The organism is Marinobacterium alkalitolerans, assembly GCF_017776525.1.
Lineage (GTDB): Bacteria > Pseudomonadota > Gammaproteobacteria > Pseudomonadales > Balneatricaceae > Marinobacterium > Marinobacterium alkalitolerans.
In genome coordinates this window covers 113499-169321 of the sequence record NZ_JACVEW010000005.1, presented here as the reverse complement: position 1 = coordinate 169321, position 55823 = coordinate 113499, and the positions used below count along the sequence as shown (strand labels likewise).

The window sequence follows — 55823 nt, the reverse complement described above, 5'->3', positions numbered from 1 at the left end:
CAGATTTGGATCGCTATGATCTGCTATCTACTGCTCTCGTTTGCTCGCCACAGCGCTCGGCAAGGCTGGAGCGTACAGCGCATTATGCGAACACTTCAGGTGAGCTTGTTCGAACGCATGCCCCTTTGGGCTCTGCTTAATCCTCTTCCACTAAAGCCACAAAAAAGGGACCCTCAAATGAGGATCCCTTTATGATCGAAAACTATGGGACAGCAGTGGCTATCTGCCGGCTTTTGTATTGAAAACTCGCTGCTCTGCATTTCAGTTACGCGTTGCCAGAAAGGCCCCTGCTCCCACCATGATAGAGCCGGCGCCACGGTTCAAACGCCGAATAGCGGTATGCGAACGAAAATAGCGCCGCGCCTGGGAAGCGAAAACCGCAATCAGCATCAGCCCCAGCATCAGGCCGATTAGCGTCAGCACGGATGCCAACACAATATCGGTGCTGCTCAGCGCCCCGAGGTCCATGAAGGTCGGCAAGAACGCGATATAGAAAAGGATCACCTTGGGGTTAGACGCCGAAATCAGGAATCCCTGCAGAAAGCTGAGCGCCACGCCTGAACTTTTGGCCTTGCGCTCCATCGCTTCCACATCGGTGGGAGCCTGCCACATCTTCCAGCCCAGATAGATCAGATAGGCGGCACCCACGATCCGAATGACCGTGAACAGCTCACCCCAGTGAGTCGCGATAACTGCCAGACCCAGGCACGCCGCAACCAGATAGAGAATGTCACTGATCGCCATGCCAAACGCCAAGGCCAGACACGGGCGTGCACCATCCATCAGCGCGCGCGCCAGAATCGCGAAGACACCGGGCCCCGGTGTCAGGCCGAAGATCACCACGACCACAAAAAAAGACAGTGCACTTTCCAGCGTCATAACCTGACTCCACACGTTGCTCAATAAGCCAGATTAACACCCGGCACAACACAACATAACCCGTGCGGCTCAAAAAACGCCATGTGTAAACCAAAAAAGCCGCTCCCTGAGGAAGCGGCTTTTTCAATTCTACGAGTGCAGGACCACTCAGGCGGTTTCGTTTGCCTGACTGCGCAGCACGAACTTCTGGATCTTGCCGGTTGAGGTCTTCGGCAACTCACAGAACACCACTCGCTTGGGTGCCTTGAAACGTGCCATGTTGTTGCGGCAGAACTCGATGATCTCCGCTTCGCTGACCTCGGCGCCTGCCTTCAGCGTAACGAAGGCACAGGGCACTTCACCCCATTTTTCGTCCTGCTGAGCCACAACCGCCGCTTCCATGACCTGCGGATGACGATAGAGCACATCTTCAACTTCGATACTGGAGATGTTCTCGCCGCCCGAAATGATGATGTCCTTCGACCGGTCCTTGATCTCAACGTAACCGTCTTCATGCCATACCGCCAAATCCCCGGAGTGGAACCAGCCACCGGCAAAGGACTTGTCCGTTGTGCTCGGGTTCTTCAGATAACCCTTCATCACCAGGTTACCGCGCATGAAGATTTCACCGATGGTTTCACCGTCCCTGGGCACCGGCTCCAGCGTATCCGGATTGGCGACCATCAGGTCTTCCAGCATCGGGGCTTTCACACCCTGACGGGATTTGAGGCGGGCTTTCTCGGTCGGAGTCTTGTCGTTCCACTCTTCATGCCAGGCACAAACCACGCAGGGACCGTAGGTTTCGGTCAGGCCATAGACGTGAGTGACATTGAAGCCCATGTTTTCCATGCCTTCGATCACGGACGCGGGCGGTGCCGCACCAGCCGTCATCACGTTCACCTGATGCTCGATACCGGCTTTCAATTCATCCGGCGCGTTATTGAGCATGTTCAGCACGATCGGCGCACCGCAGAAGAAGTTGACCTTCTCGTCGCGGATCAGGTTGTAGATCTCGTCTGCACGCACATGGCGCAGACAGACACTGACACCCGCCGCCGCTGCAATCGACCAGGGGAAACACCAGCCGTTACAGTGGAACATCGGCAGCGTCCACAGGTACACCGGCTGATCACCCATGTTCCAGGACAGAACGTTGCTGACGGCATTCAGATAGGCACCACGGTGGTGGTAGACCACCCCTTTGGGGTCACCAGTGGTACCGGAGGTATAGTTCAGCGTGATCGCATCCCACTCATCCGCCGGCATTTCCCAGGCAAACTCCGGGTCGCCACCGCCGATGAAGGCTTCATAGTCCATCTCACCGATCAGCTCGCCGCCCTCGAAAGAAGGGTCGTCAATGTCGATCACAATCGGGTTGATGCGTGCGATCTTGATGGCACGTGAAATCACGTCGGAAAACTCGCGGTCGACGATCACGACCTTGGCTTCGCCATGCTGCAGGATAAACGCGATGGCCTCGGCATCCAGGCGGATGTTGAGGGCGTTCAGCACAGCACCTGCCATGGGCACGCCAAAGTGCGCCTCGAATACCTCGGGCAGGTTGGGCGCCATCACCGCAACGGTATCGCCCTTGCCGATTCCACGCTGTTGCAGCGCGCTGGCAAGCTGGCGACAGCGACTATAGGTTTGTGCCCAATTACGGCGCACCTGATTGTGCACCACGGCCGTACGCTGCGGGAAGACCGCGGCGGTGCGGGCAATGAAGCTAAGCGGGGTCAGTGCGGCAAAATTGGCCGGGTTCTGGTCCAGACCCAGCGCGTAAGGATTATGGTCATTCATTGTCATTATATTTTCCTCTCCACCTCATCTGGAGGAGCCATCCTCATAGTGTCAGATTCCATCCGTCCTCCAATCATACGTGTTTTCCCTTATTACACAATAGAATCCAAAATCATAAGATTGACCAAAAAATCATAATCGGCACGGACCGAGTAAGGCTTTTTGCCTGTTCACGGACTGCCCCATGAAGGCGCTTGCATGCAACCCATTGAACTGGAACTGAAACGCTGTCTGGAAGAAGCTGACCGTTATCGGTTGCTGGCGGAACAGTCCACCGACATGATTTCGCGCCACACGCCGACACCCGACTGGACCTTCATCGACGTCAACCCGGCCATCGAGCGGGTACTGGGCTATACCCCCGCCGAAATCATCGGCACCCCCGGCTACGACCTGTTTCACCCGGATGATGCGGACAACCTGAAAAAGCGAGCCGCCTCCGTTCGCTATCGCCGCGGCATGTACACCAATGTATACCGTTTCCAGCATCGGGACGGGCATTACATCTGGCTGGAAACCACGAGCCGAACCATTCGCGACGATAGTGGCACGCCGGTTGAAATCATCTGCGTCTCCCGCGATGTCACCGAGCGTGAACTGGCACAGCAGGCCACGCGCCGACTGGCCCGCGTGGTGGAAGCCTCATCCGATATGATCCTGTTCTGCAATCACCGCACACTGCAGCTGACCTATATGAACGAATCGGCCTACCGAACCCTGGGTGCAGAACGGGAAAACCTGGCCGTGTTCTATCTGGACAAGCTGTTTCCCAAGGACATTCTGCACCGACTGGTCGAGCCTGCGCTGGAGCATGCCGCTCTGTATGGCACCTGGTATGGCAGTATTCCGCTTTACCCGGCCGGCAACCCGGGTCGCATTGCCGAGGTGCGAGAAGTGATCGCCCACCGCAACCGCGCCGAGAACATGCGGGTCGAGTATTACTCCATCATTGCGCGTGACATCACTCTGAAGCGTCAGGCGGAAGAGAAAGCCAAGCGACAGCAGCTTGAAATGGCACACATGTCCCGCCTGCTGTCGGTGGGTGAGATGGCAACCGAGCTGGCCCATGAGCTGAACCAGCCGCTGGCGACCATAATCAACTACTGCAACGGCACCTTCAGGCGACTGGACGAAGGCCAGATCACGGAGCTGGATCAGGTCACACGCGCCATGGAATTGATCTCCACGCAGGCGAAACGTGCCTCCGAGATCATCAAGCGCATGCGACGTTTCGTCCGACATACCGAGTTTCAGCGGGTGCGATTCCCGATCAATGACACCTGCGAAGAAGTCACCCGCTTCCTCAACCAGGAAGCGATCGATCACGACATCCGCTTTGAATTCGATCTGGATGAACAAAACCCGGAGATCGAAGCAGACCGGCTACAGATCGAGCAGGTGCTGCTGAACCTGATCCGCAATGCCATTGAAGCCTACAGCGACTCGGACATTCGACCTCGCCCGGTCGAGATCCGCACGCACGTAGAAGGCAAGCGGCTGCTGGTCACCGTGGCCGACCGTGGCCCCGGCATTGGCGAAGAACAGATGAAGCGCCTGTTCGAGCCGTTTTCCACCTCAAAGGAAAATGGCCTTGGCATGGGACTGTCGATTTCACATACCATTATAGAAAGCCACTGCGGTCGCCTTTGGGCAGAAAGTGACGGCCACAGCGGTACACGATTCCATTTTCAACTCCCGTTGAGGGGCACGCATGACGAGCAATAACGTAACTGTTTTCATAGTGGACGATGACGCCGATTTTCGTGAATCGGTGCAATGGCTGCTGGAATCCACCCGCTACAGCATCGAGAGCTTTGCATCGGCGCAGGAGTTTCTGGACAGTTATGACCACCGCCCCGGCTGCCTGTTGCTGGATGTCAGGATGCCGGAAATCAACGGACTGGCCCTGCAACAGATCATGCAGGAGCGCGACATTCGCTTGCCCGTGATCATTCTCACCGGCCACGGCGACGTGCCCATGGCAGTCAGCGCCATGAAAAACGGCGCCATGGATTTTCTGGAAAAGCCGTTTGACGATGATGTGTTGCTGAAGCTGGTCGACAAGGCGATGCAGGAAGCGGAGCAGCGCTTCAGCCAGTTGAACGAGGAACAGGCACTGCAGGAACGTTTCGACACGCTCAGCCGCCGCGAGCGGGAAGTGATGGAGCTGGTCGTCAACGGCAACTCCAACCGTGAGATTGCCGAAACTCTGGGGATCAGCCCTAAAACCGTGGAAGTGCACCGCTCACGTGTGATGAGCAAAATGCGCGCTGACAACCTGGCTCAACTGGTACAGATGAATAACCGGCTGTCACTCTGACAGCCGAGTATCCATAGCGTTACAGCAACTGCTGCGCCGCCAGAAACGAAACCGTTTTTTTCAGCACGGCCTCTGGCTGCTCAAGGTGAGGCACGTGTCCGCAGTCCGGCACAAAGAAGGATTCAGCATGGGTGCCGATCCCTTCACAGGTATCGGTCACCTGCTCGGGCACGCCATACTCGTCCCGGTCCCCCTGCATAATCAGCGCAGGACAACGAATGTCACCCAGCAGCGGTCGCAGGTTCAGGTTCTGCTGACAGGAGGGCCTGAGCCAGGTTTCATACCAGGCACGAAAGATCAGGTCGGTTCTGTCGCCATGGTAGCGCGCCAGACGCTCCGGCAGGTCCGAGTTGTGGTAACGCTCGACCGCTTCCTCGATCCCCTTGATCGTCAGATGGTCAACGTAGATATGGGCGGCCAGTGTAACGACGGCGCGTACCCGCTCCGGACAGCTGGCAGCCCCGATCAGGGCCACTGACCCGCCGTCGCTGTGACCAAAGAGGATCACCTCCTCCAGCCCAAGCTGCTCCAGCAACCGAGGCAGCCAGACCTGCCCCTCTTCCAACAGGTAGTCATCCGGGCGAGGCAAGGTAATGGGGCTCGACTGGCCATAACCTCTGCGCTCATACACCATCACGTTCAGGCCGGTTTCTGCCGCCACTCGCTCCGGGAAACGCTTCCACATCTCGACACAACCCAGCGCCTCGTGCAACAGAATCAGGGTGGGTTTGCCCTCCCCCGAGGGCTGAAGGTAGTCACGCACACGCAGGCTGACACCATCTTGCAGCTCAACTTGGGTGTCCCGCACCTCCATTACGCCCTCCTTTCAGGAATCGAATAGGTCATGGTGGCGTGCGCGACCGGCTCATCATCCCCCTCCGAGTACACCGCCACCTCGCCAATGCCCAACCGCTTGCCCACCTTCAGCATCTCGGCGTGTGCCATCAGATCAGCATCCGGGCGCGGCTTGCGCAGGAAATTGATATTCAGGTTAGTCGTCACGGCCAGAGGCACCGGGCCGATGCGGCTCAACAGCGCGGCATACACGGCCACGTCAGACAGGCCCATCATGGTCGGGCCCGATACGGTGCCGCCCGGGCGCAGGTGGTCATCGCCGACCGAGAGTCGCATCACGGCCCAGCCATCGCCTACTTCTTCAAGCTGCCCAAACTGTTCCCCCTGAGGGAAATGATCCTTCAGGAACTGCTCAAGCTCGTTAAATTGCATCACTTGCATTGGATACTCCTACTGCTGCTTGACCACCGCCAGCGTGACAATCGCCTTTGCGACCATACGTCTTTCAGTCCCGCGCACGGCAAACACCTCAGACTCCGTTACGATAAGGCTGCGGCCGGGCCGCAAAACCTGCGCCACGCACTCCAGTTCATCACCGGATGCCGCGCGCAACAGGTTGATCTTGAATTCAGCCGTCATGACCCGTTCACCCGGGCCGGTCAGGGTTGCACCGGCAGTGCCCGCCGTGTGATCGGCCAGCGTGGCCTGAACACCGGCATGGACAAATCCATCCTGCTGCTGGTGAGTCTGCTGCAGGGGAAGCCGGGTCACACAGTAGCCGGGGCTGAACTGTCCCAGCTCCACGCCCAGCTCACGAATAAAAGGGGCGTCATCGAACACCCGGCGCGTTTCCTGCTCAAAGTCAGGATTACGCGGCGTAAACTCCACTGACTCGCTCACTGGTCTGCCTCTTCTCGTGCCTGATTGCGCAGGATAAAGCGCTGGATTTTGCCGCTGGGCGTTTTCGGCAGCGAGGTGACGAACTCGATTTCACGCGGGAAGGCATGTGCCGATAGCCGGTTGCGCACCAGCTCCTTCAGCTCGTCTGCCAGATTTTCATCCGCGTCAAAGCGCGGTTTCACCACCACATACGCCTTGATGATCGCCCCGCGAGCACTGTCGGGCTTGCCCACGACACCGGATTCCGCCACGGCGGGGTGTTCAAGCAGCGCACTTTCAACATCTGCCGGCCCCACCCGGTAACCCGCCGTAGAGATGATGTCATCATCACGGCCGGTAAACGAAAAGCTGCCGTCGCCATGGCTGATCACCACGTCACCGGTCAGATAATAGCGGTCATGGAAAGGGTTCTTCTCGCCCCAAGTGTAGCCCTGGAAGAAGAACAGCGGGGATTCATGCACATCCACAGCCAGTTGACCGGTTTCACCGGCACCGACTTCCTTGTAGTCCCCATCCAGCGCCACCACTTTATGGCCGGGCAACGAATACCCCATCGATCCCACTTTCACCGGGTGCTCAAGTGCATGGTGATTACAGCAGGTCATGCCGGTTTCCGTCTGGCCATACTGGTCCATCACCGGACAGCCCAAGCGTCGATTGACCCAGTTGATCACCTCAGGGTTCAGCGCCTCACCTGCACTGCTGGCCACACGCAGACCCAGCGACTCACCCTCGCTCAACACCTGATCATTCGCCATTAACAACCGGTACGCCGTGGGCGCTGCAGCCAGGTTGGTGATGCCGTATTCACGGATCATGTTGTAGGTCGTTTCGGGGGTAAAACCGTTCTCGTTGAAGTGGGTGGTTGCGCCCACCAGCAAGGGCCCAAGGACTGCATAGTAGAGGCCATAGGCCCAGCCCGGGTCAGCCACATTCCAGTAGCGATCTTCCGGTTGAAGGTCGATGGCATAACGCATGTAAATATAAAAGGACAGCAACGCCCGCGCCGGTACGGCAACCCCCTTGGATTTGCCGACCGTACCGGACGTGAACATCTGCAGAATCGGGTCTTCACCCAGAATCATGACCGGTTCAAACTGGTCGGACTGGGCTGCCATCGCCTGATGAAAATCGATATCGTCGCCAATATTTTCAGGCTCACTCGATACCCGCACGATCGGAGGGCATTTCTGAATGCCCTCCAGTTTGAAGCGGTTCTGGTCATCGGTCACGATCAGGCGAGTTGATGCGCGGTCCAGGCGGTACTCGATGGCACCCGAGCCAAAGGCCGTGAACAGCGGCTGATAGACCGCACCAACCCTCAGAGTACCCAAGACGACAATCATCAATTCAGGTGTCCGAGGCAGCAGCGCGGCCACACGATCACCCTTCCCAACCCCCTGGGCTTTAAGCAGGTTGGCAAAGCGTGCGGATGCGGCCTTCAGCTCGGAAAAGGTCCAGCGCTCAGGAGCGCGTTCTACACCGTGATACTGCAGGGCGACCCGCTCGGGATCCTCCGCCCACTTGTCACAGACTTCCTGGCAGGCATTCATGCCCTGCTCGGGGTCACCCAGTAGAACATCAGCCGTCAGCGCCTCAATATCAAGTCGCTCATAGAACGACTGATAAGGCTGTTTGCTCATGAAAAGCTTCCTTCTTCTTATCTTTATTATTGAAGTTGAAGAGCAGCGTTTTCCCTTAAGGGATATCCCGAATATATAACCCGCTGACGCTGACGTAAACCTCCCCTCTACAAAATTGATCAAACCGTGACTATCCAGATACGGATTCATCAAATGCTGCACTGAGTGGATATTGCTTGCCGTGAGAAGCCGCCATCATGGGCCTTTTCGCTGGCCTGCAATTTGCAGTAGCTCGCTGCCAATAACAATAAGGACAGACGCCATGAGCAATCGTACCCAGCCTCATGCCATTGAGCAGTTGATCGTCATTCTGACCCCTGAGGGCCTGATTCGTGACACCAGCCCCGGGTTTCTCGACCTGAGCGGCTTTTCTCAGACGTCATTGAACGCCTCCAGTTTCGACCGCCTGCGACACCCCGAAATGCCGGAAGGCCCCTTTGACGATATGCGCAAAACCCTGAAACAGGGCAAACCCTGGATGGGCGTTCTGCAGCTGGCCTCTGCAAACGGTGCCCCACTCTGGCTGGACACCTACATCATTCCGGTCATGGAAAATGGGACAATGCTGGAATGTCACTGCATTCTGCGCCAGCCGAGCCAGGCGGTCATCGCCAGGGCTAGCCACATCTACGGTCTGAGACGGCAAGGTAAAGTGCCATCGGCCCTCAAGCGCCCAGCCCTCTCCTTCCGCCAGCGCACGCAACTACTGGTAATGAGCATGGTGGCCCTCGCAGGGCTTTATGGCCTGTTCAGTCACTCACTTTCGGTCGGCTTCGCCATAATGCTGGCAGCCATATTTGCGCTGGGGATCGGGGGCAGTTACTGGCTGTGCCGCGACCTTAACGCGCTGGTGAAATCCAGCCGCCGGATCGTACAACACCCCATCAAACAGCTTATCTATACCGGCACCCATGACGATATCGGCCAGATTGCACTGTCGCTGTCCATGCTGCAGTCCCAGCTCGATGCCATCCTGATTCGGATGCACTACGCCTCTGAAGAGGTGATGCACGGGGCCAGACAGAGCCAGGAGGTGATGACACGAACCTGCCATGAGGCCGACGAACAGCGTGGCGCCCTGCACCAAGTCGCCAGCGCCATCATGCAGATGAATACGACGCTTGAGGAAATGAGTGCCAGCACCGCTCACACCGCCAGCGAAACGCACCAGGCACGAGAGGAGATCGAACAGGGGCTGGCTGTCGTTGAAGATGCCGTGGAACGCATTCGCGCACTGGACGGTTCCATTACGGACACGGCCAACGATGTTGAGCTGCTGCAGTCCGAAAGTCAGCGTATCGGCACCATTATCAGTGTCATCAATGACATCGCCGAACAGACCAACCTGCTGGCTCTGAATGCGGCCATTGAGGCGGCACGAGCCGGTGAGAATGGCCGAGGATTTGCCGTGGTAGCTGACGAAGTGCGTCAACTGGCGCAACGCACCCAAACGGCCACCACCGAAATTGACCAGATGATTGTCCGGCTGCAACAGAAAACCGACCGCATTGTGGCTGCAATGGACAGTAAGCGGACCCTGTCGGAACAGGCGGTTGGCCATATCGATACCACCGGTAATACTCTGCGGGAACTGATGAGCGCCATCGATACCATCAACGATATGGCCGCGCGCATCGCCACCGCGAGCGAGCAGCAAAGTACGGCAACGGCTGACGTGGCCACGCGCGTGCAAGGGCTGAGCGACAGTGCCGAACAGATGGCGGGCGATGCCGAAACCACATTGTCTCTGAACAGCCATGCGGCGGGCATGGCCGAACGCCAGAGCTACCTGATCAATTGCATTATGAAGCCCTGACATCGATCAATACATGTTGTACATCTCACTTTGGTGGTATTGCCCGTATGAAAGACGGCCGTAAAATACCGCCACTACAATAAAAACAATGAACGCAATACTCGAGAACAACATGTCCAAAATACTGGTCAGCGCTTGCCTGCTGGGCGATAAAGTGCGCTATGACGGTCGAGACAACCTGCTTGACCACCCCGCTGTTCAAGAACTGAAGAAGCAGGGACGCCTGCTTCCCGTTTGCCCCGAAACCCTGGGTGGACTGCCGACACCTCGCCCACCTGCCGAAATCCAAAGCCGCTTCCCGATTCTGGTCACCACACGTGACGAAGAGGACGTAACACCGGAATTTCTGACCGGCGCGGAGCGAGCACTGGAACTGGCACAGGAGTACGATTGCTGCTGCGCCCTGATGAAGGCGCGGAGCCCATCCTGCGGCAGCCTTGAAACCTACGACGGCAGTTTTTCCGGCACCCTCGTACCCAGCCCCGGCGTTGCTGCCGGCGAGTTGATACAGGCCGGTATTCCCGTCTTCAACGAGCACCAGATCGACGAACTGGTCCAGTTTCTGGCCCAGCGCAACGCCGCTGCCTAGGCACTGAATTCAGCCCTTACTTGTTACCCTGAAGCTGGCCCCCTAAAATGGGGGCCATTTTCTTTGCTAGACGGATTCCTGATCAATGCGAGCCAGCCAATTTCTGATTGCAACTCTGAAAGAAACCCCTGCTGATGCAGAGGTTATCAGCCACCAGCTTATGCTCCGTGCGGGCCTGATCCGCAAGGTTGCAGCCGGGCTTTACAACTGGCTGCCACTGGGCCTGAGAACACTGCGCAAGGTGGAGCGTATCGTGCGCGAAGAGATGGACGCCGCAGGCGCTCAGGAAGTGCTGATGCCGGCGATTCAGCCTGCCGAGCTGTGGCAGGAGTCCGGCCGCTGGGAGCAGTACGGCCCGGAACTGCTGCGCGTCAACGACCGCCACAGCCGCGAGTTCTGTGTTGGTCCGACCCACGAAGAAGTCATCACCGACCTGATCCGCCGTGAGATCAAGAGCTACAAGCAGCTGCCGGCCAACTTCTACCAGATTCAGACCAAATTCCGTGATGAAATCCGTCCGCGCTTCGGTGTGATGCGCTCACGCGAATTCATCATGAAAGATGCCTACTCTTTCCATACCGATCTGGAGTCGCTGGTCGACACCTACAAGGTGATGCACCAAGCGTATACCAACATCTTCAGCCGTCTAGGTCTGGATTTCCGCCCCGTACTGGCTGACAACGGCTCCATCGGTGGCGACTCCTCTCACGAGTTCCACGTGCTGGCCCAGTCAGGTGAAGACGACATCGCCTTCTCCGACAGCAGCGATTACGCCGCCAACGTGGAAATGGCCGAGGCGCTGGCACTGGGTGAGCGTCAGGCGCCGAGTGAAGAGATGCGTCTGGTCGACACACCCAACGCCAAAACCATCGCCGAGCTGGTTGAACAGTTCGACCTGCCGATCGAAAAGACCGTCAAGACACTGATCGTCGCCGCCAGCGACGAAGTGGACGCGGATTTCGTTGCCCTGCTGGTCCGTGGCGATCACGAACTGAACGAAGTAAAAGCGGAAAAACTGCCCCAGGTAGAAGCCCCGCTGCGTTTTGCCACCGACGAAGAGATCCGCCAGGTGATCGGTGCAGGCCCCGGTTCTCTGGGCCCGGTCAACCTGCCGATCCCCTGCATCATCGATCGCAGCGTTGAAACCCTGTCCGGCTTCGGTGCCGGCGCCAACATCGATGACAAGCACTACTTCGGCATCAACTGGGAACGTGACCTGCCGACACCGGAAGTGGCCGATATCCGTAACGTGGTCGAAGGCGACCCCAGCCCCTGTGGTCAGGGCACGATTCAGATCCGCCGCGGCATCGAAGTGGGCCACATCTTCCAGCTGGGCACCAAGTACTCCGAGGCGATGAATGCCACCGTGCTGGACGAGAACGGCAAGTCCACCCTCATGGCCATGGGCTGTTACGGCATCGGTGTCACCCGCGTTGTCGCAGCCGCTATTGAGCAGAACCATGACGAGAACGGCATCATCTGGCCGGAAGCGCTGGCTCCGTTCAATGTGGCACTGGTTCCGCTGAACTACGACAAGTCCGAAGCGGTTCGCGCCAAGTCCGACGAGCTGTATGAAGCACTGCGCAAGGCCGGTGTAGACGTACTGCTGGACGACCGCAAGGAACGCCCGGGCGTCAAGTTCGCCGATATGGAACTGATGGGCCTGCCGCACCGCCTGGTGATTTCCGACCGTGGCCTGAAAAACGGAACCCTGGAATACAAGGGCCGTCGCGACAGCGAATCCCGTGATATTCCGGTTGAAGAAGCACTGGACTTCCTGCGCAGCCAGCTGAGCTGACACGCCGCCGGGGCTGCCCTGCACGCCCCGGCGCCCTTTCCGGGAACCCTTCTTTTGAGCTAATGTCTTCTGTGACACCGGAGCCATGTTCACAGGAGTTCTCATGACTGCTCACGCCCGCGCATCCAGCCCATGCACAACAGCGGCCAACCTGAACCACCGCCATGATTTTGGACAGGGCGAAAAGCGCAAGGCCGAGCAACGCGCCGTACTGGTCACCCTTCTGACCCTGGCCACCATGGTCGCCGAGGTGCTGGGTGGCGTAATTACCGGCTCCATGGCCCTGCTGGCAGATGGCATCCACATGGCAGGCCACGCAATGGCACTGGGCCTCGCGGCCGGCGCCTACTACCTCGCACGTACCCACGCCCATGACCGCCGCCTGAGCCTCGGCAGCGGCAAGATCGCCGATTTGGCCGCCTACACCAGCGCCCTGCTGCTGGCAGTCTCGACCCTCTGGCTCATCTACGAATCCATTGACCGCCTGATTACCCCGGGCACACTCATGCCGCTGGAAGCCCTTATTGTCGCCGTGATCGGCTTGGCGGTTAATCTGGCATCGGCATGGCTACTGGCCGGCAAGCACGAACATGATCATGGTCACGGCCACGCGCACCCTGATCACGCCCATGACGACGCCAACCTGAAAGCCGCACTGGTGCATGTGATTGCGGACGCACTCACCTCCGTGGCGGCCATAGCCGGCCTGATCGCGGCCTGGCTCTGGGGCTGGAACTGGCTGGACCCGGTGATTGCACTGGTCGCCTCTGCGGTGATCCTGAAATGGGCCTGGGGCTTACTGCATCAGACCATCGGCGTACTGCTGGACCGCGAAGGCCCAAGCGAGATTCGCCAGCAGGCACACAAGGTATTAACCGAAGCCGGCGACACCGAAGTGGTAGACCTGCATGTTTGGTCCGTGGGGCAAGGCGCATGGACACTGGTTGCAGCCGTGGTCACCCACGATGACATCACGCCCGAGGACTTGCGAAGCCAGTTGAGCCAGATACATGGCCTGCACCACCCCATCATCGAGGTGAGCTACTGCACCGCCTGTTTGGATAACACAGCGCGCTAATCAAGCGCGCCCAAGCTTTTGTGACAGGCAGTGTATTACAGGCCCCGTGCCCTGAATGCCTCGTCGCTTGGATCTGCTCATCTGCGCTGGCAAGTCGAGCCAAAATCATTCAGTATCAAGGCGTAATGGACTGGCCGCTGCGGGGTACTGCGCACGGCAAACCAGCAAAACGCGCACGCTTGTTTTCATCGGAAGAGAATGGCTGTGATATCTCGATTTATCTTTTCTCTTCATGTGATTAGAGCTGCTTTCTCCGTCTTTGGATGTGAGCAAGAACGCGCATGCGCAGTATTACAATGTCAAGGCCAAGAGCAGGGAAGCGAGGAAGTACCCTTGAAAACCAATTACGTATTGATTGATTTTGAAAACGTTCAGCCAAAAAATCTTGAGCTACTCAAGGGGCATGGATTTAAAGTCATCGTTTTCGTCGGATCAAAGCAGGTAAAGATTTCGTTTGATCTGGCTTGCGCCATGCAATCTCTAGGCGCTGACGCAGAGTATGTGAAGATTGAGGGAAACGGCCCTAATGCGTTGGATTTCCACATCGCATTCTACATTGGCAACCTTGCCGCGAAGGATCCAGACTGCTATTTCCACATTATTTCAAAAGACACTGGCTTCGACCCTCTGATTAAGCATCTAAAGACTAAGCGAATTTATGCGCAGCGAGAAAAGGATATCTCGGAAATTCCACTTCTCAAGATCTCCAATTCCAAGTCAATGGTAGAGCGTATCGACGCTATCGTGGAGTTTCTCAAGGCCCGAGGATCAGCCAAGCCTAGAGCGGTGAAAACACTCTCGAACTCGATAAATTCATTGTTCATGAAAAAGCTCGAAGAAGACGAACTGGCAAAGATTATGGACGAACTAATCCGACAAAAAATCGTTATCACGAACGGCTCAAAGGTGAGTTACCAATTACCTGGGAAGCCTTAACAAACCGCGTAAGTCAGACATCCCTGACGGTCGCCGCTTCGCTCCGCGTTAAAGACCAGACCAATGAGCATGAACCGATTTAACGGACTAATCGTTGGTTATGATCCTGGTGGTAATGGTGGCCATGGATGCAATGCTATCAGAATGGCTGGGCTACCCCGTCTCTACAGGTAATGATCACGAGTGGGACGCAGTGATATCAGTGCTCGCGGCTCTCCGAGGTATTGAAGGTAACTGGTCGCACGATTTATTCAAAGAGCCAGCGGGCGAATCTGGTAGGCTCGTGTATCCAGTAGGAGAGGCAAACTATTGGTGGCCACATTGAATACGTCATCAAACAAGTGCTGCTCTCGAACAATGTAATTCCTGCTCTATCTTCATTCGCACCAGCTGCAGCTGAAGCAACGGTAATCCTCACTAAAACATCTATTGGCCCCATCTAAGCTGAAACCAAAAAGGCCTCCCGGTCAGAAACCGGGAGGCCTTACGTATCGCCAAACTGTTTTTACGTGCGCGCAGTACGCACCGCCGCTGCCAGTTCACGCGTCAGCGCCAGCACCGCCTGAGTGCCCGCTTCGGGCGTGTCGGCCTTGGCGATGCAATCCACCAGCGCAGAGCCCACGACGACACCATCGGCAAACTGGCCGATGCGGGCCGCCTGTTCAGGCGTGCGGATACCGAAGCCGACTCCGATCGGGATATCGGTATGGGCTCGGATCGCGTTGACCTCCTGCTCCACTTTCTCTGGCGTGGGAGGCGCAGAACCGGTCACGCCGGTACTGGACACGTAGTAGAGGAATCCCGAGGTGTTGTTAAGCACACCCGGCAGACGCTTGGCATCGGTGGTCGGGGTTGCCAGGCGGATGAAGTGAATACCGGCGTCACGTGCCGGCTCACACAGCTCGGCATCGTGCTCGGGCGGCAAGTCCACCACGATCAGCCCGTCGACACCGGCTTCGGCGGCTTCTTCCAGAAAACGCTCAACCCCATAGCGGTAGATCGGGTTGTAGTAGCCCATCAGGACCAGCGGCGTGTCCTGATCCTGTTCCCGCAGGATGCGCACCATCTGCAGGGTTTTCAGCATATCCTGACCGGCGGCCAGTGCACGCTGGCTGGCGAGCTGAATGGCCGGACCGTCTGCCATGGGATCGGTAAAGGGCATGCCCAGTTCGATCACGTCGGCACCGGCTTCGGGCAATCCCAGCAGGGTATCCAGGCTGGACGCGTAGTCAGGGTCGCCGGCCGTCACGAAGGTCACCAGTGCCGGACGATTTTCCTCTTTGAGCGCGGCGAACCGGCGCTCCATGCGGCTGGATTCGGTTGTATGGGTCATTGCTTACTGCTCCGCCAGTTCGTCTGCCAGGTGTTCGGTTACGGTGGTCATATCCTTGTCGCCACGGCCACTCAGGTTCACCACAATGATGTGATCCTTGGGCAGCGTCGGTGCCAGTTTCAGCACGTGCGCCAGCGCGTGGGACGATTCGAGCGCGGGAATGATGCCTTCGTACTTGCACAGCGCCTTGAAGCCGTCCAGCGCTTCCTCATCGGTCACGGCGACATACTCGACGCGCTTGATGTCATGCAACCATGCATGCTCGGGCCCGATACCGGGGTAATCCAGGCCGGCCGAGATGGAGTGCGCATCCTGAATCTGGCCGTCTTCCGACTGCAGCAAGAAGGTACGGTTGCCATGCAGCACACCGGGCTCACCGCCCTTGAGGCTGGCAGCATGGCGCTTGTCCAGCCCTTCACCACCGGCTTCAACCCCGATCATGCGAACGGACTCTTCATCCAGGAAGGGGTGGAACAGACCCATGGCATTGGAACCACCGCCGATGCAGGCCACCAGTGTGTCCGGCAAGCGCCCTTCTTTCTCCATCAACTGTGCGCGCGTCTCTTCACCGATCACGGCCTGGAAGTCACGCACCAGGGCCGGGTAAGGATGCGGGCCCGCCACGGTACCGATGATGTAGAAGGTATCGGCCACGTTGGTCACCCAGTCACGCAGGGCTTCATTCATGGCGTCCTTGAGGGTGCCCGTGCCGCTGGTCACCGGAATTACTTCAGCACCCAGCAGTTTCATGCGCTGTACGTTGGGCTGCTGACGGTGAATATCCGTACTGCCCATGTAGATGACGCACTCCATGCCAAAACGAGCGGCAACGGTTGCGGTGGCAACCCCATGCATGCCGGCACCGGTTTCGGCAATGATGCGCTTTTTGCCCATACGCTTGGCCAGCAGAATCTGACCCAGGCAGTTGTTGATCTTGTGCGCGCCGGTGTGGTTCAGGTCTTCACGCTTGAGGTAGATCTTGGCGCCACCCAGGGCTTCGGTCAGACGCTCCGCCAGATACAGCGGGGTTTCGCGGCCAACGAAGTCCTTGCGCAGTTTTTCCAGCTCAGCGTGGAAGGCCGGATCCTGTTTGGCCTTTTCGTACTCATCCTGCAGCTCGAGAATCAGCGGCATCAGGGTTTCGGCGACAAAACGGCCACCAAAACGGCCGAAAAAGCCGCTGGCATCCGGGCCCTGACGCAAGGATGTGTCTGTGCTCATGAGAACCACTCCATCAATCGTTTACTTGCCCACAAGTCTAGTGGATGCAAGCCGGGTGTTAAATCGATAAAATCACAAATACATGTGAGAAAAACTGACATATAAAAGGCAGCGCCATGCACTCACTCCCCTCGCTCAATGCACTGAGAGCCTTTGATGCGGTGGCTCGAACACTGAGCATGTCGGCCGCGGCGAAGCAGCTACATGTTACCCATGGTGCCATCAGCCGGCAGGTGAAGCTACTCGAGGAGCAGCTCGATTGCCGACTGGTTGAACGTGCGGGTCGCGGGGTTGCGCTGACCGATGCGGGCCTCAGACTGGCCCGCACCACTCAGGAAGTGTTCGACAAATTGGAACAGGCCTGTGATCAGGTCAAACGCTCGGCAGCCAACGCCCCTTTCGTGCTGGGCTGCTCCGGCAGTTTTCTGGCCCGCTGGTTCATTCCGCGGCTGGAGCAATTGAAGCAGGACTGCCCCGAGCTTGAGCTGCACCTGACGGCGGTCGACGAATCTCAGGCGATCCGCCCGGGAGTGGATGCGGTGCTGCGGTTTGCCGAGCCTCCCTGGCCCGAGGACCAGAGGGTGATTGAGCTGGCGCCGGAGCGGATCGGCCCCGTCATGCGCCCGGATCTCTTCCGTGAAGAAGCGCCCGCGCCTGATCAGCTGCTGCAGCACCCCTTGCTGGAGACGCTTTCCAGGCCTCAGGCCTGGCCGCAGTGGTGTCGTGCGCAGGGGATTGATCCGAGCCAGCTCAGAATCAAGCAATCCTTCGAGCACCTGAACTATATGCTGGAGGGCGCGCTGGTCGGGTTGGGTGTCGCCATCGCGCCGGAATACCTGGTGGAGGAAGACCTGCGTACCGGCCGTTTACAGGCCCCCTGGGGGTTCGTGGAAACACCCTCCCGGCTGGGGCTTTGGCTGCCGGGGCAGGACATTTCCCCGGCGGCACAGTTACTGGCCGACTGGCTCCGCGCGGCGCTCAGTCGATGATCTCAAACCCTTCATGGCGGGTTTCACTGACCACATCTTCCGAAACAACCTCTGCCACGTTCGCCAGTTCCGGCCCCTGACTGAGCCAGGCCTCCACATGGCGCACGGCCTTTTCGTCTCCGCACAGCATGGCTTCGACACGGCCATCGTCCAGATTGCGTACCCAGCCGGTCAGGCCATTGGCCTGCGCCTGCTCACGGGTAAAGTGACGAAACCAGACGCCCTGAACGCGCCCACTGACCCATGCATGCACACAGATATCTGCCATCGTTACTCCTGATTACGCACTGATGATTCGGGTGTTTGATACAACGCCTGCAGGCTCACGTCCAGCACTTCTGACCGGTGTTGCTGCAGCGCCTGCAAATAGTCATATAACGCCTGCTGCCAGGGTTCGTCCTGATCCCGCCAGGGGTCCGGCAACGGCCAGGGCAGCGCACGCTGCAGGTCCAGCAGCGTATAGCTGCTCAAATCACGGCTCAGCAGATACTGCCCGCCCTCGGTACGGCTGACCAGCCCCGCCTGCAACAATAGCTGTACGTACTGATCCCAGCGCCCCTGATCGAGCCCCGGAATGTCTTTCAGCAGGGTGCGATCCGGTACCGGGACTCCCTCCTGTTGTGCTTGCCATAACCTGTGCAGCACCGCCAGCAGGGTATACAAGTGAGGCTCATTGGTGCGGTATTTGTTCAGCCGGGATACCGTCAGAAGGCGTGTCAGCTCTGCCCCCAGCAGGATGATGCCCCAACTGATGTAGATCCAGAGCAGGAAGATCGGCACCGCCGCGAACGCGCCATAGATGAGCTGATATGAGGGGGACAGCGTTACGAACTGAACGAACCCGCGCTTGGCGATTTCAAACATGATCGCCGCAAACAGACCGCCAAGCGCGGCACTGCGCAAGGGGACTCGACAGTTGGGTACCGCCGCGTAGAGCAGCATGAAGGCCAGCGCCGAAAACAGAGGCGGCAGCAGCGACAGCAACCGTGCACGCCCCACCATTTCGGTGGCACTGGTAAAGAACGACAGGCTGGCAATATAGGATGTGAGCAACAGCCCCAGACCGATCAGAATCGGCCCCAGGCTCAATACGGCCCAGTACAGCAGGAAACTGGAGATACCCTTGCGTGGTTCTGCCACCCGCCAGATGCGGTTAAAGGCGGCCTCGATGTTCTTCATCATCATGATGGAAGTGGCGGCCAGAAAGACCACACCCACCACGGTGAGGCTCTGGGCCTGAGCGGCGAAGGTACTCAGGTACTCCTGCACCACGGCCCCGGTCGCCGGAACAAAGTTGTCGAAGATCCAGCCCTGTAGCTGCTCGCCAACCCCTTTGAAGTTGGGCACGGCCGCCAGCATGGAGTAGGACACGGTCATCAACGGCACGACTGCAAACAGCGTGGTGTAGGTGAGCGCGGCGGCGTTAAGAATGCCCTGATTGGCCTGAAACTGTCTCAACAGTGAGCGAATAAACACCCAGGCCGCAGGCAGTGTTCCCTTATACATGCGTTCTCTCTTAACGAATCATGGTCCTGCCCTATACAATAGGGCGCTAACCCGTTGAATGAAAGCCTGCAGGGAGTCCTCATGTCCATTACCATCTACCACAACCCGCGCTGCTCCAAATCGCGTGAAACCTTGAAATTGCTGCAGGAAAAAGGCATCGAGCCGCAAGTACGCGAGTACCTGAAAGAGGTGCCCTCTGCCGAAGAGCTCAAGTCCGTATTGAAAGCGCTGGGCATCAGTGCCCGTGAACTGCTGCGCAAGAAGGAAGCCGAATACAAGGAAGCCGGTCTGGATGACACCAGCCTGAACGATGACGCCGTCATTGACGCCATGACCCGCTTCCCCAAACTGATTGAGCGCCCGATCGTGATCAACGGTGATCAGGCACGCATCGGACGCCCGCCGGAGTCTGTGCTGGAGATCATCGAGTGAGCGCACAGCCCTACGTACTGGTCCTCTATTACAGCCGCAACGGTGCGACCCGTGCACTGGCGCGTCAGATCGCGCGTGGCGTCGAGGAAGCCGGCATGGAAGCGCGCCTGCGCACCGTACCCGCCGTGTCCGCCAACTGCGAAGCGACCGAGCCGGCCGTGCCGGAGTCCGGTGCCGTATACTGCACCGAATCCGATCTGGCCAACTGCGCCGGTCTGGCACTGGGCAGCCCCACGCGCTTTGGCAACATGGCCGCGCCGATGAAATATTTCATCGACTCCACCAGCAGCCTTTGGCTGTCCGGGGCGCTGATCGACAAGCCCGCTTGCGTTTTCAGCTCCAGCGCCAGCCTGCACGGCGGGCAGGAAACCACTCTGCTGAGCATGATGCTGCCCCTGCTGCACCATGGCATGGTACTGGCCGGCCTGCCCTACAGCGCCAACGCCCTGTTGAGCACAACCTCCGGTGGTACTCCTTACGGGCCAACCCATGTCAGCGGCCAGAACGAGTCGGCCGAGCTGGATGCTGACGAAAGCACACTGGCACTTGAACAGGGTCGCCGTCTGGGCCGACTGGCGCTCAGCCTGCAGTCAAAGGAATCCGCATGAGCAACGCACTCGCAACCAAAACCTCCATCAGCCGAGCCCTGGTTCTGATCAGCTACTTTGGCCTGCTGGCCCTGTTTACCCTTTGGTATCTCTGGCTGGCACCCGCCTCCAGTGAACATCCCTGGGTCATCTGGCTGGTACACGTGCTGCCGCTGGGCGCCTTTGCCCCGGTGGTCGTCAAGGGCGCTCCGAGAGGCCATGCCTGGCTTTGCTTCGTGCTGCTGCTCTACTTTCTGGAAGCGGTGATTGCCGCCATGGTGCCCACAACGCGCTGGCTGGGATTGATCGACTGCCTGCTGCTGGTCACCCTGTTCACTTCTGCCATGCTGTTTGCCCGCTGGCGCAGTCAGCTCACACGCGCGCGTCAGGCTGAGGCACAGGCGTGAGCAAACAGGCACCGGTGCCGCCCTGGCGGCGTGACTTCCCGCTGCTGTCCGTGCGCGTACATGGACAGCCGCTGGCCTACCTCGACAACGCCGCGACCACCCAAAAGCCGTGGCAGGTTATCGATGCTCTGAGCCGCTACTACAAGACCGGAAACGCCAACGTTCACCGTGGCAGCCACGCCCTCTCCAACCAGGCAACCGAAGCCTTTGAAAAGGCACGCCGGCAGGTTGCAGGCTGGCTGGGTATTGCCGAGCCGGAAACCCTGATCTGGACCCGAGGCGCAACGGAAGCGATCAACCTGGTGGCGCAGTCCTGGGGGCCCATGAATCTGTCATCCGGTGATCGCATTCTGCTGATGCAGAGCGCCCACCACGCCAACATCGTACCCTGGCAACTGCTGGCCGATCGCACCGGTGCCGAACTGGAGGTGGTACGGCTGCTGCCCGATGGCAACCTGGACCTTGAGCACTTCCGCCAGTGTCTTACCCGCCAGCCGAAGCTGGTGACGCTGACGCACATCTCCAATGCGCTGGGCACCTGTTACCCCGTGGCCAAGCTGGCTCGCGAATCCCGGGAGGCCGGCGCGACCGTCCTGATCGATGGCGCTCAGGCGCTGCCCCATCAGGACGTAAATCTGGAAGAGCTGGCCTGTGATTTTTACGTCTTCTCCGGCCACAAGGTGTTTGGCCCCACCGGCATTGGTGCACTCTGGGGACGACGTGAGCTGCTTGAAGCCATGCCGCCCTGGCAGGCTGGCGGTGAGATGATCGAGCGGGTCAGTTTCAGCGGCACCACCTTTGCAGACCTGCCCTTCAAGTTCGAGGCAGGTACGCCCAACATAAGCGGCGTTATCGGACTGGGCACGGCCATCGAGTATGTGCAGAAATCTGACCGTCAGGCCCAGGCGGCTCACGAACAGAGCCTGCTCACACATGCACTGGCCTGTTGCGAAACGGTACCGGGGTTCTCCCCCCTGCCGGCGGGATCCGAGCGCACCAGCCTGTTTTCGTTTCTGCTGGACGGGCATCACCCGCAGGATGTGGCGCACTGGCTGGACCGTCAGGGAATTGCCGTGCGTGCCGGTCACCACTGCGCCATGCCATTGATGGAATCCCTGGGCATTCAGGGTACCCTGCGCGCCTCTTTTGCCTTTTACAACACCCATGAAGAGGCTGAACGGCTGGCTCGGGCGCTGGATGAACTGGTCCATCAGGACCGCACACAGATCGAAACGAAGCATGCAGACACCGGACAGATACTGGATACCCAGGCCGTGTTTGCGGCCAAAAGCTGGGACCAGCGCTACCGCGCACTGATGCAGCTTGCCCAGTCCCTGCCCGCCATGCCGACTGAGCTCAAACAGGAGCGCTATCGTATTCCGGGCTGTGAATCGAATGTCTGGCTGGTGCCTGAGCTGGATGCGGATGGGCACCTTGCCTGTCAGGCCGATGCTGATGCCCGGATTCTGAAGGCACTGGTGGCGCTGCTGCTGAACGAGGTCAATGGTCGCACACCTGCCGAAGTCGACCGTATCGACCTGGAGGCGATCCTTGCGCCACTGGACCTTAAACGCCACTTGAGCCCGAGCCGAGGCAATGGACTCCTGGCCATCGTGCGACATATTGAAGCCTTTGCGCAGTCTCAACGCTGATTATGCTGGCCGGCAGGGCCTTTTCTGGAGTAGTAGATGAACCTGAACGACCTGAACCTGTTTATTCGTGTCGTCGAAACCGGCAGTTTCACTGCAGCCGCTGACAGCCTGAGTGTGCAGAAGTCCACCATCAGCCGCCGCATCGCACAACTGGAAGACACTCTGGGCATCCGGCTGATCCAGCGTACGACACGCAAGTTGAAGCTCACCCCCGAAGGCGAGGAGCTGTTTTCCAGAGCCCAGCCCTTGATTGATGATCTGTCCGCTGTTCAGGACGACATCAGCGCCACCAAAACAGAGTTGAGAGGCCGTCTGAGATTGACCATGCCGACCGAAATCGGCGTTTTCATGATGAACGAGGTCATCTCCAGTTTCATGAAGGCCTATCCACGCATCGAAGTCGACGTTGAACTGAGTACCCGCACCGTCGACCTGATCGAGGAAGGCGTTGATCTGGCCTTCAGGCTTGGCCCCCTGCCGAACTCCAGCCTGATTGCACGGCACGTGGCCGGCCTGCATCGCGGGCTGTTCGCCACCCCGGAATACATCCAGCAGCACGGCATGCCGGACACTCCCGATGACCTGATCCAGCACCAGTGCATCACCCTGCTCAAGCCGTTTGATCACTTGCGGTTTGTGAACTGGAACAACCATGAACCGGTCAGCATGGGCGGTCGCCTGCGCACCAACAGCCTCAGTTTTGTACGCGAGATGATTCTTCAGAACATGGGCATCGGCCGCTTGCCGGAAGTTTTTTGCGGCCCGCTGGTCGAAAGCGGGCGTATCGTCAGAGTGCTGGAAGGATTTGATCTGGAGCCACTGGAGATCAATGCACTCTATGCCAGCCGACGCAACCTTAACCCGCGTGTACGGGCTTTTCTGGACCACATGTCGGACCGCCTGAGTGATCACCCCTGGGTTCAGAACAAACTGGTTCACCTGACCCACTGATGATCATATGATGCGGATGTAAAGAGCAGCCCAGAATAGAGTGGCGAACATTGGCTGATTATTTTATAGTCAGCATGTTTCCATTTGGCGACACAAAAACAATAATAAGCACATCTCACATCCACCCAAAGCATTTCAGGCCCTATGACGCTCAAGTACAAGCTAATCGCCAGCCTTTTGCTGTTTCTTCTGATACTTGGCTCGGGCATCGTTCTGATTCAGCAGGCTATCGTCATCCCCAAGGTGGAATCGCTGGAGACTGACGCCCTCAAGGCTGACCTGGAGCGCATAGAAGACGCCCTTCAGGGTGAGATGACCAATATGGAAAAGCTGGCGGTGGACTGGGGTGTCTGGGATGACGTTTACGAATATGTGGCTCAGCCGAACCCTGACTTTATCGCCTCGGCACTGGGCGGTGATGCACTGGAACAGTTGAGCATGGACCTGCTGTTGATCAGCCACCATGAGTCGCCCGCGCTGGTGCAGACCTCCTCTCGCATGGCGGCCCTGCGGCCGGTACTGGTCGAGGGACTGCTGAGAGGCGATGATCCAAGGCTTCTGGCAGCAGGCGGACAGGGGATTCTCCACACCGACGCCGGCATCTTTCTGGTCGCTGCCAGCAAGGTACTGCCCTCATCGGGCCAGGGGATTTCGACCGGAACGCTCTATTTCGCCAAACGGCTGGACCACGCCCTGATGCAAAGGCTGAATACGCCCAATATGCAGTCACTGGAGCTGGCCGTTGTCGAGCAGACACCTGCGGCGCCGAAGATCGAACTGCTGCCGGGCCGGTTCAGTCTCAGTCAGACCTGGCTGCCACTGCTGGGAGAGCCGGAGCGCTCACTTCGAGTCGAGCTGCGCCAGGGCCGCCCATTCTTCGACAGCACCCTGACCTACACCTATTACATCATGGGTACCATATTCGTGCTGGGCATTCTGGGCTGCCTGACCGTGTACCTGCTGCTTCAGCACTATCTGGTCGCCCCCATCAGAAAACTCCAACGCAACATTGAGCGCTTTTCTGCGCTGAACTCGCTGGAACAGATTCCGGATGATCCTCGTACCGATGAGATCGGTTCCTTAACCCGATCCTTCCGCAAAATGGCGGCACGCGTCTCTCAGGACCATGCCCAGATGCTCGATGAAAGGGAGCAGTTGAAAGAGGAAAGCCTCACCGACCCGCTCACAGGCCTGGGCAACCGTCGTTTTCTGTTACAAAGCATCGAAGGCCGCAAGCGCTGGATGGCCGACCATCATATCGCTGTCATCACTGCAGACCTTGATCATTTCAAAAAGGTGAATGACCAATACGGGCATGACAAGGGTGATCAGGTATTGCAGGAATTTGCACGCCTGCTGGAGGAGTGCTGCCGTGAGGATGATTATCTGGTGCGCTCGGGGGGTGAAGAATTCATCGCCATCTGCCAGCTGGCAAACGCCGAAGATGTCGCCCAGGTAGTCGAAAGGATCCGCCGCAAAACAGCCGAATCCCGTTTTGCGGACGGTTTGATTCGCGCAACCTGCTCCATCGGTTTTATCGTAACACCTGCCTCTGAGCTGAATCAGATGAACAACACCTGGGAGCGGCTATTCAAGGTGTCGGACATGGCGCTCTACCGCGCCAAGCATGAAGGCCGCAATCGCTGTATCGGTTGGCGTTACTCATACCTGTCACAGATATCACGCCGCCCGCTTCCGGTTACGACTGCTGAGCTGAAGCTGGCATTGGAGGAACATACTCTGACGCCCGTGTCCTGACCCCGGGTTAACGGGATCAGGACAGGGCTGTCATCAGGCCGACCAGCCGGTTACGACTTTCACTTCCAGGTACTCTTCCAGCCCCCAGGGACCACCCTCGCGGCCGTTACCGGACTGCTTGTAGCCACCGAAGGGCGCACCGCCACCCAGCATTTCACCGTTCATCTGTACCATGCCGGCTCTGAGCTGACGCGCCACCCTATTGGCCCTGGCGCCATCCTGCGTCTGCACGTAATGGGTCAGGCCATAGGGGCTGTCGTTGGCAATGCGGATCGCCTCTTCTTCGGTGTCGAACGGGATGATCGACAGCACCGGTCCGAAAATTTCTTCCTGAGCAATGGTCATGTCGTTGCTGACATCGGCAAACACAGTGGGTCGCACGAAGTAGCCTTCATCCAGCCCTTCCGGCTTGCCGAGGCCACCGGCGACGAGCCGTGCACCTTCATCAATGCCCTGCTGAATCAGCTTCTGAATCTTGTCGAACTGAGCGGCAGACACGACAGGGCCAATATGCTTGCCTTCCAGTGACGCAATGTTGACTTCGGTCTTGTTGGCCACCTCAATGGCGGTTTGCACGGCCTGCTCATACAGAGGGCGCTCGACCAGCATGCGGGTGGGCGCATTACAGGACTGGCCCGAATTCATGAAACAGTGACGCACCCCGCGCACCACGGCCTTTTCATCCGCATCGGCGAAGACCAGGTTGGCGCCCTTGCCGCCCAGTTCAAGGCTCACCCGCTTGATGGTATCGGCTGCATTCTTGGAGATGGCGCGCCCTGCCCGCGTGGAGCCGGTGAAGGAAATCATGTCCACGTCCGGATGACCGGAAAGCTGAGTCCCCACGCCAGCACCATCGCCGTTCACCAGGTTGAACACACCCGCCGGGAACCCGGCTTCATCGATCATCTCGGCAAACAGCATGGCAGACAGCGGTGCAATTTCAGACGGTTTCAGGACCATGGTACAGCCCGCCGCCAGCGCTGCCACGACCTTCAGGGCTACCTGGTTCATCGGCCAGTTCCAGGGCGTGATCAGGCCACAGACGCCTATCGGTTCACGCAGAATCTGGTTGCCCGGCGCATGTTCACCCAGTGGCGACTCGAATTCATACTCACGCAGTACACGCATGAAGTTTTTCAGGTGCCCGGCACCTGCGCCCCATTGGGCCTTCTGGGCCAGCGCAATCGGTGCGCCCATTTCGATGGAGATCGCTTCAGCCATCTCGGCCGAGCGCGCCTTGTACAGGGAGTACAGTTTTTCCAGCAGTTCCAGCCGCTGTTCACGGCTGGCCTGGCTCCAGCTTGGGAAGGCTGCCCTGGCAGCCGCAACAGCCGCATCCGTATCCGCTTGAGATCCGAGGGAGATCTGTGCACACACGGACTCGGTCGAAGGGTCAATCACGTCAAAGTCATTGGCCTCTAACGGGTTAACCCAGCGTCCGTTGATGTAGAAACTGCGCTTGTCCAACATGTTATCGCCCTTTTTATTTTGATGACTCGTTAATATATTCAGCATAACGTCTCAGAGATTCGAGGTCACGCCTTGGCTGTCGACCTGCGCGGCTGACGACTTCGACCCGAGCGCTTGTTGGCGGCTCCCGTTTTGCGCCGCCCCTTGCGCCGTGGTGGCGCGGGAATACCACTGAGTGCAGCGGGTTGAATACGGTCTATCAAAGTGGGTAGCGCGTCCTGCAGGGGCTGCATGAACGCCTGATAGGTGAACGCCTTGCGGCTGATGGCATCCAGCTGAGATTCCCAGTGCGCGGTCATATCCGGGCGGCTCAACTCCTCCGGCAACGCAGCGATGAGTGCCTTCCCCGCGGCCGTTGCGTGAATCTGCTTGCCCTGACGCTGTAAGAAACCGCGCTTGAACAATAGCTCAATAATGCCGGCACGGGTGGCTTCGGTCCCCAGTCCGTCCGTATCCCTCAGGACCTTTCTCAACTCCTTGTCCTGTACGAAGCGCGCAATCCCGGTCATGGCCGACAGGAGGCTGGCATCGGTAAACGCCTTGGGCGGCTGAGTCATCTTTTCCAGCAACTCACCCCGTTCACACTGCAGCAGCTCGCCGACACGCAAGGTGGGAAGTTGGCCTTCCGCTTCATCTTCAGCCTCCTTGCCCAGCAATGCTTTCCAGCCCGGGTCCGTAATCTGACGCACCTTGGCCAGAAACTGGCCGCCCGCAATCTCGACTTCAACCCGGCGATCGTTGTACCGGCAGGGCGGATAGAACTGCATCAAATACTGACGTGCAATCTGCGCATAGACCTGCTGCTCAGCTCGCGACAGCTTGCCCGGCGCAATGGCCTTTGACGTAGGAATGATGGCATGGTGCGCCTCCACCTTTTTGTCATTCCAGGCTTTTGACTTGAGGCTGAGGTCCGCATTCGCGACGGCTTCAGCCAAACCCGGCTCCGTCTGGGCCACTGAGCGTGTAACACGGCCGGCTTCGGCAAAATGCTCGGCCGGCAGGTAGCGACAATCGGAACGCGGATAGGTAATGAGCTGATACTTTTCATACAACGCCTGAGCCGCATCCAGCACCTGCTGTGCGTTCAGTCCAAAGCGCTTGGAGCAGTCGATCTGCAGGGCCGACAGGTTGTAGGGCAAGGGAACCGCCTGCTGCCCGCTTCTGCGCTCATCCAGCATCACCTTGGCAGGCTGACCGGTAATGCGCTGGATGACGTTTTCCGCCAACGCTCTGGATAGCACACGACCCTCTTCATCCTGAAACCGGGCACAGGCCTCACTGGGCTGCCACCGAGCGGTAAAGGCTTCGCCCTGCTCGGTCAGCAGATGTGCATCTACCTCGTAATAGGGTTTGGGCACAAAGGCGTCGATCTCGGCATCACGCTGCACCACCAGCCCAAGTACCGGCGTTTGCACCCGGCCCACGGACAGCACCCCGTCGTACCCGGCCCCGCGCCCCTTCACCGTCAGGGCCCGCGTCATGTTGATACCGAACAGCCAGTCGGCCCGTGACCGAGCCAGTGCCGACACGGAGAGTGGAACAAAGGTCTGATTGGGCTTGAGCCGGCTGATGGCCCGCCGCACCGCATCGGGGTTCAAGTCCGAGAGCAGGCAGCGCTGCACCTGTGCCCGCTTGGCGGCAGGCACCTTGAGATAATCGATCACCTCATCGACCAGCAACTGACCTTCGCGATCCGGGTCACCGGCATGCACCAGTTCATCGGCCTCTTTTACCAGCTTGCGCAACACCGAAAGCTGCTTGCTGACGCCCTTGCGCGGCTTCAACTCCCACTGCTCCGGCAGAATGGGCAGGTGCTCCAATCGCCACTGCTTGAAAGCCGGATCATAGGCATCCGGTTCCGCCTGTTCCAGCAGATGACCGATACACCAGCTCACCACCTGCCCACCGCCACAGCGAATCAGCCCCTCCTCCTTTTTATGAGGTTTGGGCAAAACCGCCGCGATGGCGCGAGCAAGACTGGGCTTTTCCGCAATGAACAGTTTCATGGTATGAAGCGCTTCAATCGTTAACTGTATTTATACACAGTATTTTGCCACCAAACCGCTTCTTGATCATCGTAGCGGCTGCTTTGATCTAAATTTCTGATCATTTAATCCATTTTTTTGCTGTTCATCATCAGTTTTACGACTTCTATAGTGGTCTCAAGTTGAATAAAGCGCGATTGAGGAGAGCAGCATGGGTTTATTGATCGATGGCCACTGGCACGACCAGTGGTATGACACCAAGTCCAATCAGGGCCGCTTTGTTCGTTCCGAATCCCAATTCCGCAACTGGGTGACCGCTACGGGCGAGGCTGGCCCCACCGGTGACTCCGGGTTCAAGGCAGAGCCGGGCCGCTACCACCTGTATGTGTCTCTGGCCTGCCCCTGGGCGCATCGCACACTGATCATGCGTGCACTCAAGGGTCTGGAAGAGATGATTTCCGTCTCGGTCGTCGATTACCTGATGGCGGAGAATGGCTGGACCTTTGAGGACGAAATGGACGGCGCTACCGGGGACCGGCTCTACGGCCTGGACTACCTGTACCAGCTCTACCTCAAGGCCGATTCCACCTATAGCGGCCGTGTCACCGTACCGGTGCTGTGGGACAAGGAACGCGAAACCATTGTCAGCAATGAGTCCGCCGACATCATTCGCATGTTCAATACGGCCTTCGACGACTGCGGTGCCAAGCCCGGCGATTATTATCCTGCCGAGCTGAGGGAATCGATTGATGAGATCAACGCTCAGGTGTACGACAGCATCAACAACGGTGTTTACAAGGCCGGTTTTGCCACGACCCAGGGTGCCTATGAGCAGGCCGTTTACCCACTGTTCGAGATGCTGGACCGGCTTGAAGAGCGCCTGAGCCAGCAGCGTTATCTGGCCGGCGATCAGGTCACCGAAGCCGACTGGCGCCTGTTCACGACCCTGATCCGGTTCGATGCGGTCTATCACGGTCACTTCAAGTGCAACCTGAGACGGATCGTTGATTACCCGCACCTCTGGGATTACGTGCGCGAGCTGTATCAGTGGCCTGGCGTTGCCGACACCGTCAGCATGGTGCACATCAAGGGCCACTACTACGCCAGCCACACCATGATCAACCCGACGGGCGTCATACCTGTAGGCCCTGTGTTGAACCTGCAAAAACCCCATACACGCAATCAGCTGTAACCAAGTAAGAGGATTCCATCATGAGCAAGATTCTGGTTCTGTATTATTCGTCCTACGGTCATATCGAAACTCTGGCCAACACCATCGCCGAAGGTGCCCGCTCGGTTGAGGGCACCGAAGTCAGCGTTAAACGTGTGCCTGAATTGATGTCGGAAGAAGCGGCCAGGAATGCTGGAGTGAAGCTGGACCAGTCGGCACCCGTTGCCGAGCCCGCTGAACTGGCCGACTACGACGCCATCATCTTTGGTACCCCGACCCGTTTCGGCAACATGGCCAGCCAGATGCGCAATTTCCTGGACCAGACCGGCGGCCTTTGGGCTCAGGGCAAACTGATCGGCAAGGTGGGCAGCGTATTTACCAGCACCGGCACCGGTGGTGGCAACGAAACCACCATCCAGTCCTTCCACACCACGCTGTTCCACCATGGCATGGTTGTGGTCGGCCTTCCCTACGCCCTGCCGGAAATGACCGATCTGTCCGATATCAAGGGCGGCTCACCGCTCGGCGCTGCTACCCTTGCAGGTGCAGATGGCTCACGCATGCCTTCTGAAACCGAGCTCACCATGGCGCACTTCCAGGGTGCGCACGTCGCTGGCATCGCCAACAAACTGGCACAGTGACATCCAGCAGGCCGCCGCTGGCGGCCTGCGCTGTAACACCCCTGTCACATTCCGAGTGCTAGACTGAAAGTTGTTTTTATTCAGGCACTTGACGATGAAAAAAACGCCAGATACTTCGTTTGTTTCCATCCTTCTGATTTTTCTTCGTCTCGGGTTGACCAGCTTTGGCGGGCCTGTGGCGCACCTGGGCTATTTCCGGGAAGAGTTCGTTAATCGCCGCCGCTGGCTGAGCGACCAGAGCTACGCGGATCTGGTCGCGCTTTGTCAGTTCCTGCCCGGCCCTGCCAGCAGTCAGGTCGGACTTGCGCTGGGCCTGTCCCGGGGTGGCTACGCCGGCGCTCTGGCGGCCTGGTGCGGCTTTACATTGCCTTCGGCGCTGGCATTGATTCTGGTGGCTTACGGTGCCACCGCTCCGAATGGCGTGCTTGATGCCGGCGTGGTACATGGCCTGAAGCTGATGGCGGTCGCCGTGGTGGCTCAAGCGGTATGGGGCATGTCACAGACGTTGTGCCGAGGCAAAATCCGGATCGCGATCATGCTGCTGGCAGCCACGGCCATGCTCCTGTCACCTGCCGTTTGGCTGCAACCCCTGCTGATGCTGCTGGCCGGCCTGGCAGGATGGAAGCTGCTAACACCAACCAACGCCGACCATGCTGCGCAGATCCCCATTCATGTTTCCACGCGACAGGGCTCAGGGTGGCTGATGCTCTTTTTCGCCCTGCTGCTGGCCTTGCCCGTTATCACGGCACTAACGGCTAACCCTGCCCTCACCCTGATCGATCTTTTCTACCGGGCAGGGTCGCTGGTGTTTGGCGGTGGCCATGTGGTGCTTCCGTTGCTGCAGGCCGAGACGGTCCCCACTCAACTGATCTCCGAAGACCTTTTTCTGGCCGGTTATGGTGCCGCCCAGGCGGTCCCCGGCCCGCTGTTTACCTTTGCTGCCTACCTTGGCACGACCATGACACCCATGCCCGGCTGGCCGGGAGGCCTGATCGCCCTTCTGGCCATCTTCCTGCCCTCGTTTCTGCTGGTCGCGGGCGTATTGCCGTTCTGGGACAGGCTGCGCCGCATCACGGCCGTCAGGGCTGCTCTCAGTGGCGTGAATGCAGCGGTTGTAGGCCTTTTGCTGGCCGCGCTCTACGACCCCATCTGGACCCGCACGATCCTGAGCCCGACCGATTTCGCACTGGCGCTGCTGGCCTTTTTCGCCCTTCAGGTCTGGAAAGTACCGGTCTGGATTCTGGTGCCGTTGTTTGCGGGCGCGGGCTGGATCGCCTGACCGCCCGTACCAGCCATTTCCAGCCACGTCGCCATGCCAGCGCGCGCAGCACTCTGGCGCGGCGCTGGTAGTAAAAGGTATCCAGTGCGCCTGAAGGCAGGCGCCTGATCTGTTTCCCGTCACGATAGATGCTGCTCATCATTTCACTCCCTGATCCTCTTGATGACAGCATAGAGCCCGCTTTGTATTATGAATAACGATTAATTGTGATCATTTCGATCACGGTATGCGATTGGTTGTACTCTATGCCTTACCCCAACATCAGTACCGAGTTGCTGCGAACCTTCGTGACGGTCGTGGACGAAGGCGGCTTTATCCGTGCAGCCGACCGCCTGCACAAGACACAGTCTACCGTTAGCCAGCATATCCGCCGCCTGGAGCAGGAGCTGGACGTGGACCTGTTTCAAACACAGGGGCGTAAACGGATACTGACCAGTACCGGTGAAACCATGCTGGGGTATGCACGTCAGATGTTGAGCCTGCAGGAAGATGCACTGGCAGCCATAACGGAACAAAGCGCCGTGGGTGAGCTGCGCATCGGCGTATCCCTGTCACTGACGGAAAGCATGCTGCCGTCGATTCTGGCCCGCTTCAAACGGCACAATCCGGGCATCCGGCTCAATGTGCAGACGGATTACAGCAACAGCCTCTGTGAAGACTATGACAATGACCAATACGATCTGGCACTGATCCTCAGGCGTGACCGCAGCCAGGTCAAAGGGGAGCTGCTGGGCTACGAACCTCTGGTCTGGATAGGCCCTCCGGGATACCAGTGGTCGAAAAATCGCCCTCTGCCGCTGGTGCTGCTGAATGATCCATGCCTGTTTCGGGAGGCCACGCTGCACGCGCTGGACCACACCGATATCAGTTGGCGTACCGTGTATTCCACCACCAGTTTTACCAGTCTTATGGCGGCCGTCCGTGCTGAACTGGGTGTGACCGTGCGTGCGCAGGGCGCTCTGACTGAGGGGCTGGACAATATCGGGTCCCGGCTCGGGCTGCCCGAACTGCCCCCCGTTTACATTGAATTGCGCCACCGGACGCAGGTGGCGGGTGCCTCACAACTGGCACAGTTGATTCGGCACGAGCCGCTTCAGGCCTGGTGATCGGCACCAAGCAGCTCGGCTGGCACGCCCGCCTGCTGCGCCGCCTGGCATGCGCTCTCGGCGCGGGCCCGGGCCTTGAGTGCACGGCGGCGCGCCTGTGTAACCCGCTGTTCAAGTTCATCAATCTGATCAGACGCATCCGCGTCAGCCGCCAGCGCCGCCTCGGCCTGCGCCAGATCATCGGCTGTCAGTTCGACCAGTCTGGCGGCATCCACCCAGGCATCCAGAGCCCGGGCCCGCTCGGCTGCCTCTCCCTCTTCCGGTTCAGCTTCCAGGTCGAGGTCTTCACTGGCCATCACCGCCAGTGACAGGCCAAGCGGTGACAGCGCCGACTCCAGTGGCTGACCGTAGCGATCCAGCAGGGTGTCACGGTGCAACCGGAAAGGCAGCAACACCAGCGAAGCGTCACTGGAATAACGCACCGCCGCACCGGCATCACTGTGATCGATCATCACTGCTTCCGCTTCAATGCGCACCTGTTCCACAAAATGCTGCACTGTCTCCGGTGTCTCGAGTCCGTCCTCGGTGGAAGCGGCCACCAGAATACGCAGCCGCGCACCGGACCATTCCGGCGTGCGCAACATCAGATGACCCAACATCAACATCAGATGACTGGACGCATCATCCCACCACCAGAGGTCAATGCGCCTTTGCTCCGGTTCCACCTCTTCCAGCCGTGCCCACTGCTCCTGATCACCATTGAAGATCAACAAACTGCACTCTTCATGGAAAGCGGTCCAGAGGCGCTGGGCAAACACCCGTGTCGCTGTTTCTTCCACCGATTGCGGCCGGTGATGCTCAAGCCAGTTCAGCAGTACCAGATTGGGCTTCAGTGGCCCGATCCCGGCCCCCTGTAACAGGGCCCTCAGGCCGGTATCAAAATCCTGTACGGTCAACACTCGCGCCCAGGCGTCTACACCCGCCTCCCGGATATCAGCGGCCAGCATCTGTTCGGCGTCTTCACGCGCGTGTCGCAAGCGTAGCCCCTGCCCCTGCAACAGTTTCACCGCGGTCACGAAACCACTCCTGCCCTCCAGTGAGGCGGCCAGTTTCAACAAGGGCTGACGACGATGACTGCTGTCGGAAAACAACAGGATATTGGGGCGCCAGTCACGCGGGCTTTCGGCGGCATCGTGCATCGCCAGCAGGTGCTGACGGATGCGGCGGGTATGATAGGCGCGGCGGCCATCGGCCCAACGTGGCAGAGGCGCCTTGGCTTTCAGGTAACGGTAAATCAGCGCCAGCACGCCCAAGGCCACTGCACCGGCAACCGGATCAATCGCCAGCATGGCCACCAGACAACAGAGTGCACCCGCCAGGCTCAGTTTGGGGTGAAAGAAACGAAACGCCGGTCGAAAAAATGGGCTCGCCGCACGCGCTTCAAACCAGGTGGCATAATTGATCAGCCCGTAGGAGATCAGAAAACACATGGACACGACGGGTGCGACCAGATCCAGCTCACCCAACCCGACCGTCAGCATCGCCACAGCCGCTGCCAGCACCAGCGCGCGGCGAGGATTCTCCTGGGGACCGGTGCCTTTGGCAAAGGGTATGAGCACCGTGAACAGACGGTCCTGAGCGATGGACTGCAGGATTCTCGGCGCCCCCATGAAGGAGGCCATGGCCGAGGACAGCGTGGCTGCCAGCACGCCAGCAATGATAAGCGGAGCCCAGTCAGCCACCTGCTGCATGGCCGTATAATCGGCCCTGAGTACTTCTGCAGGCAAGGCACCTGCAAACACAACCGCTGCCGCCAGATAGACCAGTATCGACAAGCCGACGGCACTGAGTGTCCCGTGCGGGATGCTGCGCCCCGGATCACGCAGGTCGCCCGACATGCTCACCCCCTGGGTAAAACCGGTGACCGCAGGAAAGAAGATCGCGAACAACAGCCAGAAATCCACGTCGACCGGTGGTGACCAGTTGCGGGCAATCAGCTCGGCATCAAAGCGCTGTACGCCACCCCAGAAAAAGGACACCAGCGCCAGTGCCAGCACCACCATGATGATGTACTGAAAGCGGGTGGCCCAGTCCGCCCCCAGCCAGGCAAAGCCGAACAGTGCCGCAACCGCAATGGCAGCAACAAGCGGCTCTGCGCCGTCCGCCCCCGAGGGCAGCATCGACGTGAGTACCTCCGCAAAACCGATGCAGTAAAATCCGACCGAAACGGATTGCGCGAGAAAGAGTACAACGCCGATTGCGCCGCCGAATTCTTGCCCCAGGGTACGGGAAATGAGGTAGTAGTCACCGCCCTTTTTAACATGCAGGTTGGTGGCTACGGCGGACAGGGACAGGCTGGTAAGAACCGAGATCAGGTTGGCACACACCAGGATCAGGAGCATGACCCCCAGCCCGGCCGCTCCCACCACGTAGCCAAGGCGCAGGAACAGGATAATCCCGAGAATCGTCAGCACACTGGGGGTGAACACCCCGGCAAAGGTGCCCATCTGGCCGCCGGTGGCGGTCTGCTTGCGGGTCGGCACTAGGGACCTCCTGTCAAAGGACGCGCATGGCCCTCAGCATAGCGGCTTGCCGCTATGCTGAACAGTGGCAGACCCGCCGCTCAACAGGCGACACCACGCTCCAGCACTCGGCGCAGCACGAAGCTTGAATGCACGCCTGTTACCCCTTCGATGCGCGTGATCTTGTGCAGCAGCAGGTCATGGTAGGCATCCATGTCCTCGACCAGTACCCTCAGCTGATAATCCGCATCCTGCCCGGTGATGATCAGGCATTCCAGCACCTGTGGCAGCTGTTCTATCTTGCGCTCAAAATTCTCAAATCGCTCCGGTGTATGCCGGTCCATGGAGATATGCAGCAGCACCATCAGGTTCAGGCCCAGACGCTTGGCATCGACCAGTGCTCGATACCCGGTAATCAGGCCATTTTCTTCAAGTGCCTTGACCCGCCTCAGGCAGGGCGATGGCGAGAGGCCGATACGGTCGGCCAGTTCCTGGTTACTGATCCGCCCTTGGCGCTGCAGAATATCCAGAATGGCGTAATCATAGCGATCCAGTGCCACTCTTTCCGACCTGCTTGGCATTTTATTTCACCAAATTTAAATATATTGATTTAAATTGCCAAGATAACACAAAATCGAGGCAACTTCGCAATCCTGCGCCCGGCTTTTTGCCCTACCATATCCCCATCGTAAAGGTTAAGGCCTGCTGGTGACGTCAGGCTGCCTTACCCAGGCAGCCAGCGACGGTAACAACCCTTACCCAGGGTCAGACCCGGCGGCCCCCCACAACAATGGAGAGCAACACCATGGCAAGTGCCCACTTCAACCATCGCAAGTATCAGCCGGTTGAACCCGTTACCGGCTTTACCCGCACCTGGCCTGATCGCCGGGTAACCGAGGCTCCGATCTGGGCCAGCGTTGACCTGCGTGATGGTAATCAGGCCCTGCTGGAGCCCATGAACGTGGCCCAGAAGCAGCGCCTCTGGCACTTGCTGGTCAAGCTCGGCATCAAGGAGATCGAAATCGGCTTCCCGTCTGCCAGTCAGCCCGACTATGACTTTACCCGCTGGCTGATCGAAGAAAACCAGATCCCGGACGACGTGCGCGTACAGGTACTGGTTCAGGCGCGAGAAGAGCTGATTGCCAAGACATTTGAAGCGCTCAAGGGCGTCAAACAGGCTGTCGTCCACGTTTATAATTCGACCTCACGTATTCAGCGTGAACGTGTGTTCGGCATGGATCGGGACGCGATCAAGTCGATCGCCGTTCAGGGCGCTGGCTGGGTCAAGGAATACGCTGAAAAGTATCCGGACACCGACTGGACCTTCCAGTATTCCCCGGAAAGCTTCACCAGCACCGAGGTGGATTACGCGGTTGAAGTCTGCGATGCCGTGATGGCCGTCTGGCAGCCAACGCCCGAGAAACGCTGCATTCTCAACCTTCCCACCACTGTGGAAGTAGGCCCGCCCAACCATTTTGCGGACCAGGTGGAATACTTTTGTCAGCACCTGAACAACCGTGACAGTGCCATCATCTCCGTGCACACCCACAACGACCGTGGCGGCGCTGTTGCGTCTGCCGAGCTGGCCCTGATGGCCGGTGCCGACCGGGTTGAGGGCACGCTGCTGGGCAATGGCGAGCGTACCGGGAACATGGATATCGTCACCCTGGCGATCAACCTGTACAGTCAGGGCGTCGATCCCCAGCTGGATCTTTCCAACCCGGATGAAATCATCCAGACCTGCACCGAGTGTACCGGCCTGCCGATTCACCCCCGTCACCCCTGGATTGGAGAGTTGGTGTATACCGCTTTCTCCGGCAGCCATCAGGATGCCATTCGCAAGTCACTGAAGCAGCAGCATGAAGACGAGCCTTGGCAGGTTGCCTATCTGCCGATCGACCCGGCGGATCTGGGACGCGACTACCAGGCGGTCATTCGGGTGAACAGCCAATCCGGCAAGGGGGGCATGACTTTCCTGCTGGAGCGTGACTTTGGCATCAGCATTCCGCGCTGGCTGCAGCTTGAACTGGCGCCACTGGTCCAGAAGAAATCCGAGGAACAGGGCGGCGAGCTGGACAGCCAGGTGATTCACGACCTGCTGATCAAGCACTTTGTGCAGGACACCAGCCCGGTCAGCCTGGAGGGCTACCGCATCGAGCGCAGCGGTGACAATGAAACCCTGTCTGCAGATATTCAGGTTGAGGGTGAATCCTTGTCCATTGCGGGCAAGGGCAAAGGGGCCATGGCCGCTTTCATCAATGCCTGGCAAACCCGGACAGGTCTCGCCATCCATGTGGTGGACTATGCCGAACACGCCATGGGTGAAGGGTCTGACGTGGCCGCAGCCGCCTACGTACAGCTCAACGTGGACGGACAGCGTGTCAGCGGCATGGCCGTCGACGCGGATACCGTCAGCGCCTCGCTCAAGGCCGTGGTTTCAGGTCTGAACCGCTCCGGACAGGCGACACAGCTGACAGACTCAGCCGCCCGCCAACAGGCTTAACCACTTCTGGTCGGGGGTACCTCAGGTACCCCCTAACCCGCCACCACCTGATTACGACCGTTGTTTTTGGCACGGTAGAGCGCGTCGTCCGCTCGCTTGAGCAGCTCGCGCGCCTGGTCTCCCGGCTCAATGGCCGCAACCCCAAAACTGCAGGTACGTTGACCGATCACCGGGAAACGCTCGGCTTCAATCCGCTGGCGCAGATTCTCTGCCAGCTGATATGCTCCTTTTTCATCCGTTTCAGGGCACAAAATCAGGAACTCCTCACCGCCCCATCGGCCAGGGATGTCCGACAACCGTGTATTTTCGCGCATCAGGGCTGCTATTTGCCGCAATACCTGATCACCCACCGCGTGACCACAGGTGTCGTTCACCTGCTTGAAGTGGTCGATATCCAGCATAATGACCGAGCAGCCGTTTCCATAACGTTCGTAGCGGTGTACTTCGCTGTTCAGCAGCTTTTCCACTTGCCCGCGATTAGTCAGACCCGTTAAAGCGTCAGTAATCGACAAACGTTCCAGCTGCTCGTTTTTTTGCTCCAGAATGCGCTGGTGTTCAATCTGTTCGGTCATATCAGAAACCATACCGATATAACCGGCCTCGGCCTGGTCGCCGCCGTCATAACGCCTTGCCGCACAACGGAACCAGCGCACCTCTCCATCCCGCCCGATCATGCGGGTATCACACTGCCAGGCATTGCGCTGGCCGCCAATTACATCCATCCAGCTCTGGAACACGGCATCACGGTCCTCAGGGTGAATCAGGCTCGCCCAGCCCTCACCGGACAACTGCTCATGGTTCAGGCCCAGTGATTCCTCGAAATAACGATTGGCATAGGTATTCCTGCCGGAGGCATCGGACTCGAAGATGCCAATGGGGGCAAAGTCGGCCAGCGCCCTGAAGCGGGCTTCACTGGCTCTCAGCGCCTCTTCCGAGTGCCGGCGCGCTGTAAGATCAGCAAGATTGACGGCGAGGCTTTCAACAACGTGACCGTCCCCCCGAACCGGATTGCTGGAGATACGGCAAAAACGCCGCCCTTTGCCTGCAAAGTCGATCCAGGCCTCAGCGATACAGGGCTCACCGGATAGAGACTGATCCAGAACCGGCTTGATCAGGTCATTAAACTGCTGGCTGCCATAGACCTGCTTCAATGAGCAGCCTTCTACATCCTCTCGTGTAGCGCCCTGATAGCGCAGATACCCGCTATTCACCTGCTGGTGAATATAATCAGAACTCACCAACGCCATCAGCTCATCAGAGGCATTGACGATCTCGCGGTAGCGCAGCAGTCGCTGTTCATATTCACGCTTTTCGGTTACATCCGAACTAATGGCGAAATAGAGCGCAGCGCGCCCATCAATGTCGTGCACCGGGGTAATGAGGGTTTTGTCGATACGCTCCGAGCCATTGCGCATGCGGTTAACGAACTCACCTTCCCAGGCTTCGCCCCGCTCCAGTGATGCCCACAGCGCTTCATAGGTCGCTTCCGGCGTATGGCCCGACGCCAGCACGGCGGGTTTCTGGCCCAACAGCTCATCCCGAGACCAGCCGGAGCGACTTACATAAGCTGCATTCACATAGAGGATGTGGCAGTTGAGGTCGGTAATCGCGATCGGTGACGGGATCTGCTCAATGGCCTGATACAGGTGAGTCAGGTCATTGGCGACTTTGCGCTCCCGGATCAGACTGTCGCGCCAGCGCTTGAGAAAAAACATCGCCACCAGCGACAGTAGCCCCAGGCTGCCACTGGCACTCAGCGCCAGCTGCTTCCAGCTTGCCAGTACATCGCTGCGCTTGATGGCAGCAATCGCCCGCACGGGTTGCTGTCCGAGCTGTCGTATCGCAAACAGGTAGCGCTCCCCTTCGACCAGACGTGTACCAAAGGCCCTGAAGGCATCCAGCTCTACCAGACCTGCCAGCGCCTGCTTCAGTTTCGACTGATCATCGGACAGCCCCATTCCGGTTACCTGCCGGGCCTGATTGTCCTGATCCACCAGGAACAGATGCTGATTGCCGTAGGCATCTCCGCGCTCAAGCTCGGCTTCGATTCCTTCAGGCTCTACGGTCGCAACCAATGCACCCTGAACCTTGCCACGGGCATCCACCACAAGCCTTGCAGACGCCAGATAGCCCTGCATAAAGCCCATGAACGCACGTGTTCGATTGTCCATCGCCTGCTGCACCCAAGGGGGGGCCGGTTGCGCCGGGCTGCCGATGACACCGGCACTGGTCAGCAACTGCCCTGATCGGTCGAATAGCCTGAGACCGGCCAGCTCAGGTGATCGCATGATCGAACGCAGCAGCAAGGGCCTGAAAGCAGGTTGCTCGGCCAGAATGTCCGGGCGCGTCTCCAGTGACTGCACCGCATGGCTCAGGGTGCTGTCGGCGGAAATGAAGGCAATATCCACCGCGCTCGCATAGGCCCGCAGCTGAGTCTGCAAACGCTCACCGGCGCTGTCGAGCGTATGCCTGTAGTCTCGATAGAGTACCCATGCCAACAGGCTGGCCACCAGCATTAACAATATCAGTGCAAGCGTGATCACGGAGTGCCCCCGCTTGCCCATTTTCTGTACTGACGCGATAAAACGCGGCTTTTCCGTTTCCATCAATGTTCCAGTACTGCTTCAGCTCGTCGCACCAGCTCAGGATCAACCCCCATCCGGCTGATCATGTCGTCTTCGTGTTGTCTGGCAACGGTACGCCAGTGCTTTAACGCAGGCGCATCGGCGGTATCGATCTGAATGCCCTCTGCCAGCAAGGCAGCCTTGGCCTCAGCCTGCGCCTGGGCTGCTTCAGCGCGCTGGTCATCCACCACTCGATCCCAGGTAGTCTGCATCAGCCGCTTGAGCTCATCCGGCAAGCGCGCCCAGAAATCCGCGTTCACCAGAGGAACGTACTGGGCGAAATACTGGCGATCCTCAAAGCTGAACCGAACTCCGTTGCGCCACAAGCCGGCACTGCGCACCGTCTCATGCGTCGTTAATACGCCGGTCACCTGCCCGTTCCCCAGTGCATCCGGCAGATCAGGCCAGGCGACAATTACGGGGTCAGCACCGAACGCCTGCAGCCGTGACCGGTTGGCTATGCCACCGGGAATCCGAATACGTCGCCCTGCCAGGGCTTCATGGCGCTGCACCGGCTGGTCCGTAAAATAGAGGTGTGCATGACCGAGATCCAGCCAGCGCCCCAGGACCTTGAGCCCCAGATCCTGACCGATACCGGCACTGATACTGGCCCCCACCTCACCATCACGGACCCGGTAGTTTTCCTGCGCAGAGCGTCCATAAAACAGCGGTAACATGTAAAGCCCTACGTCGGGTACGTACCGATCAAGTTGCCACATGCCCGGCACGGCCATTTCCACCTTGCCGGTCGTCAAGGCTGCAATCACGTCACGGTCCCTGAACAGGCGCGCACTGTGGTTGAAATCAACGTCAATTTGCCCGTCACTGGCCTGCTCAAGCTCGCGGGCAAAGCGCTCTATCGCACGGGTCTGAACATGCTCGGCGGTATTTTCCGTTGATATGCGCAGTACATGAGCTGGCTCGGCGCGAAGGGAGGCTGCGTAGAGTCCAGCCAGTGCTATCAGGGTCAGCCAGAGTAGCTGAGCCAAAGGGTTTGAGGGGGCGGACATGTCTAACTCCAACAGTGTCTTGGTTGTGCCAGGCGGAAATAGACGCTTACAGATATAGTGTCCTCCAAAAAAGACACTCTTTCATTGATATGAGTAGGCTGGCGTCACGATATACACCTGTAAAACTCTATGCCAGCACCACGCACACGGCCCCCACCACAATCAGAGCCAGTCCCGCCAGGTCGCGCAGGCTCAGCTGCTCCTTGAACCAGCGTGCCGATATCAGCAGCGTAAAGAGCACCTCAACCTGGCCCAGCGTCTTGACCAAAGCCACCGTCTCAAGACTCATGGCGGTAAACCAGCCCAGTGAGCCGAGGCAACTCAAAACAGAGATCCTCAGCACCTGTCCGGGGCGTGCCAGCAGTGCTTTCAACGTATCCGGCTCACGCCAGGCAACCCAGCCACCCAACACTATCGCTTGGGTCATCAGGACCAACAGCAGTACCCAGGCTGCACCATGCGGAAAGGGAAGCCCCAGTACCAGACTGGCCTCACGTACCCAGAGGGTGGTCAAGGCAAAGGCCAGGCCACTGCCCAGCCCTATCAACAAGGTATCCAGTGATGCGGCCTTCAGGCTTTTGGGATTGGTCATCAACCAGAATGCCAGTGCGCCGATGATGACGCCCACCCAGGCCGTGGCATTCAGTGCGGCGCCAAAGAACAGTGCCCCCAGAATCGCGGCAATGACAGCTTCACTCTTCACCAGCCCCACGCCGATGGCGTAATTACGCTTGCGGAACAGCACCACCATCAAGGCGGTCGCCAGAATCTGTGCCAGTGCAGCCAGCAATACGAGCCCGACAAACGTGATGCTCAGCTGGGGAGCAGCGGCAGGCTTGAACAGATACAGCAAAGCCAGGTAAATCGCAGCGACAGGCGGTGCATAGATGAAACGGGACAGCGTTACCCCGGCCGTGCTGACCTCTTTGCTAAGCTGGTTTTGAAACGCATTGCGCCATGCCTGCATGAAAGCAGCCATCAGCGTGAAGGGTATCCAAAGCATGGGCGGCTCTGTCTGTGTGCTGAAGGGCTGCGCATTCTAACAGCAAATGACGTGATCAGCTTCTGTGCGGGAGAAAAGCGCGCTGTTTTGCAGATCGGACTTCACTGAGGCGTACAAGCTGGACTATTCTTGAACGAGTTCTAAAGTATGCCCAGTGGGAAGCCCCCGCCCGGACATTACTGGCAGCCCCGAACAAGGAAGATTGTGTGACAGCCACCCTGCGTTGGATTTTGCCTTTTCTCTGTTTTGCCCTGTTGTGGGCATCTGCCGCTCGATCCGTCGAGCTGACGCCCGAAGAACGTGCCCTGACCGAAGAGGGGCAGGTGATCGAAGTCGCCGTGATGTATGACTTCGTGCCCTTTTCGTTCGTCGAGGGCGGCACCCACAAGGGCTTTGTCGCTGACCTGTTACGCCTGATCGAGCAGAAAACGGGGGTTACGCTCAAGGCCCGCATTGGCGAATGGGGCGATAACCTGAACCGGCTGCGCCAACGCCAGATTGACGCCATTGCCGATATTTCATTCAAGCCCGAACGCACCTCGTTTACGCTCTACACAACGCCCTACTACGAAATCCCCACAGCCGTCTTCACGGACAAGCGCTTTGGCGAATACCGCAACCTGGCCGACCTCTCCGGCAAGCATGTGGGCGTGTTGCGCGATATTTTCTATCTCAGGGAGTTGAGTCGCCACGAAGATATTCGCATCAGTACCTATGACGACTATGAGCAGCTGACCCATGCACTCGCCTTTGGTGAAATCGACGCTGCCATCCAGAACCTGACCTCCGGCTACTACTACGTCACCCAGAACGCCTACACCAATGTGAAACTGGCCGGCGAGTTTACCCTGGAAACCGTGGGCCGCGAGGATCTGCGCTTTGGCGTGCGAGTGGACCGACCGGCCATTCAATCACTGCTGCAGAAGGGCCTGGACAGTATCACACCGGCCGAGTGGCAGCAGTTGAAGGATCGCTGGATCAGCATGGCCACCGGTCGCATGACAGACCAGCACTCGACCATCGAGCTCACGATGGAAGAGCGTGAGTTTGTCAAGAACAACCCGGTTATCCGCGTCCACAACGAAAGCAATTTTGAACCCTACAGCTTTTATGAAAATGATCAGCCACAGGGGCACTCGATCGACTTCATGCGCCTGCTGGCGCAAAAAGCCGGGCTGAAAGTGCGCTTCGTGTCGGAGCGCAGCTGGCACGATTACCTGCAAATGATGCGCAGCGGCCAACTGGATGTGATGACCAACATCGTCTACAGCGACCAGCGTGCTGAATACATGCTGTTTACGGCCCCCTACTTGCGCCTGGCTCAGGGGATCTACCGTCGTCAGGGTACACCGGCCATCGATTCGCTCGAGCAACTTCAAAACAGCACGCTGGCACTGCCCAAGGGCTTTTTCACCTACGATCAGCTCAGCAGCGATGAAAAGTTCTCGGTACTGCCGGCACGTGACAGCCTTGAGTCACTGATGATGGTCAGTACCGGGGAGGCGGACGCTACGATCGAAATCATGAGCGTGGCCGAACACCTGCTGCAGAAATATGCCGTGCCCGGTGTCACCGGGGCCAACCCGCATCAGCTTATCGCTTCGGAGCCCCTCTCGCTGCGCCTTGCCGTTAATCAGAACAAGCCCCTGCTGAGACAGATTCTGCAGAAAGCGATGGATAGCCTGAGCGAGCAGGAAAAACGCCAACTGCAGTTCAAATGGACCGGCAACGGGGCGGAAAACAGCCAGTACCTGCACCTTACCGGCAATGAACTGGCATGGCTGGAGTCCCGTGCTGCCATCAGGGTCTGTACCACACGTAACCGCCTGCCCTACGAACAGACCACCGATCAGGGCGACCACTTTGGCGCCTTTGCGGATCTGCTCGATATCATCCGCCATAACGCAGGCATAAGTGTACGCCTGGTGCCGGTCAACCATTTCCGCGAGGCCCTGCAAACCCTGAACAACGGCGGCTGTGACCTGATCTCGCGTGCGCCGCCCGGGCTGGAGCTGCCCTACCTCAGCCTGAGTCAGCCGCTGCTGGACAGCACCCTCGTCATCGCGACCGGGCTCGATGAAATCTACGTCAATGATTTTTCTCAGCTGCACACCCGCACACTGGCCGTGATGGAAGGCAGCCATGTGCAGGTTTTCCTTGAACGCCACCACCCCGAGCTCAACCTGAGACTGTACCCGGATGCCAGCAATGCGATGGATGCCGTCGCGAGTGGGCAGGCCTTTGGCCTGATCGATACCCTGCCGGCCATCAGCCGCATGATCGTCAGCCGTCACCGGACCGATATCAAGATATCCGGCGAACTGGTCCCGGATTATCCGGCCGTGCTGGCGACGCGTCAGGAAGATGCCATGCTGTTGCAGATCATGAACAAGGCGATTCAGTCCATCAGCGCCGAGCAGTTTGAAACCGTTTCCAACCAGTGGCTGCAGGCCCCTGTGCTCGCTGAGCCGCCTGACTACCGCCTGATCACCCAGGCTGCCGTTGCCACCAGCCTGCTGGTCGCACTGATTCTGATCTGGAACCGGAAACTCTCCAAACTCAATGCTCGCATACGGGAAAGCCGCAATCAGCTGGTGGAAGCGCATGAAGAGCTGAAGATGAAAAACCGCATGCTCGAGCAGCTGTCCACCACCGACCGGCTGACGCGGCTGAAAAACCGCTTGCATCTGGAGCGCGTGTTCGAACAACAGCTCTTGATCGCCGAACAGGTCGAGGCCTACAGCTTCAGTCTTCTGCTGATCGATATCGATTACTTCAAGCGCATCAACGACCGTTTTGGGCACCACCGGGGCGATGCGGTATTGATCGACTTTGCTGCGGTACTCAAGGGAACCAGTCGCGAGCAGGATATTATTGCGCGCTGGGGCGGCGAGGAGTTCATGCTGGTCTGCCCGGACACCCGCCTGGGAGATGCCGTGGCGCATGCCCAGACTCTGCTCTATGCCATACAGCAACACCGCTTTGCCGAAGTGGGCTATTGCACGGCCAGTATCGGTGTCGCCAGCTGGGAGCCGGGGGATACCTATCAGAGCCTCTGCCGGCGCGCGGATCAGGCCCTGTATGAAGCCAAGCGCACCGGACGCAACCGGGTCTGCCAACAGCCGGCACATGAGGGCGGCTGAGGCTTTGCCCTTTTCACGGGTGACTGCTAGCTTGTTTTGTATAGACATTAGTGCCACAGGTGCAGAGTACACATTTGCCCGACTCGGGTTTTGCATTATGCTGGAGCCTCCTTCACTGGTGGGAGCCCCGGGGTGAGCGGCAAGAAAAAGGCGAAAGCCAAGAACAGTCAGCTTGTGATCAGGATCAACAAGGAAGATCGTGATCAGTTTGTTGCACTCTGTGACGAGCTGGATACCAGCGCCGCACGTGAAATTAGGCGCTTTATTCGAACCTTTGTCGAACATCACAAAGGTGATTAACTGCCCGCTCGGGCCCCTGACCATTGGAGAGAACCGTGGCTAAAAAAACAAAAACCAAAGACGTGAAAAAGCAGATCAAGGCACGCAAGGCCAAAATTGCCAAGCATGAGTCCAAACTGAAAAAACTGAAGAAGCTTTTGAAAAAGTCCTGATATCAAGCTCATCGCAGTGACACAAAAAAGGCCGAACAGTCATCCTGTTCGGCCTTTTTTGAATCTTGCGTGTACTCAGGTTCTGGTTAGACCCGTATATCGATGGTCTGGCCCAAGGGGCTGGACGGATCAGGCGCCGAAACCGGGGCTGCGCTATCGATCAGCTGCAGTGCCATTTCGCCGGTTTTCTCAATCTGATCCTTGACCATACTGCTGACCTTGGTCGCGTGGTCAACCTGAGTCTGGTACTGACTCATGCTGGTGCTCAGTGAAGCAACATCCATCACAGGCTCCTGTTTAATGGTTGTACAATCACGTTAACCCGGCTTGCGTCAGATGTCATCTCAAATTATTCACGTACCAGAATCACACGAATCGCATCCAGCCTCAGCTCCGCCCCCATGAGAGCATCACGCATCGCCCTGGTTTCAGTGCGGAAAGTCTCCAGCTCCTCAGGCTTGACCAGCGGATTACGGGCCGCCAGAGATTCAAGGCGTTCATATTCGCGCCCGCGCTCACTCTCCAGTTGCGCCACTGCCTCGTCACGCAGTTTGGCAAGCGTGCCATCCGCGGCTGCCTGGCCCGCCTTCAACTGCTCGACAATCTGTTCCCGCGCCAGACGTACCATCTTCTGGCCCGTTGCGCGGCTGACTGTCTGCAGCAGCTTGTTCAGCGGTTCGTGGCCCAGCGCACCGGACAGGTCACGTCCTTCAGGGTCGAGCAACTGGCGCACACTGGCCGCCGGAATGTAACGCTCCAGCTGCAGGTATCGCGGTGCTGCGCAATTGAGTTCATACACCAGTTCCAGCAGCAGAGTACCGGCTTGCAGTGGCGGCAGCTTGAGAGTACAGACCGTACAGTTGCCCAGCTCCCCCTGAGTGATCAACTCCATGGCACCGGTCAGCAGCGGGTGTTCCCAGCTCATGAACTGGATGTCCTCACGGGCCAGAGCCCGTTCACGGCTGAACGTCAGTGTCACACCTTCATCCGGCAGACCCGGCAACTGGCACAGCATGTGTTCGCCCGGATGCAGCACCAGCCCATCCGGTCCATGCGGTTGAATATCCACGCCAAAACGGTCAAACAGTTTCTCGGCAAAGGCCTGCAAATGCTGGCTGCTTTCGGTGTCTGTCACCTGCTCCAGCAGTGCATGAGCCTTGACCGGGTGGCAACTGCTGATCTCCAGCAGGCGATCACGGCCACGGGACAGGTCCAGCTCCAGGTTCTCACGTTCATGGCGTGTATCGGCAATCAGAGCCTCCAGCAGCGCTTCCTCTTCCGGCTGACGCAGACACTCCAGCAGACGCGGTGCGAACTTGCGGTACAGGGTATCGCCCACGGCACAGACACGGCTGAACGCATCCAGCCCCTCGTCGTACCAGCGCAGCAAGACTTCGGAGGTGCCACCCTCGTATACCGGCGCATGGATCACGACCTGCTCACGCTGTCCGATACGGTCCAGTCGACCAATACGCTGCTCGAGCAGATCCGGAGTCAGTGGCAGATCAAACAGCACCAGATGATGGGCAAACTGGAAGTTGCGCCCTTCACTGCCGATCTCGGAGCAGACCAGTACCTGCGCACCCAGCTCTTCTTCCGCAAAGTAAGCGGCCGCCCGGTCACGGTTCACCAGGCTCATGCCTTCATGGAACACCGCCGATCGAATGCCTTCCCGCAGGTTCAGGTGGTCTTCCAGGGCTACTGCGGTCGCCGCATGCGCACAGATCACCAGCACTTTTTCACTGCGGTTTTCCTTAAGCCAATCCACCAGCCATTCCACGCGGGTGTCTGCCTCAATCCAGTCGTCCCCGATGATCTTCTCAGGGTGCAGCCAGGCTTCCGGCGGCAGCTCTTCATCAAACAGTGCCAGCTCTGGCGGCATTTCGAGCGGTTCCTGCTGCAGGACGCGTTCAGGGAAGCCGGCCACGGTGTCGCGCGTATTACGGAACAGCACGCGCCCCGTTCCCTGCAGGTCGACCAGTCGACGGATGAGTTCATCCAGCGCTTCGGGCTGCTGCTCCTGCGGCAGTCTAAGCCAGGTCTCAAGTGCATCGTCGCCGAGATAGTCCCGCAGGGCTGATTGCAGTTGAGCATCAGCGGCAAGACGCTCCACCCCGGACTCTTCAAGCAGCGGCTCGATCAGGTGGTTGAGCTGCATGTAGCGCTGCTCTTCCTCGAGGAACTGCTGCAGATCGGGATAGCGCGCCGGATCCAGCAGGCGCAGGCGGGCGAAATGGCCTTCCGGCCCCAGCTGTTCCGGCGTCGCGGTCAGCAACAGGACGCCCGGGGTATGCTCGGCCAGTGACTCGATGCAACGATACGCATGGCTGGGGGCTTCTTCGCTCCAGCCCAGATGATGCGCCTCGTCTACCACCAGAATATCCCAGCCGGCCGCCTCAGCCTGGGCCTGACGCTGGTCCGAGCGAGTCAACAGTGACAGCGGGCAGATCACCAGCTGGCTGCTGTCGAACGGGTTTTCGTGGCCGCTCTCTTCAATATCAATACAGCGCGCCTCATCCAGTACCGTGAAGCGCAGGTTAAAGCGACGCAGCATCTCGACCAGCCACTGGTGTACCAGTGTATCCGGCACCACCACGAGCACGCGGCTGGCACGGCCACTGGTCAGCCGCTGATGCAGCACCAGCCCCGCCTCAATGGTTTTGCCCAAGCCGACCTCATCGGCCAGCAAGGCACGTGGCGCGGAGCGCTGGCTCAGTTCACTGGCAATATAGAACTGGTGTGGCAACAGCTGCACGCGCGCGCCCAGCAGACCATAGGCGTCGGAGCCGTGCACCCGATGCTGATGCTCCAGTGCCGCGACACGCAGCTTGAACAAGCTGTTACGGTCAAGCTGCCCGGCAAAAAGGCGTTCCTGAGGACGGCTGAAGTGTACCGCGCTGTCCAGTTCCAGCTCGGGCAAGATCACCTCTTCACCGGACTCATCCACACCGCGATAGATGAAACACTGGTTGTGCTCGATCCGCTCAACCACTTCCATTTCGTCACCCAGCAGGTTACACACCCGGTCACCCGGCTCGTAGGCCACCCGACTCAAGGGGGCGTTATCGGCGGCATAGGTACGGGTTTCCTCGGCAGCCGGGAAACGAATCTCCACCCGCCGATTGGCAAACTCTACGACGATTCCAAGGCCCAGTTCGGCCTCACTGTTACTGATCCAACGTTGTCCGGGTACGAATGGCGTTTGTGACAAAATGTAACTCCCCTAAATTCAGGGCGGCAATTTTAGGCGTTCAGTCGACAAGACTCAAAGCCCTACCGGCATTTACATCCAATAAACCTGTCGCAAGGCATCAATACGTGCTTGCAGGCGCGGCAACACGTCCTGTTCAAACCAGGGGTTGCGTTTTAACCAGAGGTTATTGCGTGGACTGGGATGGGGCAAGGGTATGCGGTTGTCGCCGGAGTCTGGCCATCCCTTGACCCGCTCGCTCAGCGTGTGCGCCTTGCCCAGATGCCACTCCTGCGCATAGCGGCCAACCAGCAGGGTCAGCTCGATATCCGGCAGCTCGGCCAACAGGCGCTCACGCCAGGCACTCGCGCACTCGGGTCGAGGCGGATTATCCCCGGAGCGTCCACGCCCGGGGTAACAAAACCCCATCGGAATGATGGCGGCTTTTGCCGGGTCGTAAAACTCCTCAGGCCTCATGCCCAGCCACTCCCGCAAGCGATCACCACTCGGGTCATTGAAGGGAATGCCGGTCTCATGCACTTTCAGCCCCGGTGCCTGTCCCACAATCAATAACCGCGCCCGTGCATCAGCCTGCAGCACGGGCCGCGGCCCAAGCGGCAAATGCTCGGCACACAACCGGCAATGACGAATTTCATCCAGTAACGGGATCAACGCCATCAAAGCGCCCCTTCATCTCTGAGCACCGCGTGAACACCCTCTGCCAGAGCCCGGTAACCCGCCGCATTAAGGTGAACGGCATCCGATTTCATAGCCGGATCGCGCAAGAGTTCCGCCAGCAACTCATCAATCAGAACCAGATCATGCTGCTCTGCCAGTTCTTCGTAGAAAGGGGCCGCATCCGAAAACAGCTTTTTCTCGGGGACCGCGATCAGTACGACCTGTGCCCCTCGGGATTGAGCCATTCCGATCATGGCATCCAGGTTGGCCTTGAGCTCTGTCAGAGGACGGTTGCGCAGGATGTCATTGCCGCCATGCAGCAGTATCAGCAGATCAGGGCGTACCCTGCGCAGTTCCTGTGCCAGCCTTGGGGCTCCCTGTTCACTGACCTCTCCGGGCACACCGGACGAAATGACGTTGAGCTGTGTGAGATCAGCCAGCACCTCAGGGTAGCTATACCCCTCTTCTGAGCCGACCCCGGCGGTCAGGCTGTCCCCAAAGGCCAGGATGATGGCATCTGTCTCCAGCCGGTCCAGACGTTCGTTGCTGCAGCCAGCCAGAGCCATAAGGCTCACACACAGGAGCACACTCAATCTGTACATGGTTTCACTCCTCATGCCCGGCTGGCACAAATGAAAAACCGCTGCCAGGCAGCGGTTTTCAGGGCTTAGCGCCGTGCCGGGGCATCCAGCAGGCCATCCTGGCGGAACATCGACTTGATGCCCCGCACGGCCTGACGTATTCGATCCTTGTTTTCTATCAAGGCAAAGCGAACGTAATCATCGCCATAATCACCAAAACCGATACCGGGCGACACACAGACCTTGGCATCGGCCAGCAGCTTCTTGGAAAACTCCAGCGACCCCATGTCGCGATAGGCGTCCGGAATTTTGGCCCACACGTACATGGACGCCTTGGGGATATCAACCATCCAGCCCGCTTCATGCAACCCTTTTACCAGCACGTTGCGGCGTTGACGGTACTGCTCAGCGATATCGCGCACACACTGCTGATCACCTTCCAGTGCTGCTATTGCCGCCACCTGGAGCGGCGTAAAAGTCCCGTAGTCATGATAGCTCTTGATGCGCGCCAGCGCGTGCACCAGCTCCTTGTTGCCCACCATGAAGCCGATGCGCCAGCCTGCCATGTTGTAGCTTTTGGACAGAGTAAAGAACTCAACCGCCACATCCTTGGCACCGGGAACCTGCATGATGGAGGGCGCGGTCCAGCCATCGTAGACGATATCGGCATAGGCCAGATCGTGCACCACGATGATGTCATGCTGCTTGGCCAGGGCGACAACCCGCTCGAAGAAGTCGAGCTCTACACACTGTGCCGTGGGGTTGGAGGGGAACCCCAGAATGATCATCTTCGGCTTGGGAATGGACTCGCGAATGGCGCGTTCCAGCTCGACAAAGAAGTCCACCCCCGGCACCAGCGGCACCGAGCGGACCTGGGCACCGGCAATCACGGCTCCGTAGATATGGATCGGGTAACTGGGGTTGGGTACCAGCACGGTATCACCATGGTCCAGCGTGGCCAGCATCAGGTGCGCCAGCCCTTCCTTGGAGCCGATGGTCACTATGGCTTCGTCTTCCGGGTCGATATCAACCTGGTAGCGCTCGTCATACCAGCGCGAGATGGCGCGACGCAGGCGTGGAATGCCACGTGAGGTGGAATAGCCGTGGGTATCGCCGCGCTGCGCAACGGTGCAGAGCTTTTCGACAATGTGTGGCGGCGTGGCACCGTCCGGGTTGCCCATGCTGAAGTCGATAATGTCCTCGCCCCGTCGGCGCGCGGCCATTTTCAGTTCAGCCGTGATGTTGAAAACGTAGGGGGGAAGACGGTCGATACGGGAGAAGTGGCGTACGGATCGCACACCTGAAGTGTCTGTCATGTAAACCTCGATAATACGTCAGCGCCCGGAACCGTCCGAGCGACGCTGGCCATGACCTTCATGACCATACATCGAGCCTAACGGCAAATGGTTTCATGCGCCAGTCTCAATTCGTGCTTTTTTGCCGGCCAACGGATACCCGCCTGCCAGGCACTATACTGAAGCCATGGCTCCGAACCCTGCCCGTCGGTTGACCGGACTCGGATATTATATGAACATGAACTAATATTCTGACACGCACGCGTCCCAAGGAGCGGCCCACCATGACTCTGTTGCGTTCCCTGCCTCTGCTATTGGCCCTGTCTACCGGCGCGTTTGCCGCTGAAACCTCACCGCCTTCCCATCTGGTGGTGGAGCGCCAGACGCTGGAAGAACACCTGCTGCTGGATGGCGTTATCGAAGCCGTTCAACAAAGCACCGTCTCGGCCCAGACCAGCGGACGCGTCACCGCCCTGCCGTTTGATGTGGACGACTCCGTTCCCGCCGGCGCACTGATCGTGCAACTGGAGGATAGTGAGCAGCAGGCTCGCTTCAGCCAGGCACAGGCCGGGCTGCGTGAGGCACAGGCCGGACTCACGGATGCCCGGCAGCAGTTCAGTCGCATTCAGTCGCTGCATGAGCGCAAGCTGGTGGCCAATCAGGCGCTGGATCAGGCGCGCAACCAGCTCAATGCGGCAGAAGCCCGTCTGGCAAGAGCCGAAGCGGCGCTTGCTGAAGCCCGGAAACAGCTCGACTACACCCGCATCACGGCACCCTATGGCGGTATTCTGGTGGAGCGCCATGTCGAGCTGGGCGAAAGCGTTAACCCCGGCCAGCCCTTACTGACCGGCTTGTCACTGGAACACCTGCGCGTCGTGGTCGACCTGCCCCAGCAGTATGCCGGCCTCGCCCGCGAGCAGCGCCGTGCCCGTGTGACGCTGCCCAACGGCAGCGAGCTTGAAACCGGCGATATGACCTTTTACCCCTACGCCGATCCCGCCACGCATACCTTTCGCCTGCGCATGCCGCTGACCGAGCCTGACGGGCAGCTTTATCCCGGCATGCTGGTAAAGGTCAGCGTGCCCGTAGGACATCATGATGCGATCTGGATCCCGGCTGAAGCGGTGCTGCACCGAAGTGAGCTGCGTGCCGTTTTCGTGCTCGACACGGATGATCATCCGCGCTTGCGCCAGGTGCGTTTGGGCGTGCGAAACGGTGATCAGGTTGAAGTACTGGCCGGACTCAAGGCCGGTGAACGCATTGTCTCCCGCCCCCTGACGCTGAGTGGTGCTGCTGAACTGGAGCCGACCGAGGAGACCGCACAGTGAGCCATTCCCTGCCGCCGGTTGGTCCTTCAGGCGCGATCGCGCGCGTGTTTCAGGATTCCAAACTGACCCCACTGCTCACCTTCATCGCCATTTTGGTCGGCATTCTGGTTTTGGTGTTCACCCCCAAGGAAGAAGAACCCCAGATCGATGTCACCCTGGCCGATATCATGGTGGCGCTGCCGGGCGCCAGCGTCACGGAAGTAGAAAGCGTACTGGCGACACCTGCCGAGCAGGTGATGAGCGAAATCGAGGGGGTCAAACACGTCTACTCCGTCTCCCGCCAGGGCATGGCGGTCATCACGGTGCAGTTTAAAGTCGGGGTGACGCGTCAGGAGGCACTGGTGCGCCTGTACAACCAGGTGTATTCAAATCAGGACTGGCTGCCGGCTGATCTCGGTGCCACCCGGCCCTTGATCAAGCCACGCAGCATTGACGACGTGCCGATCATGTCGCTGACCCTGTACGATCCCCAGCAGCGCTACGCCGGCACCGAGCTGACGCGCACGGCCCACATGCTGGAGGTGGCGCTCAAACGTATTCCGGGTACGCGTGACATCTATACGCTGGGTGGCGTACCCGATCGGGTTGATATCCGTTTCGACCCGGCCCTGCTGGCCGGTTACGGCCTGACGCTGGAGGATATCCGCCAGGCGCTGGCGGCCGCAAACAGCAGCTCACAGGGCCTGCGTACGACCCGTAACGGCTTGTCCGTGCCGGTTCAGGCAGGCCAGCTGCTGGAACGGATTGATGACGTACGCAACCTGGTGGTGGGCATGCATCAGGGGGCTGCCGTGTTCATGCGTGATGTGGGCGATGTCAGTCGCGGTGAAACGGTTCCGGATCAGAGCGTGATGCTGGGCTTTGGACCGGGCAAGGCGAACGACCGCCCCGGTCAGGTGGGTGACGTCTACCCGGCCGTGACGCTGGCCATTGCCAAGCAGCCCGGCGAGAACGCCATCAACATCACCACGGCTATCGAGGAACGACTGGAGCGGCTGCGCAACCGCGCTCTGCCCGAAGGCATCGAGCTGGTGGTGACCCGCAATTACGGTGAGACCGCATCCGACAAGGCCAAAAAACTGATTTCAGACCTGATCTCGGCCACCGTCTGCGTGGTGCTACTGGTACTGGCGGCCATGGGCTGGCGTCAGGCCACCATCGTGGGCGTCGCCGTGCTGGTAACCCTGCTACTCACACTGGTGTTTTCCTGGGCCTGGGGCTTCACCCTGAACCGTGTCTCCCTGTTTGCGCTGATCTTCTCGATCGGCATTCTGGTCGATGACGGCATCGTTATTACCGAAAACATCAACCGCCGCATCCAGAACTCCACCCACAGAATCCGTGACATCATCCCGGTGGCGGTCGACGAGGTGGGAACGCCCACCATTATGGCCAGCCTGACCATCATGGCGGCGCTGATTCCGATGGCGTTCGTGACCGGCCTGATGGGGCCCTACATGAGCCCGATCCCGATAAACGCCTCTGCCGGCATGGTGCTGTCACAGGTCGTTGCATTTGTAGTCGCCCCCTGGCTGGCCATGCGACTGCTCAGTCATCGCAAGGGAGAGGTACAGGAAACCGGCAGCTCGGCCGATGGTGTCAGCCCGCTGTCACTCAAGGTCTTTCGCGCTCTGCTGGGGCCCTTTCTTGACGACCATCACTGGCGGCGCCGACTCCTGGGACTGGGCGTGGTCGGCCTGATGCTGCTGTCGCTGGCATTGCCGGTGTATCAGTTCGTCATTCTGAAAATGCTGCCGTTCGACAACAAGTCGGAGCTTCAGGTGGTGGTGGACATGCCCGAGTCGACGCCGATGGAAGAAACCCAGCGTCTGCTGCTTGCACTGGGTGCCCACCTGGAAACCGTGCCCGAAGTAGCCAACTGGCAAAGCTACGCCGGCACGGCCTCGCCGATCAACTTTAACGGACTGGTACGTCAGTATTACCTCCGCTCCGATCCCTGGCAGGGCGACCTGCAAGTGAATCTGGTGGCGGATGAGGCGCGCGAGCAACAGTCACACCATATCGCGACCGCTCTGCGGGGCCCGCTGCAGGCCATTGCAGAACCCTTTGGTGCCTCGGTCAAAATGGTAGAAGTCCCGCCCGGCCCACCGGTACTGTCACCGGTGGTCGCGGAGGTCTATGCGGCTGACGAACCCCGCCGCACGGCGCTGGCCCGAATGGTGGCCGACCAGATGCAGCAGGTCGAAGGGCTGGTTGATATCGACACCACGCTCGAAGCCCCCGTCACTCAGTGGCATGTGGTCGTGGACCGTGCCCGCGCCGCCCGCTATGGCATTGCGCAGGGCCAGGTGGTGCAGGCGCTGCAGGTTGCACTGGGCGGCAGCACACAGAGCTACCTGCATGATGAGCATGCCAAATACCCGGTTCCGATTCGGGTCATGCTCAATGAAGGTGACAAGGCACAGGCGGCGGCACTCCTGTCACTGCAGGTGCGTAACCGTGAAGGGCAACTGATTCCGCTGGCCAGCGTTGCACGCATCGAGCCGGCCGATTGGCCGGGGGCGCGTTATCA

Annotated in this window: 45 protein-coding genes (1 of these 45 only partly in view); 23 read left to right on the top strand and 22 right to left on the bottom strand. The window is 58.9% G+C overall.

Features of this window, described 5'->3' with window-relative positions; all coding sequences use genetic code 11:
- Positions 1-261: 261 nt before the first annotated feature.
- Complete coding sequence (locus H9C73_RS05025; RefSeq protein ID WP_209286706.1) at positions 262-879, bottom strand: LysE family translocator; 618 nt, start codon at positions 877-879, stop codon at positions 262-264.
- Positions 880-1026: 147 nt separating this feature from the next.
- Positions 1027-2664, bottom strand: a complete 1638-nt coding sequence (locus H9C73_RS05020; RefSeq protein WP_209286705.1) for an acyl-CoA synthetase — start codon at positions 2662-2664, stop codon at positions 1027-1029.
- A 192-nt stretch (positions 2665-2856) separates the two neighbouring features.
- On the opposite strand from H9C73_RS05020, the gene H9C73_RS05015 reads away from it, so the two are divergent.
- Together H9C73_RS05015 and H9C73_RS05010 are read left to right on the top strand one after the other, a co-directional pair.
- On the top strand, positions 2857-4383 hold the full coding sequence (locus H9C73_RS05015; protein WP_209286704.1) for a PAS domain-containing sensor histidine kinase: 1527 nt from the start codon (positions 2857-2859) through the stop codon (positions 4381-4383).
- Complete coding sequence (locus tag H9C73_RS05010; RefSeq protein WP_209286703.1) at positions 4370-4978, top strand: response regulator transcription factor; 609 nt, start codon at positions 4370-4372, stop codon at positions 4976-4978. The genes H9C73_RS05015 and H9C73_RS05010 overlap by 14 nt, the downstream gene beginning before the upstream one ends.
- Positions 4979-4997: 19 nt before the next feature.
- Here the strand turns inward: H9C73_RS05010 and H9C73_RS05005 are convergent, their stop codons facing one another.
- The 4 genes from H9C73_RS05005 to H9C73_RS04990 are packed head-to-tail and all read right to left on the bottom strand — an operon-like array spanning position 4998 to position 8316.
- Positions 4998-5792: an alpha/beta fold hydrolase gene (locus H9C73_RS05005; protein WP_209286702.1), complete on the bottom strand. Its 795-nt coding sequence runs from the start codon at positions 5790-5792 to the stop codon at positions 4998-5000.
- The gene (locus H9C73_RS05000) at positions 5792-6214 is read right to left on the bottom strand and encodes a PaaI family thioesterase (RefSeq protein WP_209286701.1); all 423 of its coding nucleotides are present in this window, start codon (positions 6212-6214) and stop codon (positions 5792-5794) included. Before H9C73_RS05000 ends, H9C73_RS05005 begins: the two co-directional genes overlap by 1 nt.
- A gap of 9 nt (positions 6215-6223) precedes the next feature.
- Positions 6224-6673, bottom strand: coding sequence for a PaaI family thioesterase (locus tag H9C73_RS04995; protein WP_209286700.1), 450 nt, complete (start codon positions 6671-6673; stop codon positions 6224-6226).
- Positions 6670-8316, bottom strand: coding sequence for an AMP-binding protein (locus H9C73_RS04990; protein ID WP_209286699.1), 1647 nt, complete (start codon positions 8314-8316; stop codon positions 6670-6672). The genes H9C73_RS04995 and H9C73_RS04990 overlap by 4 nt, the downstream gene beginning before the upstream one ends.
- A 262-nt stretch (positions 8317-8578) precedes the next feature.
- Here H9C73_RS04990 and H9C73_RS04985 point away from each other — a divergent pair, with 262 nt between their 5' ends.
- The 5 genes from H9C73_RS04985 to H9C73_RS04965 all read left to right on the top strand — a co-directional run bounded on the left by H9C73_RS04985 (position 8579) and on the right by H9C73_RS04965 (position 14533).
- Positions 8579-10132, top strand: a complete 1554-nt coding sequence (locus H9C73_RS04985; RefSeq protein ID WP_209286698.1) for a methyl-accepting chemotaxis protein — start codon at positions 8579-8581, stop codon at positions 10130-10132.
- Positions 10133-10244: 112 nt separating this feature from the next.
- Complete coding sequence (locus H9C73_RS04980) at positions 10245-10721, top strand: DUF523 domain-containing protein (protein WP_209286697.1); 477 nt, start codon at positions 10245-10247, stop codon at positions 10719-10721.
- Positions 10722-10806: 85 nt separating this feature from the next.
- Entirely contained in the window at positions 10807-12519 is a 1713-nt protein-coding gene (locus H9C73_RS04975; RefSeq protein WP_209286696.1) for a proline--tRNA ligase, read from the top strand.
- Between the two features lie 103 nt (positions 12520-12622).
- A complete protein-coding gene (gene dmeF / locus H9C73_RS04970; RefSeq protein WP_209286695.1) occupies positions 12623-13597 on the top strand; it encodes a CDF family Co(II)/Ni(II) efflux transporter DmeF in 975 nt (324 codons plus the stop codon).
- 333 nt (positions 13598-13930) lie between these two features.
- Positions 13931-14533 carry a PIN domain-containing protein gene (locus tag H9C73_RS04965; RefSeq protein WP_209286694.1) on the top strand — a complete coding sequence of 201 codons (603 nt, stop codon included), beginning with the start codon at positions 13931-13933 and terminating at the stop codon, positions 14531-14533.
- A 505-nt stretch (positions 14534-15038) separates the two neighbouring features.
- On the opposite strand, the gene trpA is transcribed toward H9C73_RS04965, so the two are convergent.
- The gene (gene trpA, locus H9C73_RS04960; protein ID WP_209286693.1) at positions 15039-15866 is read right to left on the bottom strand and encodes a tryptophan synthase subunit alpha; all 828 of its coding nucleotides are present in this window, start codon (positions 15864-15866) and stop codon (positions 15039-15041) included.
- Between the two features lie 3 nt (positions 15867-15869).
- The gene (gene trpB, locus H9C73_RS04955) at positions 15870-17087 is read right to left on the bottom strand and encodes a tryptophan synthase subunit beta (RefSeq protein WP_209286692.1); all 1218 of its coding nucleotides are present in this window, start codon (positions 17085-17087) and stop codon (positions 15870-15872) included.
- A gap of 116 nt (positions 17088-17203) precedes the next feature.
- Between trpB and H9C73_RS04950 the strand changes: the two genes are divergently transcribed.
- Positions 17204-18076: a LysR family transcriptional regulator gene (locus tag H9C73_RS04950; RefSeq protein ID WP_209286691.1), complete on the top strand. Its 873-nt coding sequence runs from the start codon at positions 17204-17206 to the stop codon at positions 18074-18076.
- On the opposite strand, the gene H9C73_RS04945 is transcribed toward H9C73_RS04950, so the two are convergent.
- A complete protein-coding gene (locus tag H9C73_RS04945) occupies positions 18066-18344 on the bottom strand; it encodes an acylphosphatase (RefSeq protein WP_209286690.1) in 279 nt (92 codons plus the stop codon). The genes H9C73_RS04950 and H9C73_RS04945 overlap by 11 nt on opposite strands.
- Before the next feature lie 2 nt (positions 18345-18346).
- Positions 18347-19582, bottom strand: coding sequence for a YihY family inner membrane protein (locus H9C73_RS04940; RefSeq protein ID WP_209286689.1), 1236 nt, complete (start codon positions 19580-19582; stop codon positions 18347-18349).
- 81 nt (positions 19583-19663) lie between these two features.
- On the opposite strand from H9C73_RS04940, the gene arsC reads away from it, so the two are divergent.
- From arsC to H9C73_RS04910, 6 genes are all read left to right on the top strand, one after another.
- On the top strand, positions 19664-20014 hold the full coding sequence (gene arsC / locus H9C73_RS04935) for an arsenate reductase (glutaredoxin) (RefSeq protein ID WP_209286688.1): 351 nt from the start codon (positions 19664-19666) through the stop codon (positions 20012-20014).
- Positions 20011-20622, top strand: a complete 612-nt coding sequence (gene wrbA / locus H9C73_RS04930) for an NAD(P)H:quinone oxidoreductase (RefSeq protein WP_209286687.1) — start codon at positions 20011-20013, stop codon at positions 20620-20622. Before arsC ends, wrbA (H9C73_RS04930) begins: the two co-directional genes overlap by 4 nt.
- Positions 20619-21008, top strand: coding sequence for a DUF2069 domain-containing protein (locus H9C73_RS04925; RefSeq protein ID WP_209286686.1), 390 nt, complete (start codon positions 20619-20621; stop codon positions 21006-21008). The genes wrbA (H9C73_RS04930) and H9C73_RS04925 overlap by 4 nt, the downstream gene beginning before the upstream one ends.
- Positions 21005-22660 (top strand): SufS family cysteine desulfurase, encoded by a 1656-nt coding sequence (locus H9C73_RS04920; RefSeq protein WP_209286685.1) that lies wholly within the window; start codon positions 21005-21007, stop codon positions 22658-22660. Before H9C73_RS04925 ends, H9C73_RS04920 begins: the two co-directional genes overlap by 4 nt.
- A 36-nt stretch (positions 22661-22696) precedes the next feature.
- On the top strand, positions 22697-23611 hold the full coding sequence (locus H9C73_RS04915; protein WP_209286684.1) for a LysR family transcriptional regulator: 915 nt from the start codon (positions 22697-22699) through the stop codon (positions 23609-23611).
- A gap of 144 nt (positions 23612-23755) precedes the next feature.
- Complete coding sequence (locus H9C73_RS04910; protein WP_209286683.1) at positions 23756-25369, top strand: GGDEF domain-containing protein; 1614 nt, start codon at positions 23756-23758, stop codon at positions 25367-25369.
- 33 nt (positions 25370-25402) lie between these two features.
- Here the strand turns inward: H9C73_RS04910 and H9C73_RS04905 are convergent, their stop codons facing one another.
- The gene (locus H9C73_RS04905) at positions 25403-26839 is read right to left on the bottom strand and encodes an aldehyde dehydrogenase family protein (protein WP_209286682.1); all 1437 of its coding nucleotides are present in this window, start codon (positions 26837-26839) and stop codon (positions 25403-25405) included.
- 65 nt (positions 26840-26904) lie between these two features.
- Positions 26905-28845, bottom strand: a complete 1941-nt coding sequence (locus tag H9C73_RS04900) for a DNA topoisomerase III (RefSeq protein WP_209286681.1) — start codon at positions 28843-28845, stop codon at positions 26905-26907.
- Positions 28846-29035: 190 nt separating this feature from the next.
- Between H9C73_RS04900 and H9C73_RS04895 the strand changes: the two genes are divergently transcribed.
- The 4 genes from H9C73_RS04895 (at position 29036) to H9C73_RS04880 (ending at position 33021) form a co-directional block, all read left to right on the top strand.
- Complete coding sequence (locus H9C73_RS04895; protein ID WP_209286680.1) at positions 29036-30016, top strand: glutathione S-transferase family protein; 981 nt, start codon at positions 29036-29038, stop codon at positions 30014-30016.
- Positions 30017-30036: 20 nt separating this feature from the next.
- The gene (gene wrbA / locus H9C73_RS04890) at positions 30037-30636 is read left to right on the top strand and encodes an NAD(P)H:quinone oxidoreductase (RefSeq protein WP_209286679.1); all 600 of its coding nucleotides are present in this window, start codon (positions 30037-30039) and stop codon (positions 30634-30636) included.
- Between the two features lie 94 nt (positions 30637-30730).
- Positions 30731-31915 (top strand): chromate efflux transporter, encoded by a 1185-nt coding sequence (gene chrA, locus H9C73_RS04885; RefSeq protein ID WP_209286678.1) that lies wholly within the window; start codon positions 30731-30733, stop codon positions 31913-31915.
- A gap of 245 nt (positions 31916-32160) precedes the next feature.
- Positions 32161-33021, top strand: a complete 861-nt coding sequence (locus H9C73_RS04880) for a LysR substrate-binding domain-containing protein (RefSeq protein ID WP_209286677.1) — start codon at positions 32161-32163, stop codon at positions 33019-33021.
- On the opposite strand, the gene H9C73_RS04875 is transcribed toward H9C73_RS04880, so the two are convergent.
- Positions 33009-35504, bottom strand: coding sequence for an APC family permease (locus tag H9C73_RS04875; protein WP_209286676.1), 2496 nt, complete (start codon positions 35502-35504; stop codon positions 33009-33011). The genes H9C73_RS04880 and H9C73_RS04875 overlap by 13 nt on opposite strands.
- 80 nt (positions 35505-35584) lie before the next feature.
- Positions 35585-36064, bottom strand: a complete 480-nt coding sequence (locus H9C73_RS04870; RefSeq protein ID WP_209286675.1) for an Lrp/AsnC family transcriptional regulator — start codon at positions 36062-36064, stop codon at positions 35585-35587.
- A 224-nt stretch (positions 36065-36288) separates the two neighbouring features.
- On the opposite strand from H9C73_RS04870, the gene leuA reads away from it, so the two are divergent.
- Positions 36289-37986 carry a 2-isopropylmalate synthase gene (gene leuA / locus H9C73_RS04865; protein ID WP_209286674.1) on the top strand — a complete coding sequence of 566 codons (1698 nt, stop codon included), beginning with the start codon at positions 36289-36291 and terminating at the stop codon, positions 37984-37986.
- A 32-nt stretch (positions 37987-38018) separates the two neighbouring features.
- Here the strand turns inward: leuA and H9C73_RS04860 are convergent, their stop codons facing one another.
- From H9C73_RS04860 to H9C73_RS04850, 3 genes are all read right to left on the bottom strand, one after another.
- Complete coding sequence (locus H9C73_RS04860; RefSeq protein ID WP_209286673.1) at positions 38019-40592, bottom strand: diguanylate cyclase; 2574 nt, start codon at positions 40590-40592, stop codon at positions 38019-38021.
- Positions 40592-41620 carry a TRAP transporter substrate-binding protein DctP gene (gene dctP / locus H9C73_RS04855; protein WP_209286672.1) on the bottom strand — a complete coding sequence of 343 codons (1029 nt, stop codon included), beginning with the start codon at positions 41618-41620 and terminating at the stop codon, positions 40592-40594. The genes H9C73_RS04860 and dctP overlap by 1 nt, the downstream gene beginning before the upstream one ends.
- A gap of 127 nt (positions 41621-41747) precedes the next feature.
- A complete protein-coding gene (locus H9C73_RS04850; RefSeq protein WP_209286671.1) occupies positions 41748-42623 on the bottom strand; it encodes a DMT family transporter in 876 nt (291 codons plus the stop codon).
- Between the two features lie 206 nt (positions 42624-42829).
- Here H9C73_RS04850 and H9C73_RS04845 point away from each other — a divergent pair, with 206 nt between their 5' ends.
- Both H9C73_RS04845 and H9C73_RS04840 read left to right on the top strand, forming a co-directional pair.
- Positions 42830-45766, top strand: coding sequence for a transporter substrate-binding domain-containing diguanylate cyclase (locus tag H9C73_RS04845; RefSeq protein WP_209286670.1), 2937 nt, complete (start codon positions 42830-42832; stop codon positions 45764-45766).
- 132 nt (positions 45767-45898) lie between these two features.
- Positions 45899-46066 (top strand): hypothetical protein, encoded by a 168-nt coding sequence (locus H9C73_RS04840; protein WP_209286669.1) that lies wholly within the window; start codon positions 45899-45901, stop codon positions 46064-46066.
- A gap of 238 nt (positions 46067-46304) precedes the next feature.
- Here H9C73_RS04840 and H9C73_RS04835 read toward each other — a convergent pair whose 3' ends face one another.
- The 5 genes from H9C73_RS04835 to alaC all read right to left on the bottom strand — a co-directional run bounded on the left by H9C73_RS04835 (position 46305) and on the right by alaC (position 51983).
- The gene (locus H9C73_RS04835; RefSeq protein WP_209286668.1) at positions 46305-46502 is read right to left on the bottom strand and encodes a YjfB family protein; all 198 of its coding nucleotides are present in this window, start codon (positions 46500-46502) and stop codon (positions 46305-46307) included.
- A gap of 65 nt (positions 46503-46567) precedes the next feature.
- Entirely contained in the window at positions 46568-49429 is a 2862-nt protein-coding gene (gene rapA, locus H9C73_RS04830) for an RNA polymerase-associated protein RapA (protein ID WP_209286667.1), read from the bottom strand.
- Between the two features lie 72 nt (positions 49430-49501).
- A complete protein-coding gene (locus H9C73_RS04825) occupies positions 49502-50086 on the bottom strand; it encodes a uracil-DNA glycosylase family protein (protein WP_209286666.1) in 585 nt (194 codons plus the stop codon).
- Entirely contained in the window at positions 50086-50688 is a 603-nt protein-coding gene (locus H9C73_RS04820; protein ID WP_209286665.1) for a GDSL-type esterase/lipase family protein, read from the bottom strand. Before H9C73_RS04820 ends, H9C73_RS04825 begins: the two co-directional genes overlap by 1 nt.
- 65 nt (positions 50689-50753) lie before the next feature.
- Complete coding sequence (gene alaC, locus H9C73_RS04815) at positions 50754-51983, bottom strand: alanine transaminase (protein ID WP_209286664.1); 1230 nt, start codon at positions 51981-51983, stop codon at positions 50754-50756.
- A 263-nt stretch (positions 51984-52246) separates the two neighbouring features.
- On the opposite strand from alaC, the gene H9C73_RS04810 reads away from it, so the two are divergent.
- Positions 52247-53290, top strand: coding sequence for an efflux RND transporter periplasmic adaptor subunit (locus tag H9C73_RS04810; protein ID WP_209286663.1), 1044 nt, complete (start codon positions 52247-52249; stop codon positions 53288-53290).
- Positions 53287-55823, top strand: partial view of an efflux RND transporter permease subunit gene (locus H9C73_RS04805; RefSeq protein WP_209286662.1) — the 5' portion only. It continues 682 nt past the right edge of the window; the window shows 2537 of its 3219 coding nt (coding positions 1-2537); the start codon lies at positions 53287-53289; the stop codon falls past the right edge of the window. Before H9C73_RS04810 ends, H9C73_RS04805 begins: the two co-directional genes overlap by 4 nt.

What these genes read in the sequence shown, in the direction of transcription:
- H9C73_RS05000 (WP_209286701.1), bottom strand. Translation starts at nt 6,214, where the DNA reads ATGCAAGTGATGCAATTTAACGAGCTTGAGCAGTTCCTGAAGGATCAT.
- H9C73_RS04835 (WP_209286668.1), bottom strand. Translation starts at nt 46,502, where the DNA reads ATGGATGTTGCTTCACTGAGCACCAGCATGAGTCAGTACCAGACTCAG.
- wrbA (WP_209286679.1), top strand. Translation starts at nt 30,037, where the DNA reads ATGAGCAAGATTCTGGTTCTGTATTATTCGTCCTACGGTCATATCGAA.
- dctP (WP_209286672.1), bottom strand. Translation starts at nt 41,620, where the DNA reads ATGTCCGCCCCCTCAAACCCTTTGGCTCAGCTACTCTGGCTGACCCTG.
- H9C73_RS04945 (WP_209286690.1), bottom strand. Translation starts at nt 18,344, where the DNA reads ATGGCAGATATCTGTGTGCATGCATGGGTCAGTGGGCGCGTTCAGGGC.
- H9C73_RS04980 (WP_209286697.1), top strand. Translation starts at nt 10,245, where the DNA reads ATGTCCAAAATACTGGTCAGCGCTTGCCTGCTGGGCGATAAAGTGCGC.
- H9C73_RS04820 (WP_209286665.1), bottom strand. Translation starts at nt 50,688, where the DNA reads ATGTACAGATTGAGTGTGCTCCTGTGTGTGAGCCTTATGGCTCTGGCT.
- H9C73_RS04925 (WP_209286686.1), top strand. Translation starts at nt 20,619, where the DNA reads ATGAGCAACGCACTCGCAACCAAAACCTCCATCAGCCGAGCCCTGGTT.
- H9C73_RS04900 (WP_209286681.1), bottom strand. Translation starts at nt 28,845, where the DNA reads ATGAAACTGTTCATTGCGGAAAAGCCCAGTCTTGCTCGCGCCATCGCG.
- leuA (WP_209286674.1), top strand. Translation starts at nt 36,289, where the DNA reads ATGGCAAGTGCCCACTTCAACCATCGCAAGTATCAGCCGGTTGAACCC.
- H9C73_RS04850 (WP_209286671.1), bottom strand. Translation starts at nt 42,623, where the DNA reads ATGCTTTGGATACCCTTCACGCTGATGGCTGCTTTCATGCAGGCATGG.
- arsC (WP_209286688.1), top strand. Translation starts at nt 19,664, where the DNA reads ATGTCCATTACCATCTACCACAACCCGCGCTGCTCCAAATCGCGTGAA.
- H9C73_RS05020 (WP_209286705.1), bottom strand. Translation starts at nt 2,664, where the DNA reads ATGACAATGAATGACCATAATCCTTACGCGCTGGGTCTGGACCAGAAC.
- H9C73_RS04810 (WP_209286663.1), top strand. Translation starts at nt 52,247, where the DNA reads ATGACTCTGTTGCGTTCCCTGCCTCTGCTATTGGCCCTGTCTACCGGC.
- alaC (WP_209286664.1), bottom strand. Translation starts at nt 51,983, where the DNA reads ATGACAGACACTTCAGGTGTGCGATCCGTACGCCACTTCTCCCGTATC.
- H9C73_RS05015 (WP_209286704.1), top strand. Translation starts at nt 2,857, where the DNA reads ATGCAACCCATTGAACTGGAACTGAAACGCTGTCTGGAAGAAGCTGAC.
- chrA (WP_209286678.1), top strand. Translation starts at nt 30,731, where the DNA reads ATGAAAAAAACGCCAGATACTTCGTTTGTTTCCATCCTTCTGATTTTT.
- H9C73_RS04940 (WP_209286689.1), bottom strand. Translation starts at nt 19,582, where the DNA reads ATGTATAAGGGAACACTGCCTGCGGCCTGGGTGTTTATTCGCTCACTG.
- H9C73_RS04880 (WP_209286677.1), top strand. Translation starts at nt 32,161, where the DNA reads ATGCCTTACCCCAACATCAGTACCGAGTTGCTGCGAACCTTCGTGACG.
- H9C73_RS04915 (WP_209286684.1), top strand. Translation starts at nt 22,697, where the DNA reads ATGAACCTGAACGACCTGAACCTGTTTATTCGTGTCGTCGAAACCGGC.
- H9C73_RS04870 (WP_209286675.1), bottom strand. Translation starts at nt 36,064, where the DNA reads ATGCCAAGCAGGTCGGAAAGAGTGGCACTGGATCGCTATGATTACGCC.
- H9C73_RS04825 (WP_209286666.1), bottom strand. Translation starts at nt 50,086, where the DNA reads ATGGCGTTGATCCCGTTACTGGATGAAATTCGTCATTGCCGGTTGTGT.
- H9C73_RS04905 (WP_209286682.1), bottom strand. Translation starts at nt 26,839, where the DNA reads ATGTTGGACAAGCGCAGTTTCTACATCAACGGACGCTGGGTTAACCCG.
- dmeF (WP_209286695.1), top strand. Translation starts at nt 12,623, where the DNA reads ATGACTGCTCACGCCCGCGCATCCAGCCCATGCACAACAGCGGCCAAC.
- H9C73_RS04990 (WP_209286699.1), bottom strand. Translation starts at nt 8,316, where the DNA reads ATGAGCAAACAGCCTTATCAGTCGTTCTATGAGCGACTTGATATTGAG.
- H9C73_RS04950 (WP_209286691.1), top strand. Translation starts at nt 17,204, where the DNA reads ATGCACTCACTCCCCTCGCTCAATGCACTGAGAGCCTTTGATGCGGTG.
- H9C73_RS05025 (WP_209286706.1), bottom strand. Translation starts at nt 879, where the DNA reads ATGACGCTGGAAAGTGCACTGTCTTTTTTTGTGGTCGTGGTGATCTTC.
- trpA (WP_209286693.1), bottom strand. Translation starts at nt 15,866, where the DNA reads ATGACCCATACAACCGAATCCAGCCGCATGGAGCGCCGGTTCGCCGCG.
- H9C73_RS04860 (WP_209286673.1), bottom strand. Translation starts at nt 40,592, where the DNA reads ATGGAAACGGAAAAGCCGCGTTTTATCGCGTCAGTACAGAAAATGGGC.
- H9C73_RS04910 (WP_209286683.1), top strand. Translation starts at nt 23,756, where the DNA reads ATGACGCTCAAGTACAAGCTAATCGCCAGCCTTTTGCTGTTTCTTCTG.
- H9C73_RS04895 (WP_209286680.1), top strand. Translation starts at nt 29,036, where the DNA reads ATGGGTTTATTGATCGATGGCCACTGGCACGACCAGTGGTATGACACC.
- H9C73_RS05010 (WP_209286703.1), top strand. Translation starts at nt 4,370, where the DNA reads ATGACGAGCAATAACGTAACTGTTTTCATAGTGGACGATGACGCCGAT.
- H9C73_RS04975 (WP_209286696.1), top strand. Translation starts at nt 10,807, where the DNA reads ATGCGAGCCAGCCAATTTCTGATTGCAACTCTGAAAGAAACCCCTGCT.
- trpB (WP_209286692.1), bottom strand. Translation starts at nt 17,087, where the DNA reads ATGAGCACAGACACATCCTTGCGTCAGGGCCCGGATGCCAGCGGCTTT.
- H9C73_RS04985 (WP_209286698.1), top strand. Translation starts at nt 8,579, where the DNA reads ATGAGCAATCGTACCCAGCCTCATGCCATTGAGCAGTTGATCGTCATT.
- H9C73_RS05005 (WP_209286702.1), bottom strand. Translation starts at nt 5,792, where the DNA reads ATGGAGGTGCGGGACACCCAAGTTGAGCTGCAAGATGGTGTCAGCCTG.